Origin of the sequence: Pandoraea sp. XY-2 (assembly GCF_004193915.1) — a bacterium.
Lineage (GTDB): Bacteria > Pseudomonadota > Gammaproteobacteria > Burkholderiales > Burkholderiaceae > Pandoraea > Pandoraea cepalis.
The window spans coordinates 2,475,585-2,533,255 of record NZ_CP030849.1 but is presented as its reverse complement, the minus strand read 5'-3'; the positions used below and the strand labels follow the sequence as shown (position 1 = coordinate 2,533,255).

General features: G+C 60.7%; 50 protein-coding genes, 4 pseudogenes and 1 other annotated feature (2 of these 55 cut by a window edge). Of the genes and pseudogenes, 29 read left to right on the top strand and 25 right to left on the bottom strand.

Annotation, left to right across the window (positions count from 1 at the left end):
* From DRB87_RS11520 to DRB87_RS11510, 3 genes are all read right to left on the bottom strand, one after another.
* Window positions 1–262, bottom strand: partial view of a copper resistance system multicopper oxidase gene (locus tag DRB87_RS11520; protein ID WP_130025987.1) — the beginning only. Its footprint begins 1,664 nt before the window's first position; only the first 262 of its 1,926 coding nucleotides appear in the window; it begins with the start codon at window positions 260–262; the stop codon falls past the left edge of the window.
* Window positions 263–507: 245 nt separating this feature from the next.
* Window positions 508–1,878, bottom strand: coding sequence for an APC family permease (locus tag DRB87_RS11515; RefSeq protein WP_130025986.1), 1,371 nt, complete (start codon window positions 1,876–1,878; stop codon window positions 508–510).
* 228 nt (window positions 1,879–2,106) lie between these two features.
* Entirely contained in the window at window positions 2,107–3,027 is a 921-nt protein-coding gene (locus tag DRB87_RS11510) for a LysR family transcriptional regulator (RefSeq protein WP_130025985.1), read from the bottom strand.
* Between the two features lie 224 nt (window positions 3,028–3,251).
* Between DRB87_RS11510 and DRB87_RS11505 the strand changes: the two genes are divergently transcribed.
* The 8 genes and pseudogenes from DRB87_RS11505 (at window position 3,252) to DRB87_RS23260 (ending at window position 13,218) form a co-directional block, all read left to right on the top strand.
* A complete protein-coding gene (locus tag DRB87_RS11505; protein WP_165385285.1) occupies window positions 3,252–4,712 on the top strand; it encodes an aldehyde dehydrogenase family protein in 1,461 nt (486 codons plus the stop codon).
* 120 nt (window positions 4,713–4,832) lie between these two features.
* Window positions 4,833–6,161 carry an FAD-binding oxidoreductase gene (locus DRB87_RS11500; protein WP_130025984.1) on the top strand — a complete coding sequence of 443 codons (1,329 nt, stop codon included), beginning with the start codon at window positions 4,833–4,835 and terminating at the stop codon, window positions 6,159–6,161.
* A 176-nt stretch (window positions 6,162–6,337) separates the two neighbouring features.
* Window positions 6,338–7,291: a LysR family transcriptional regulator gene (locus tag DRB87_RS11495; protein ID WP_130025983.1), complete on the top strand. Its 954-nt coding sequence runs from the start codon at window positions 6,338–6,340 to the stop codon at window positions 7,289–7,291.
* 63 nt (window positions 7,292–7,354) lie between these two features.
* Window positions 7,355–8,763: pseudogene (gene tcuA, locus DRB87_RS11490) on the top strand (FAD-dependent tricarballylate dehydrogenase TcuA).
* Window positions 8,750–9,973 (top strand): tricarballylate utilization 4Fe-4S protein TcuB, encoded by a 1,224-nt coding sequence (gene tcuB, locus DRB87_RS11485; RefSeq protein WP_130025982.1) that lies wholly within the window; start codon window positions 8,750–8,752, stop codon window positions 9,971–9,973. Before tcuA ends, tcuB begins: the two are co-directional and overlap by 14 nt.
* A 58-nt stretch (window positions 9,974–10,031) precedes the next feature.
* Window positions 10,032–11,351: an MFS transporter gene (locus tag DRB87_RS11480; RefSeq protein WP_130025981.1), complete on the top strand. Its 1,320-nt coding sequence runs from the start codon at window positions 10,032–10,034 to the stop codon at window positions 11,349–11,351.
* A gap of 354 nt (window positions 11,352–11,705) precedes the next feature.
* On the top strand, window positions 11,706–12,173 hold the full coding sequence (locus tag DRB87_RS11475; RefSeq protein WP_130025980.1) for a DUF4087 domain-containing protein: 468 nt from the start codon (window positions 11,706–11,708) through the stop codon (window positions 12,171–12,173).
* A gap of 733 nt (window positions 12,174–12,906) precedes the next feature.
* Window positions 12,907–13,218 carry a serine hydrolase gene (locus tag DRB87_RS23260; RefSeq protein WP_206100093.1) on the top strand — a complete coding sequence of 104 codons (312 nt, stop codon included), beginning with the start codon at window positions 12,907–12,909 and terminating at the stop codon, window positions 13,216–13,218.
* 527 nt (window positions 13,219–13,745) lie between these two features.
* On the opposite strand, the gene DRB87_RS11465 is transcribed toward DRB87_RS23260, so the two are convergent.
* The 4 genes from DRB87_RS11465 to DRB87_RS11455 form a co-directional block, all read right to left on the bottom strand.
* On the bottom strand, window positions 13,746–13,958 hold the full coding sequence (locus DRB87_RS11465) for a cold-shock protein (RefSeq protein WP_130025979.1): 213 nt from the start codon (window positions 13,956–13,958) through the stop codon (window positions 13,746–13,748).
* Window positions 13,959–14,264: 306 nt separating this feature from the next.
* Complete coding sequence (locus DRB87_RS11460; protein WP_370363909.1) at window positions 14,265–21,458, bottom strand: GH36-type glycosyl hydrolase domain-containing protein; 7,194 nt, start codon at window positions 21,456–21,458, stop codon at window positions 14,265–14,267.
* Window positions 21,392–22,471 (bottom strand): hypothetical protein, encoded by a 1,080-nt coding sequence (locus DRB87_RS24220; protein WP_370363907.1) that lies wholly within the window; start codon window positions 22,469–22,471, stop codon window positions 21,392–21,394. The genes DRB87_RS11460 and DRB87_RS24220 overlap by 67 nt, the downstream gene beginning before the upstream one ends.
* 453 nt (window positions 22,472–22,924) lie before the next feature.
* Complete coding sequence (locus tag DRB87_RS11455) at window positions 22,925–23,257, bottom strand: hypothetical protein (RefSeq protein ID WP_130025978.1); 333 nt, start codon at window positions 23,255–23,257, stop codon at window positions 22,925–22,927.
* A 211-nt stretch (window positions 23,258–23,468) separates the two neighbouring features.
* Between DRB87_RS11455 and DRB87_RS11450 the strand changes: the two genes are divergently transcribed.
* Together DRB87_RS11450 and DRB87_RS11445 are read left to right on the top strand one after the other, a co-directional pair.
* Entirely contained in the window at window positions 23,469–24,287 is an 819-nt protein-coding gene (locus DRB87_RS11450) for a PRC-barrel domain-containing protein (RefSeq protein WP_130025977.1), read from the top strand.
* An 80-nt stretch (window positions 24,288–24,367) separates the two neighbouring features.
* Window positions 24,368–25,237 (top strand): slipin family protein, encoded by an 870-nt coding sequence (locus tag DRB87_RS11445; protein ID WP_130025976.1) that lies wholly within the window; start codon window positions 24,368–24,370, stop codon window positions 25,235–25,237.
* A 37-nt stretch (window positions 25,238–25,274) separates the two neighbouring features.
* Here DRB87_RS11445 and DRB87_RS11440 read toward each other — a convergent pair whose 3' ends face one another.
* The 4 genes from DRB87_RS11440 to DRB87_RS23040 all read right to left on the bottom strand — a co-directional run bounded on the left by DRB87_RS11440 (window position 25,275) and on the right by DRB87_RS23040 (window position 27,631).
* Complete coding sequence (locus DRB87_RS11440; protein ID WP_240756263.1) at window positions 25,275–26,531, bottom strand: AI-2E family transporter; 1,257 nt, start codon at window positions 26,529–26,531, stop codon at window positions 25,275–25,277.
* Between the two features lie 222 nt (window positions 26,532–26,753).
* Window positions 26,754–27,146 (bottom strand): BON domain-containing protein, encoded by a 393-nt coding sequence (locus DRB87_RS11435; protein ID WP_130025975.1) that lies wholly within the window; start codon window positions 27,144–27,146, stop codon window positions 26,754–26,756.
* A gap of 6 nt (window positions 27,147–27,152) precedes the next feature.
* Complete coding sequence (locus DRB87_RS11430) at window positions 27,153–27,416, bottom strand: PRC-barrel domain-containing protein (protein ID WP_130025974.1); 264 nt, start codon at window positions 27,414–27,416, stop codon at window positions 27,153–27,155.
* A 44-nt stretch (window positions 27,417–27,460) separates the two neighbouring features.
* Window positions 27,461–27,631, bottom strand: coding sequence for a hypothetical protein (locus DRB87_RS23040; protein WP_165385284.1), 171 nt, complete (start codon window positions 27,629–27,631; stop codon window positions 27,461–27,463).
* Window positions 27,632–27,880: 249 nt separating this feature from the next.
* Here DRB87_RS23040 and DRB87_RS11425 point away from each other — a divergent pair, with 249 nt between their 5' ends.
* Window positions 27,881–28,423: a Spy/CpxP family protein refolding chaperone gene (locus DRB87_RS11425; RefSeq protein ID WP_240756262.1), complete on the top strand. Its 543-nt coding sequence runs from the start codon at window positions 27,881–27,883 to the stop codon at window positions 28,421–28,423.
* Window positions 28,424–28,832: 409 nt separating this feature from the next.
* Here the strand turns inward: DRB87_RS11425 and pgm are convergent, their stop codons facing one another.
* Window positions 28,833–30,527, bottom strand: a complete 1,695-nt coding sequence (gene pgm / locus DRB87_RS11415; RefSeq protein WP_130025971.1) for a phosphoglucomutase (alpha-D-glucose-1,6-bisphosphate-dependent) — start codon at window positions 30,525–30,527, stop codon at window positions 28,833–28,835.
* Entirely contained in the window at window positions 30,524–32,632 is a 2,109-nt protein-coding gene (tkt, locus tag DRB87_RS11410) for a transketolase (RefSeq protein WP_130025970.1), read from the bottom strand. Before tkt ends, pgm begins: the two co-directional genes overlap by 4 nt.
* 301 nt (window positions 32,633–32,933) lie before the next feature.
* Here tkt and DRB87_RS11405 point away from each other — a divergent pair, with 301 nt between their 5' ends.
* Entirely contained in the window at window positions 32,934–33,092 is a 159-nt protein-coding gene (locus DRB87_RS11405) for a DUF3309 family protein (protein ID WP_130025969.1), read from the top strand.
* Between the two features lie 126 nt (window positions 33,093–33,218).
* Window positions 33,219–33,395, top strand: a complete 177-nt coding sequence (locus DRB87_RS11400) for a CsbD family protein (RefSeq protein ID WP_130025968.1) — start codon at window positions 33,219–33,221, stop codon at window positions 33,393–33,395.
* Window positions 33,396–33,476: 81 nt separating this feature from the next.
* On the opposite strand, the gene tal is transcribed toward DRB87_RS11400, so the two are convergent.
* From tal to DRB87_RS24215, 5 genes and pseudogenes are all read right to left on the bottom strand, one after another.
* Window positions 33,477–34,532 carry a transaldolase gene (gene tal, locus DRB87_RS11395; RefSeq protein WP_240756261.1) on the bottom strand — a complete coding sequence of 352 codons (1,056 nt, stop codon included), beginning with the start codon at window positions 34,530–34,532 and terminating at the stop codon, window positions 33,477–33,479.
* Between the two features lie 1,014 nt (window positions 34,533–35,546).
* Window positions 35,547–36,266 carry a Crp/Fnr family transcriptional regulator gene (locus tag DRB87_RS11390; protein ID WP_130025966.1) on the bottom strand — a complete coding sequence of 240 codons (720 nt, stop codon included), beginning with the start codon at window positions 36,264–36,266 and terminating at the stop codon, window positions 35,547–35,549.
* Between the two features lie 231 nt (window positions 36,267–36,497).
* Entirely contained in the window at window positions 36,498–36,680 is a 183-nt protein-coding gene (locus tag DRB87_RS11385; RefSeq protein ID WP_130025965.1) for a hypothetical protein, read from the bottom strand.
* Between the two features lie 323 nt (window positions 36,681–37,003).
* Window positions 37,004–37,974 (bottom strand): annotated as a pseudogene (locus DRB87_RS11380) (NRAMP family divalent metal transporter); the annotation flags it as partial.
* Between the two features lie 162 nt (window positions 37,975–38,136).
* On the bottom strand, window positions 38,137–38,355 hold the full coding sequence (locus DRB87_RS24215) for a glycine zipper 2TM domain-containing protein (RefSeq protein WP_130025964.1): 219 nt from the start codon (window positions 38,353–38,355) through the stop codon (window positions 38,137–38,139).
* 1,014 nt (window positions 38,356–39,369) lie between these two features.
* On the opposite strand from DRB87_RS24215, the gene DRB87_RS11370 reads away from it, so the two are divergent.
* The 7 genes and pseudogenes from DRB87_RS11370 to DRB87_RS11345 all read left to right on the top strand — a co-directional run bounded on the left by DRB87_RS11370 (window position 39,370) and on the right by DRB87_RS11345 (window position 46,589).
* A protein-coding gene (locus DRB87_RS11370) for an IS3 family transposase (RefSeq protein ID WP_130025963.1) occupies window positions 39,370–40,607 on the top strand; the annotation gives its coding sequence in 2 pieces (ribosomal slippage) (window positions 39,370–39,661 and window positions 39,661–40,607; 1,239 coding nt in all).
* Window positions 39,651–39,767: a sequence feature (AL1L pseudoknot), on the top strand. Its footprint overlaps the gene before it by 117 nt.
* Before the next feature lie 71 nt (window positions 40,608–40,678).
* Window positions 40,679–41,206 (top strand): helix-turn-helix domain-containing protein, encoded by a 528-nt coding sequence (locus DRB87_RS11365; RefSeq protein WP_130025962.1) that lies wholly within the window; start codon window positions 40,679–40,681, stop codon window positions 41,204–41,206.
* Window positions 41,207–41,294: 88 nt separating this feature from the next.
* Window positions 41,295–42,415 (top strand): IS3-like element IS407 family transposase gene (locus tag DRB87_RS11360; RefSeq protein ID WP_130025961.1). Its coding sequence is split into 2 segments (ribosomal slippage): window positions 41,295–41,553 and window positions 41,553–42,415, totalling 1,122 coding nucleotides; the frame shifts between segments, so codons are not numbered across the junction.
* A gap of 47 nt (window positions 42,416–42,462) precedes the next feature.
* Window positions 42,463–43,278 (top strand): annotated as a pseudogene (locus DRB87_RS11355) (IS3 family transposase); the annotation flags it as partial.
* 179 nt (window positions 43,279–43,457) lie between these two features.
* Entirely contained in the window at window positions 43,458–44,114 is a 657-nt protein-coding gene (locus DRB87_RS23550) for an AAA family ATPase (protein ID WP_240756260.1), read from the top strand.
* Between the two features lie 41 nt (window positions 44,115–44,155).
* Window positions 44,156–45,178, top strand: a complete 1,023-nt coding sequence (locus DRB87_RS23545) for an ATP-dependent endonuclease (RefSeq protein ID WP_240756259.1) — start codon at window positions 44,156–44,158, stop codon at window positions 45,176–45,178.
* Window positions 45,114–46,589 (top strand): UvrD-helicase domain-containing protein, encoded by a 1,476-nt coding sequence (locus DRB87_RS11345; protein ID WP_206100092.1) that lies wholly within the window; start codon window positions 45,114–45,116, stop codon window positions 46,587–46,589. Before DRB87_RS23545 ends, DRB87_RS11345 begins: the two co-directional genes overlap by 65 nt.
* A gap of 477 nt (window positions 46,590–47,066) precedes the next feature.
* Here DRB87_RS11345 and DRB87_RS11340 read toward each other — a convergent pair whose 3' ends face one another.
* The 3 genes from DRB87_RS11340 to DRB87_RS11330 all read right to left on the bottom strand — a co-directional run bounded on the left by DRB87_RS11340 (window position 47,067) and on the right by DRB87_RS11330 (window position 49,972).
* Window positions 47,067–47,900, bottom strand: coding sequence for a pirin family protein (locus DRB87_RS11340; protein ID WP_130025959.1), 834 nt, complete (start codon window positions 47,898–47,900; stop codon window positions 47,067–47,069).
* 127 nt (window positions 47,901–48,027) lie between these two features.
* Entirely contained in the window at window positions 48,028–48,666 is a 639-nt protein-coding gene (locus DRB87_RS11335) for a hydrolase (RefSeq protein ID WP_130025958.1), read from the bottom strand.
* A gap of 46 nt (window positions 48,667–48,712) precedes the next feature.
* Window positions 48,713–49,972, bottom strand: a complete 1,260-nt coding sequence (locus DRB87_RS11330) for a hypothetical protein (RefSeq protein ID WP_130025957.1) — start codon at window positions 49,970–49,972, stop codon at window positions 48,713–48,715.
* 99 nt (window positions 49,973–50,071) lie between these two features.
* Between DRB87_RS11330 and DRB87_RS11325 the strand changes: the two genes are divergently transcribed.
* The 8 genes from DRB87_RS11325 (at window position 50,072) to DRB87_RS23540 (ending at window position 52,847) form a co-directional block, all read left to right on the top strand.
* A complete protein-coding gene (locus DRB87_RS11325; protein ID WP_130025956.1) occupies window positions 50,072–50,470 on the top strand; it encodes a hypothetical protein in 399 nt (132 codons plus the stop codon).
* A 359-nt stretch (window positions 50,471–50,829) separates the two neighbouring features.
* Entirely contained in the window at window positions 50,830–51,084 is a 255-nt protein-coding gene (locus DRB87_RS11320) for an AbrB/MazE/SpoVT family DNA-binding domain-containing protein (RefSeq protein ID WP_052654700.1), read from the top strand.
* Window positions 51,084–51,446 carry a type II toxin-antitoxin system PemK/MazF family toxin gene (locus DRB87_RS11315; protein WP_130025955.1) on the top strand — a complete coding sequence of 121 codons (363 nt, stop codon included), beginning with the start codon at window positions 51,084–51,086 and terminating at the stop codon, window positions 51,444–51,446. Before DRB87_RS11320 ends, DRB87_RS11315 begins: the two co-directional genes overlap by 1 nt.
* A gap of 66 nt (window positions 51,447–51,512) precedes the next feature.
* On the top strand, window positions 51,513–51,707 hold the full coding sequence (locus DRB87_RS11310) for a YqaE/Pmp3 family membrane protein (RefSeq protein WP_130025954.1): 195 nt from the start codon (window positions 51,513–51,515) through the stop codon (window positions 51,705–51,707).
* 15 nt (window positions 51,708–51,722) lie between these two features.
* Window positions 51,723–52,175, top strand: a complete 453-nt coding sequence (locus DRB87_RS11305) for a hypothetical protein (RefSeq protein ID WP_130025953.1) — start codon at window positions 51,723–51,725, stop codon at window positions 52,173–52,175.
* Window positions 52,176–52,230: 55 nt separating this feature from the next.
* Window positions 52,231–52,404: a hypothetical protein gene (locus DRB87_RS23035; RefSeq protein ID WP_165385283.1), complete on the top strand. Its 174-nt coding sequence runs from the start codon at window positions 52,231–52,233 to the stop codon at window positions 52,402–52,404.
* Window positions 52,405–52,414: 10 nt separating this feature from the next.
* On the top strand, window positions 52,415–52,600 hold the full coding sequence (locus DRB87_RS11300) for a heavy-metal-associated domain-containing protein (protein ID WP_240756303.1): 186 nt from the start codon (window positions 52,415–52,417) through the stop codon (window positions 52,598–52,600).
* Window positions 52,601–52,607: 7 nt separating this feature from the next.
* Window positions 52,608–52,847, top strand: a complete 240-nt coding sequence (locus DRB87_RS23540) for a GDCCVxC domain-containing (seleno)protein (RefSeq protein WP_130025951.1) — start codon at window positions 52,608–52,610, stop codon at window positions 52,845–52,847.
* On the opposite strand, the gene DRB87_RS11290 is transcribed toward DRB87_RS23540, so the two are convergent.
* The gene (locus tag DRB87_RS11290) at window positions 52,844–54,433 is read right to left on the bottom strand and encodes an ABC transporter permease (protein WP_130025950.1); all 1,590 of its coding nucleotides are present in this window, start codon (window positions 54,431–54,433) and stop codon (window positions 52,844–52,846) included. The two genes, DRB87_RS23540 and DRB87_RS11290, sit on opposite strands and share 4 nt — an antisense overlap.
* 116 nt (window positions 54,434–54,549) lie before the next feature.
* Between DRB87_RS11290 and DRB87_RS11285 the strand changes: the two genes are divergently transcribed.
* Window positions 54,550–55,685, top strand: a protein-coding gene (locus tag DRB87_RS11285) for an IS3 family transposase (RefSeq protein WP_370363895.1) whose coding sequence is annotated in 2 segments (ribosomal slippage) — window positions 54,550–54,814 and window positions 54,814–55,685 — 1,137 coding nt in all. Because the reading frame shifts where the segments join, the coding sequence is not laid out codon by codon here.
* On the opposite strand, the gene DRB87_RS11280 is transcribed toward DRB87_RS11285, so the two are convergent.
* From DRB87_RS11280 to DRB87_RS11270, 3 genes and pseudogenes are all read right to left on the bottom strand, one after another.
* On the bottom strand, window positions 55,628–56,785 hold the full coding sequence (locus DRB87_RS11280; protein WP_130025948.1) for an FtsX-like permease family protein: 1,158 nt from the start codon (window positions 56,783–56,785) through the stop codon (window positions 55,628–55,630). The genes DRB87_RS11285 and DRB87_RS11280 overlap by 58 nt on opposite strands.
* Window positions 56,782–57,459: an ABC transporter ATP-binding protein gene (locus DRB87_RS11275; RefSeq protein WP_130025947.1), complete on the bottom strand. Its 678-nt coding sequence runs from the start codon at window positions 57,457–57,459 to the stop codon at window positions 56,782–56,784. The genes DRB87_RS11280 and DRB87_RS11275 overlap by 4 nt, the downstream gene beginning before the upstream one ends.
* Window positions 57,452–57,671 (bottom strand): annotated as a pseudogene (locus DRB87_RS11270) (ABC transporter ATP-binding protein) (its annotated part continues 338 nt past the right edge of the window); the annotation flags it as partial. The gene DRB87_RS11275 and the pseudogene DRB87_RS11270, both read right to left, overlap by 8 nt.

The window sequence follows — 57,671 nt, the reverse complement described above, 5'->3', positions numbered from 1 at the left end:
GCAGGGTAACGTCATCGCCTTCGCGCCAGCGCAGGACCGGGCCGGGCAGGGTGCCGTTGATCAGTGTGGCCGTTCGTGTCTGGCCGGTAATGTTGATGGGGGTCTGACCAATATCGAGATCGAACTGGGTGCCCGTGAGCACATGGGGCTGGCCCGGGCTCGACATTGCCCAGACGGGCGGGCGCCACATCCCAAGTCCGCCGGCAAGGCCGGCGGCCCCCAATCCCTTCACGAAGGTGCGTCTGCCAAAGTGCGTTTGCATGTATCCGTATCCGATTGTCTCGACAACGCCGTATGGCTCGATGTCCGTCAGTCGGTACCGCGGTGTGCGCCCGACCGGTACCTTGCGGCATGGCGCAAGATTATCCGGGCGCTGACATCGACAACATGACAGCGAAATGACGAATTTGTCATGATGGTGGGCTCCGCGCGGAGGGGGGGCGCGAATTCCGCCGCTCGCACGGGGAGCCTGAGCCCCGTGCGGCCAATATCAGGGCGCCCGCCGGGTCAACCTTGCCGGGCCACCCAGATCTTTTTGCGGTTCAGCAGCAGCGGAACGATACCGATGAGAATGCCGCCCATGCCGACGACATTGGTGGCCCAGTCGAAGGTCGGGATGCTGTAAACCGCAATGAAGAAGAGGAAAAGCCCGCTTGCCACCGGCCAGATGACATGCGTCACGGCGGCCCACGGGCCTTGCGTCAACACCTTGCGGTAGTACCAGCCGCAGGCGAGTCCGGTCAGCCCAAGGTAGAAGCAGATCTGGAAGCCGATCGCGGTAATCGAATCCTGCAGAATGACGTTGATGGTCGGCAGATAAGACGACATGAACAGCAGCGCCAGCCCGATGATCCAGATGAAGAAGATCGCAACGTGGGGCGTTTGCCAACGCGGATGCAGACGCGCATAGCGATGGTGGAGGGCGCCGTCGCGGCTCTTGGCGAAGAGCGTGCGGGTGAACTGCAACATCTGCGTCTCGACCGTTCCCACCGTGCTCAGCAACACCGCGATGATCGCGACGTAGCCCCAGGTCGGTCCGAACAGCTTCTCGGCAATGGCGAAGATGATGTTGGTGTTGAAGTGCTGGATCTCGGCGTCCGACAGCCCCAGCAGGGCGATGACGATGAAGACAAGGAAGAACACCATCAGGAACACCATCGACCAGAACGCCGCCCGGCCGGGAATGCGGTTCGAGTCGCGCGTCTCCTCGCTGAGGTTCATGGTCACGTCCCAGCCGTAGAAGAAGAAGATCGCCACCAGGGCGCCGCTGGCGAACTGCGCGGGCGTGAACGCGAGGGGCGAAAACCAGTGCCACGAGAACGCGTGCTGCTGTGCGTGAGGGAACACGAAGAAGCTCGCGACGATGATCACCAGCAGGATGATGCCCTCGATGATGGTCATCACGACCTGCACGTAGCTGGTCAGTTTGACGCCCTTGACGACGATTGCACTGACGACCGTGAGCCATGCGGCCGCGATCAGCGTCACGTAGTGCACGTTATTCATCATGGGTCGATCAAAGATGAGCAGTGTGGCATTGGCCGCCGGAATCATGGCCGACACCATGAACACGCAGCACAGCACCAGCAATGCCCAGCCGGCAAAGAAGCCAAGCGTGCGCCCGAATACCATGCTCACCCATGAATAGGAGGTGCCGGCACTGGCCAGGGCACGGTTCATGTTGATGAACGCGTACGCGATGCCGAACATGATCAGCCCGCACACCAGGATGCTCGCCGGGGAGAGCGTGCCGGCCGTCCCGATGATGGTCGACGTCGTGATCTCGACGCTGTAGGCCGGTGCGGTGCCGGCGATGCCCATGATCACCGATTCGACGATGCCCAGCGAATCGGCGTTGAGCTTGGCGGGTTGGTCCATAGATGTGCGGTTCTAGGCTAGGTTGACATGGATGGATCGACGTTTTACTCCATGCCGGATGTCCAGGCAAGAGGGGGATGTCATTCTTGCGTTCGCCGTTGATTTTCCAGTCCCGGCGGGTCGCAATACGCTGTCGTGTCGGACTTGCCTGACCTTCCTGGGAGCACCCGTGGTCCACTTTGGTGCAAGGTGCGCTGAACCACGGGATGCATGGTCGCTGTCAGAGCGTCACCGACGCCACGGCGGTGGGTCGAAGGCACGCTTGGCCGTTTCGAGAAACACTCGCTGACGGCTCGAAAGTCCGTGACGCGTGGGTACCAGCGCCATGATGGGGGCGGGCGCCAAGCGCCATTCCGGCAGTAGGCGAACCAGTTTTCCGGCGGCAATCAGTCGCGCGGCATCCCACTCGGACCGCTCCATCATGCCAAGTCCGGCGACCGCCCAATCGCTGATGACCGTGCCATCGTTTGACGACAATGTGCCGGTCATTCGAATGGTGGCGGCCTTGCTTGCACCCGTTCCGCGATCGTTGTTACGCATGAATCGCAAATGCGTGGCGTCTTCGTCGTTCTCGCGCAAGCATAGACATTCATACCGATCGAGCTCGGACGGATGCACGACGGCCGGCAGGCGGCGCGCAAACGCGGGAGACGCGCAGAGATATCGTTCATTGGGCGCCAGGTAATGCCCCACCCAGGAAGACGCTTTGACGTTGCCAATGGAAATGACGACATCCGCGCCTGACGCTGCGGTGAGCGGACTGTCGGCGAGCACCAGTGAAATCGAAAGGCCTTGGTGTGCCCGATGAAGCTCGCGAACCAAGGGCGCAATGTGCGCGCGACCAAAGCCAAGCGGCGCAACGATGCGCAGATTGCCGGTGAGGCTGCCGGGTTCGCCCGACACTCGGGACGGAATTGCGTCGATACGTTCAAGGAGTTCAGACGCCTCATGCAAAAAGCGCTGACCTTCATCGGTCAGCGAGATACCTTTCGCGCCACGTACCGCAAGGCGAACACCCAGCCGCTCCTCCACGCGCTGCAGACGGACGGTGACCGCGGGGGGCGTCAGGTTCAGCAAACGCGCTGCGGCGGCGAGCGATCGCGAAGCGCCCAGGGCACGGAACAGACGCAGATCGTCCAGATCGATCATTAAGTCACCATTAATGTCATGTTCTCTCGATATTACACAGGACAAAATCCTGACGGCGCTTTCGATGCGAATCGGCGGCGGCCGACGGCGCGAGATCCTGGCTGGATGGTGCGTCCATTAATAAAGATTTAATGTCGAATTTACCGCGTGTTACACACCGCACCCGTTTGCTTCTTTATCTTGAGCCCATCTGAATCACTTTCCGCGTTTGAGAGGTCGGAATCATGACTCGCACAGCTACGACGATGGACAACGTTGCAATGGACAGCACGCGCACGCTGTACATCAATGGCGAGTGGTTGGCGCCGGCGAATCCCCGGACGGTGCCCGTCGTCAACCCGGCGACTGGCCACGCGATTCGCCAGCTGGCGGTCGGATCGCGGGAAGATGTCGACACGGCGGTCGCCGCGGCCCGAAGGGCGTTCGTCCCATGGTCCGATACGCCGGTGGCGGATCGCGTCGAGATCCTGAACCGAATGTATCGCCTCGTTCTCGACCGAAAGGAACTGCTCGCACAGACGATCATGTCGGAAATGGGCGCAGCGATATCGTTCGCTCGTGCCTCGCACGTCCCGTTTGCCGCGGAGCATCTTCGTGTGGCAAGCGAAATCGCGGCTGGCTACCCTTTTCTCAAGGTTGACGGTCACACGGCCATTGCCCGTGAGCCCATCGGCGTCTGTGCGTTGATCACCCCCTGGAACTGGCCGCTGTACCAAATTACGGCAAAGGTGGGGCCCGCGCTTGCCGCAGGATGTACGGTGATTCTCAAGCCCAGCGAGTTATCGCCCCTGAACGCCGAGCTATTCGCGCAGATCGCTCACGATGCCGGGGTGCCGGCGGGGGTATTCAACCTTGTGCAAGGCAGTGGCCCGGAAGTGGGTGAAGCCCTCGCGGCGCATGAGCAAGTCGACATGATCTCGATCACCGGCTCCAACCGGGCCGGCGCGCTCGTGGCGAAGGCGGCGGCAGACTCGGTCAAGCGGGTCACACTGGAGCTGGGAGGAAAGTCACCGAACGTCCTGCTACCGGATGCCGATTTTGGGCGGGTAGTGGCCTTGGGCGTCATGGCCGCGTTTCGCAACGCAGGGCAGTCGTGCAGTGCGCCCACGCGAATGATTGTCCCTCGCGATCGTCTCGCCGACGTCGAACGCATGGCCTGCGCGACCGTTGAATCGATGGTCGTGGGGGATCCTGGTTCGGCGCAGACAACGCTCGGGCCGATTGCAAACGAAGCACAATTTCACCGCGTGCGGGCCATGATCGATGTGGGTATCGCGCAGGGTGCAAGGCTCATCTGCGGTGGTCCCGGATTCCCGCCAGGTTTAAGCCAAGGTTACTTTGTTCGGCCGACGATTTTCTCCGACGTGACGGCCGACATGCGCATCGCACAGGAGGAGATTTTCGGGCCGGTCCTGAGCCTCATGGCGTACGACACCGTCGATGAGGCGATTGCGATCGCGAACGATACGAAGTACGGCCTGGGTGCGCACGTCCAGAGCGAGGACCTGATGCAGGCGCGCGCGGTTGCCTCGCGTATCCGGTCGGGGCAAGTGCATATCAACCATCCGGCGTGGGACGCCCATGCCCCGTTTGGCGGTTACAAGCGCTCGGGAAACGGACGCGAATACGGCATCCATGGATTCGAGGAGTACCTTGAGACGAAAGCGATCCTGGGTTTCGCCTGATGGTGATCGCCGAGCGCATCGCATGCCATTGCGAATCGCGCAACGTAGGGAAGGGGATGCGGCACACGGGTCGCCCTGAGGCAGAGGGCGGCGGACAACGGAACTTCAAACAAGATATCCATGTTGCAAATCGACAGAGTCAGCGATAGTCCCGTGATGCCCACCGATGTGGACGTTGTGATCGTCGGCGGCGGCATCATTGGAACCACTGCCGCGTACGAGTTGGCACGTCAGGGGGTGTCGGTCGCTCTGGTGGAAAAGGGATTCATCGGCGCCGAGCAGTCAGGGCGCAACTGGGGATGGGTGCGTCAGCAAAATCGCAGGCATGACGAATTGGTCATGGCAATGCGCAGCTTGACGCGGTGGTCGGAGATCGGAAACGAGATCGGTCGCGATCTCGGTTTCCGCCGTCAGGGCAGTCTGTATGGGACGACGGCGGAGGCAGACATTGCGAAATGGGAAAAGTGGGCGGTCGGCGCAAAGGCGATTGGCTATTCGTTCGATCTTCTCTCGGCAGCGGAGCTTAAATCCCGAATTCCGACGGGGACGGCGCGGTGGGTGGGCGGCCTCTGGTCGCCGTCGGACGGGTTGGCCGAACCGAGTAAGGCGGCGCCTGCCATCGCCGAGGGGGCAAAAGGACTAGGCGCCTACGTGTTGCAGACATGTGCCGCGCGAGGATTCGACATCAGCGCGGGTCGTATCGCCGGCGTGTGGACAGAGCGCGGTCTCATTCGCGCGACGACGGTCGTGTGTGCCGGAGGCGCGTGGAGTTCGCGCTTGTTGAAACGCCATGGCGTTGAGTTGCCGGTCGCCAATGTGGTCGGCACCGCAATGCGCACGTCGCAAGTCCCGGCGTTGCCTGGCGGCACATTCAATGGTCCAGGATTTGCGTTGCGTCGTCGTCTCGATGGGGGCTACACGCTTGCCGTACCCGGCTATGGTCGTGTCGAGCTGGCCCCGCAAGGGATTCGGTACGCCTTGAAGTTCTATCAGACCTATCGCTCCGAGTTGACGAAGAAGTTGAAGATTCGCATAGGGAAGAGTTTCTTTAATGGGCCCGAGGCGTCGGCAAGTTGGGCGCTCGACGAAATCTCGCCGTTCGAGCGTATCCGCGTGCTGGAGCCGGCCATTGACGAAGAATGGTTGGCGCAGGCAGTCAACAACCTGACGACCTGCTTTCCTCAAATGAAGGGCGTGCGGATATTGCAGGCGTGGGCGGGCCTCATCGATACGACGCCGGATCTCGTGCCGGTGATCTCGACCGTTGATGAAATCCCGGGCCTGATCGTCGCGTCGGGATTCAGCGGGCACGGGTTTGGTCTAGGTCCGGGGGCCGGGTTGCTCGTGTCTGAAATGGCGCAGAATAAAACGCCCTATGCCGATGTCACCCCCTTCAGCCTGAATCGATTCAAGAAAGGAGGGCAGTTGCTTCGTCCGGAGATGATGTAGGAGGGCTCAGGACGGCATTCAAGCCATTCTGCGGAACCGAATTCCATGACGCCGAGGTCGTGCCGTCAATTCGCCAACGGGCGGGCGAGGATTGTCACTGCCGACGGTGGCGTTGGGACTTGCCAATATCGTCGCCTTCGACGCATGCTAGCCAAAACTTCTCGGTCGATCGCGAAATGGAATTGAGACAACTCCGGTATTTTGTCAGTGTGGTGGAACACGGAAGCATGGGGCGGGCCGCCTTGGACCTCGGTGTGGTCACCTCCGCATTGAGCCAGCAGATCAGCCGTCTCGAAGGGGAACTCTCGACCCGCCTGTTGCAGCGCACGTCCGCCGGCGTGATGCCGACTGACGCCGGCATCGCCTTTTGGCGTCAGGCACAACTCGCGCTGCGCCATATCGACGATGCCGCGGTTGCCGCGCGCTCCGCCCGTCTGTCGGGACACGTGAGCGTTGGCATGGCACCAAGCACGGCGAGCGTGCTCGGCGTCGCGTTCGCGCAAGCCATGCGTGCGCGATATCCCGATGTTCGACTGCGCATCGTCGAAAGCCTCTCCGGCTATCTCGCCCCCATGCTTAGCGCGCGTCAGATCGATCTCGCGGTGCTCTTTCGCGAGGAACCCGCGCAGCGGTGGAGCGTGATGCCACTGCTCGACGAGCAGCTGTTCCTGATCGGCGCCGAGGGTCTCGATGGCATGCCGACAGGCACATCCGTGCGACTAAAGCACCTCGGCAGGCTTGCGCTCATCCTTCCCAGCGGCACGCATGGGCTGCGCTCGCTGCTGTCGTCGGCGTTTCGACGCGCCGCTTACGAACCCAACGTGGTCGCCGAAGTGGACGGTCTTGCGCTGCTCATGGATCTGGTCCAAACGGGCATGGGTGCCACGATACAGCCCGGCGCCGCGCTCGCCAGATCCGCGAACGGTCTGCTCGTGAGCGTGCCCGTCGCAGAGCGCTACGCCACGCGGCCCAACATGATCGCCAGTGTCTCCGACGACGAACTGTCGCCCGCGGGTCTTGCTGCGCGCGTCGTCCTCGCCGATGTCGCGCGGCAACTCGTGCACGAAAGCCGCTGGCCCGGCGCACGTCTGCGCGTGCCGCAGTCTTCACAAACAGTGAAGACCCCTTGAGGGGACACGACTGGCAGAACAGACTTGGCATCCCTATGATGCGTCCGAAAGGAGCCAAGTCAAATGGTCGATGTATTGGTAATTGGAGGAGGCAATGCGGCGCTATGCGCTGCGTTGATGGCGCGTGAGGCCGGCGCGTCGGTCCTGCTTCTCGAATCGGCACCGCGCGAATGGCGCGGCGGCAACTCGCAACACACGCGAAATCTGCGTTGCATGCACGATGCGCCGCAAGACGTGCTCGTGGATGCCTATACGGAAGAAGAGTTCTGGCAGGACCTGCTCAAGGTCACGGGCGGCATCACCAACGAGGCGCTTGCACGTCTGACGATCCGCGCATCGTCGTCGTGCCGGCCGTGGATGCAGCGACACGGCGTGCGTTTCCAGCCACCGCTCTCCGGCGCGCTACACGTGGCACGCACGAACGCGTTCTTCATGGGGGCGGCAAAGCGCTTGTCAACGCGTATTACCGAAGCGCGGAAGCGCTCGGCGTGGACATCCGCTACGAAACCCCCGTCGATTCCCTGGAACTCGATGGCGCTCACTTCGTCGCCGCGCGCAGCGGTGACAAGCGGTTCGAGGCACGCGCGTGCGTTCTCGCCGCAGGTGGCTTCGAATCGAATCGCGCTTGGCTGCGCGACGCGTGGGGACAGAACGAGCGCGGCGAGTGGCCGGCAGACAACTTCCTGATCCGCGGTACGCGCTTTAACACGGGGGTGCTGATCCAGCACATGACAGATGCCGGCGCGGATCTGATCGGCGACCCGTCGCAATCCCACTGTGTTGCCATCGATGCGCGTGCGCCGCTCTATGACGGCGGCATCTGCACCCGCATCGACTGTGTGTCGCTGGGTGTCGTGGTGAATCGCGACGGCGAGCGCTTTTACGACGAGGGCGAAGACTTCTGGCCCAAGCGCTATGCGATTTGGGGACGGCTCGTCGCGCATCAGCCGGGCCAGATCGGCTACTCCATCATCGACGCGAAGGCGATCGGCCGTTTCATGCCGCCGGTGTTCCCGGGTGAACGGGCCGATACGCTGCCGGAACTCGCGCGCAAGTTGGGGCTGCCGGAAGCGCGCTTCATGGAAACGGTCACCCGCTACAACGACGCCTGTCGCATCGGCACCTTCGACCACACCGCGCTCGACGACTGCCACACCGAAGGCCTCACGCCTGCCAAGACGCACTGGGCACGCCGGATCGATACGTCACCGTTCTATGGCTACGCGTTGCGCCCAGGCATTACGTTCACGTACCTCGGTCTGAAAACCAACGACCGGGCGCAGGTTCACTTCGGCGGCAAGGCGAGCGAGAACCTGTTCGTCGCAGGGGAAATGATGGCCGGAAACGTGCTTGGCCAGGGCTATACGGCCGGCGTGGGCATGTCGATCGGCACAGCGTTCGGACGCATTGCTGGCACGCAGGCCGCGCGCGCCGCACACAACACCACGGAGGCTCACAGTGCAACAGTCTGACGTGCTCACGCCCGAACGCACGCGGAGCGCGCCGCAGTTCGATACCAAGGAAACGCAACACAGCACATCGGGCCGCGCGACGCGCGTGATTCCCATTGTGCCGTTGAGCAACAGCGAAGCCGAAGTGGCGAGGCAGATGCAGATTTGCAACGCGTGCCGCTATTGCGAGGGATTTTGCGCCGTATTTCCGGCAATGACGCGGCGTCTCGACTTCGGCAAGGCGGACGTCAACTATCTGGCGAACCTTTGCCACAACTGTGGCGCGTGCTATCACGCTTGCCAGTACGCGCCGCCGCACGAATTCGCGGTTAACGTGCCCAAATCGATGGCGCAGGTCCGCCTCGAAACGTATACCGAATATGCGTTTCCCAGGGCGTTTGGCGCGCTTTACAAGCGTAACGGCGTGACATTGTCGGTCGCGCTGGCGGCAGGTCTCGCGCTCTTTCTGATGCTCGGGATGGCATTGCGCGGTGGTCTTTCCGCAGACGCCGCGTCGGCAAACTTCTACGCGATCTTCCCGCACAACCTGCTCGCGACAATGTTCGGCACGGTCTTTCTGTTCGCGATGCTGGCGTTGGGCGTGGGCGTTACGCGCTTCTGGCGCGACGTCTCGGCGGGCACCGCGAGCGCGAGCATGCCTGCCGCCGTCGAAGCCGCAAAGCACGCGCTGACGCTCAAGTATCTCGACGGTGGGCACGGCGACGGCTGCAACGAATCGGACGATGCATTCACGCTCGCGCGACGCCGCTTCCATCACCTCACGTTCTACGGGTTCCTGTTGTGTTTCGCGGCAACCGCGGTTGCAACGCTTTATCACTATGCGTTCAGTCTGGAGGCGCCATATCCCTACCTGAGCATCCCGGTGTTGCTGGGCACCGCGGGCGGCATTGGACTGTTCGTCGGGCCGGCGGGGTTGTGGTGGCTGAACCTCACGCGCAATCCCGAACGCACTGATGCCCGTCAACGTCCGATGGACCGCGGCTTCATCGCGCTTCTGATGTTGACGAGCGTATCCGGGCTCGCGTTGCTCGGGTTTCGTGCAACCCCCGCGATGCCGCCACTGCTCGCCATCCATCTGGGCATTGTCATGGCGCTGTTCGCGACACTGCCTTACGGAAAGTTCGCGCACGGCATTTTTCGCTCGGCGGCGTTACTCAAATCGTCGATTGAGAAGCGCCAAGGTAACGCGTCAAGCCTGTGCACAGATTAAATCCCGCAGGGTCCCGACGGTACCCATTACTTACACATACCCATAATCAGGAGACACCATGACCCCCACAGAATCCATCTCTGCCAGTGGTGGCGGCTCGCGAGCGAACCGGGCCGCCGCCGTGCTACGGGTAACAAGCGGCAACTTTATCGAACAGTTCGATTTCTTTCTGTTCGGTTTCTACGCGACATCGATCTCGAAGATTTTCTTTCCGTCGACGAGCGACTTCGCGTCGTTGATGCTCACCTTCGCGGTATTTGGCGCGGGCTTTCTGATGCGCCCGCTGGGTGCGATTTTTCTCGGCGCATACATCGACAGGGTGGGGCGGCGCACCGGACTGATCGTCACGCTGTCGATCATGGCGAGCGGCACCATCCTGATCGCGTGTGTGCCGGGGTATGCGACCATCGGGCTGCTCGCGCCTGCCCTTGTGCTGCTGGGACGCCTGTTACAGGGTTTTTCGGCGGGCGCGGAACTGGGGGGCGTATCCGTCTATTTGGCGGAAATGGCCACGCCCGGCAACAAGGGCTTCTACACGAGTTGGCAGTCGGCCAGTCAGCAAGTCGCGATCGTGATGGCGGCGGCGATCGGCTATGGCCTGAATCATTGGCTTTCCGAGCATCAGATTGTCGCGTGGGGTTGGCGCGTGCCGTTTTTCATCGGCTGCGCAATCGTGCCGTTCCTGTTTGTGCTGCGCCGTTCTCTGCAGGAAACCGCGGTATTCGAAGCGCGGCGGCATCGTCCGCAGGTGCGTGAAATCTTTGCGATGCTGTGTGTCAACTGGCGTATTGTCATTGGCGGGATGCTGCTCACGGCGATGACGACCACCACGTTCTATCTCATCACGGTGTATACGCCCACGTTTGGCAAGTCTGTGCTCAAACTCTCGACGTCAGACAGTCTGATGGTGACATTGCTCGCGGCCACGTCGAATTTCATCTGGCTGCCGATCGGCGGCGCGATTTCGGACCGTGTGGGGCGCAAGCCGGTTTTGCTCGCCATCTCCGTGTTGGCGATCTTCACGGCCTATCCTGCGCTCTCCTGGCTCGCCGACGCACCGAGCTTTGCACGCATGCTGACCGTGCTGCTGTGGTTCTCGTTCTTCTTCGGGATGTACAACGGCGCCATGGTCGCCGCACTGACGGAAGTGATGCCCGTCGAAGTGCGGGTGGCGGGCTTCTCGCTGGCGTTCAGTCTCGCGACCGCGGTGTTCGGCGGCTTTACCCCCGCGATCTCGACTTACCTGATCCAGATCACGCACGACAAGGCTTCACCCGGTTACTGGTTGAGTTTCGCCGCGTTGTGCGGGCTCGTTGCCACGCTCGGCCTGTACCGGCGAGGGCGAGGGCACGCGGCGGCGGCCGCTACGTCAGCCTGACCCAGCGCAATGATGTCGGCGACCGGTGCAAGACCGGTCGCCGCTTTGTTTGGGGCGGTTGTCGTCCGAAATATGCTGCCGGAATCTGTATGTCGTTTCTGGGACGCTGGACACAATGGGGCAGGGCGCCCGCCCGTCGGAAGCAGCCATTACGCGATCGGTCGGCGCGTGCACGGCACATGCCTTGATGTGCCAGCGCCAGCGTGCAATGAGCGCCCGGCACAGCCATCTCTGGGCGCATGACCTGGGCGCGCCGATCTTCCTCGTCACGCTGAGCCTCGCCGGCGTAGGGTGGGCCTTGTTCGGGACCAAGAACGCTTGCGAGCGGGTAAGATTGCCAGGGATACCGCCGGAGTGGCTGCACTGATTGCGTTCGCGTCGCTGATGGTTTCGGCAACCGCCTTGCCCAGGGGGTACCTGGATCGGAAGGTCTTTCCCATGAAAATCGTTCGTTCTCGCCGCTTGGCGCCCGCGCTTGCCGTTTGCCTCTTGATGGCACTCAGTGCGCCTGCGGTTTCGGGCAACCGGGAAAATCGCTGTGGTTGGTTGCAGAACCCGACGCCAGGCAACTGGTGGCTCGACGACAAAGACGGCAGTTGGACGCTTTCCGTGATGGGCGAGCCGCCGGCTCCAGGGTTCGACGAGATTCCCGACATGTCGACAAAGGGCTGGGTTGTCACCAACGCGGGAAGTCACGGTTACGGCTGCGCGTGCGTGGATATGGAAGTCGAAAGACGAACCGGCAAGGTCGTGCGGATCTTTGCAGCCAAGCCGCTTTCGCTGAAACGCTGCAAGACCGATCGCGCGCTGCCAGCCCCTTGATGGGTGCAGTTGGCGGACACAAAGTAGGGCGCTCGCCACCGTCTGGAAAAATTAATAAAATCAATGTCTTAAAAATTTGATGAGGGCATCGACACCCTAATTTTTGTCCATCAATGTGGACACCATTTAAGTGCGTTTCTGTGGCGCGACAGAAAATAGGTGCAAAACGGTCGCGTACTCTGTGGTGGACAGAATTTGTGTTCAATCCTGCGAACCGAATCAGGTAATGATGCCTGGTGTGCATTCATGCCGATCCAGTCTCCTTGTGTCAAAACTTTCGTGACTGGCTCCAAGCAGAGATTCCGTGGAGTGAATCGATTGCCATCGATCACGTCATTTGCGCAGATGATGCTGGATCGGACGCGACCGCTAGGTTGGCGACCGAGATCATTGAAAGTTCCAAGGGGGCACGGTCGAAAATCATCGGATATCGCGAGCTAGCCGCGGATTCACTGTCGACTGCGAAGCGGGTGCATGCGGTAACTGCCGTCGCCGGGAGCGGTGGGCTTTTGCGCGAGATGAGTCGGGATCTCCGAGAGTTTGTGTCGCCAACACTTCCCCGTAATTTTCTCCTCGGCATTGGGCTTCCGCAAACCAGGGAAGTATGGGAGAGGTTTCTCTGCCATTTTCCCAGGATGGTAACCACCACGGGTGTTTACCATGAAAAGGAGCGCCCGGCGTTTCTCTCTCGTAACAGACTCAATTTCGAGCGCATTACGAGGACAGAGAAACCATGCACATCAAACGCGCCAGGACCCTCAAACCCGCCCAAATCCGCCACCTGCTCCGCGTCACTGAGGCGACCAGTTGGCACCCCGAGCGCAACGCACTCATTCTGCTCCTGGGCCTTATCTGCGGTATGCGAATCTCCGAGATTTGCACCGCTTGGCGTTACTCGAATGTTGGTCTCATATTCGTCGCTAGGCTTATTGAGCGGGCTGCAGATATGCCGCTTGAAGCTGCTATCAAGCAGCGTGTTTTGACGCCGCTTGGCATCTCGACGCTTCGCTTCGCAACGGAACGTTCAGAACTCTGTGGCGAGTAGCCTGATATAGGACGAACCGTTCAAAGCGTGAAGCAACATTGGTCAGTTGACCTCCGAAAGTAGTAACTAGCGGTCGGCGACTGGCGCAGGCAGCAACTCTGGGCAGCTATCCGGGGCCCGAGAGGACGTGCTTGCCGGACAGCGGCAACCGTTACAGCGCCGACGAACCAGGACATGCTAGCCATAATATCTTCTCCTGCTCGCGATTCAGGACCGGGGCCTGAATCGGTGACGCCGATGCCTACCACCCCCACCTGAGCGTGCTTGCGGCGCGGCTATAGGATTTGCCGAATTGTGTCGGCTCAAGGTGTTTGCCCACACGTCGAATCAGGTCGCGAGCGAGCAGTGCGTCGGTAAGGGCGTCTGACAGGGGCTCGGGATCGTGTCCTGAAACGCGCTGCAGTGCGGCAAGGATGGCTTGCTTCGAGAGGGAGAGCATGGTGGCCTCCGTTTAAATAACTGTCATCTTCCGGCCGGGTGCCGCGAACAGGCGTGCTTGCGTTCGGTCGACCTGGCCAGGCCGCGCGTCAGGCCGGCTTGATGTTGGACGCCTGTGGCCCTTTCGGACTTTGCACAACATTAAAGGAGACGCGCTGATTTTCCTGCGGCGTTCGAAATTCTTCGCGATTATCTGCGCTAATTTTAAAAAAGTGAGCGAAGAGATCTGCGCCTCCATCATCCGGTGTGATGAAGCCAAAACCCCTGCTGTCATTGAACCATTTGACAATACCGGAACTCATAATTCACCTCTCTAATACCCAAATCTTATATCCAACGCTTTACCATCTCTAATTACAATGTATGGCGGCGTTGATAAATGGACAACCAAGAGGGTCAGAGATCGGAAGTGTCTCGCAGCGATCGGAATATCGACGCGCCATCGAAAAGCGGCGGACTTGATGGTCGCTAAATATTTTATACGCGCGCATTGATAAACAAACAAGCGATTTATTTTTTATGAAATTTAAATTTCAATTTATTTGTCTCAATGTTTTTTTAAACAATTGCATCAGAATCATCGTCCAATTCAGTGGTGAAGAAAGGCGTCACACTGGCGGAAGAAGACTGACCTGCACTCGGTGAGTACGTCCGTCGTCGACCAGCGGTATGTCTGGATCGCTTCCTTCCAAAAGTTGCCCGTCGACGGTAACGGATGCGGGGCCTTGACTCTGGCCATGCGGATTGGCTATAGAGATGAGATAACGCGATTCGCCAAATTGGTAGATCAAGCGATACCCGCGCCACTCCCGCGGAATGCACGGTGTAATGCGCAGTGCGTTGCCGCGCTTGTCCAGCCCCAGAATGGACTCCACGGTACCGCGATGCATCCACCCCGCAGCGCCGGTGTACCAGGTCCAACCGCCTCTACGCACATGCGTGGGGGAGGCGTAAATGTCCCCAGCCATAACGTAAGGTTCGACCTTGTAGGCATGTACACCGGCGCGCGTGTCGGCATGATTGATGGGGTTGAGCATCTTGAGCATGTCGCCGGCACGGTTGCCGTCGCCCATTTTCGCGTATGCGATCATGCACCAGGTGGCGGCATGCGCGTATTGCCCGCCGTTTTCCCGAATGCCCGGCAGGTATCCCTTGATGTACCCGGGATCTCGCGCCATCTTGTCGAACGGTGGTGTCAACAACAGGATGAGGTCGTCGCCCGGGCGTACCAGATAGTGCTCGACAGATTCCATCGCCCGACGCTGCCGGTCTACATCTCCCGCCCCGGAAATCACACTCCAGCTCTGAGCAATCGAATCGATACGACACTCCGCATCGCCCGCGGTGCCGAGCGGTGTTCCGTCATCGAAGTAGGCTCGCAGGTACCACGCGCCATCCCAGGCGCCATTGTTCAGCGCGGCATGCAAACGCTCAGCGTGCGCCCGCCATCGCGCTGCGGCGTCGACCTCTCCGCGCGTCTGCGCCAAATCGGCGAAGGGCAACGCGGTGGCATGCAGGAACCAGCCAAGCCAGATGCTTTCGCCTTTGCCTTCCATCCCGACGCGATTCAGACCGTCGTTCCAGTCGCCCCCGCCGATGAGCGGCAGGCCATGAGTGCCCGTTGCGAGACTGCAATCGATGGCCCGCTGGCAATGCTCGAACAGGGTTCCGCTCTGCGCTGTGACTGTCGGCACGTAATACGCATTCTCTTCGGTGTCGGGGACAGCGCGTCCCTCCAGATAGGGCACCGGCTCGTCGAGGATCTTCGTGTCACCCGTCACTCTGACGTAATGAATGACCGAGTATGGTAGCCAAAGCCTGTCGTCCGAGATATGGGTGCGCACGCCACGACCTGAGGGCGGATGCCACCAATGCTGCACATCCCCCTCGACAAATTGCCTTGCGGCCGCCTTGAGCAAATGCGCCCGGGCAAGATCGGGGCGCGCATGGCACAGCGCCATGCAATCCTGCAGTTGATCGCGAAATCCGAACCCGCCGCTCGCCTGATAGAACGCGGCGCGCGCCCACATGCGGCAAGACAGCACCTGATAGAGCAGCCAGCCGTTAAGCATAAGATCGGTCGCCCGGTCCGGTGTCTCGACCTGAAGCTGCGTGAGAATCGCGTGCCATTCCGATTTGACTGATGTCAAGACCGTGGCGGACGACGTCCCACGGTAGCGTTGAATGTATCTCCTTGCCGCGTCACGGTCGTTCGCCTGCCCAAGAAGAAGGGTCAGTTCGACGCGTTCGCCGGGTGCCAATGTGATGTGCGTGAGTAGCACGCCGCAAGGGTCCATGCCCGCACCCGTCGCATTACTAAGCGCCGCATCGGATATCAGCCCCGCAGGATGGGCGAGATCGCCGTTGCGGCCGATGAATTCCGTGCGGTTGCCGGTCCAACTGGACTGCTTGCCAAGCCAGTCCAGAAAAGCAACGCGCTCACTGAACTCGGCGTTCCATGCGTTGGTGGCAAACATTGCGCCCGTGACGGAATCGATCTCGGAGACGACAAACGGTGCATTGCGGGCACGTCCGGCACCTAGCGCCCATTCGACGTATGCCGCAGCAGAGAGTCTGCGCGGGCGCTTCGAACGGTTTTCGATAGTGAGTACGGAGAGCTTGACGGGGTCGTGCCAACTCACGAATTGCACGAGTTCGGTCTTGATGCCATACACGGCATGTTCGAAACGACTGTATCCAAAACCGTGAGAGGCAATATAGCGAGTGTTCTCCAGACGGATTGGAGATGCGGTCGGGCTCCAGAGATGTCCGGTTTCGTCGTCGCGCAAAAAGAACGCCTCACTGCACGGATCGACGACCGGATCGTTCGACCATGGCGTCAGTTGATTGGCTTGGCTATTGGCCGACCAAGTGTAGCCGCCCCCTGACTCGGAGACCTGAAAACCAAATTCCGGATTGGCGATGACGTTCAGCCATGGCGCGGGTGTGCGCTGGCCCGGACCGAGTACCGTCACGTACTCGCGCCCCTGCTCGGCAAACCCACCCAGCCCGTTGAAATACTCAAGCGCAGGGGCGGGCAACGGCGTGTCGGCGATGTCGTCGCCACGCGTTGCCCGCGTTCGGCCGATACTCAATGGCATGTGGGTAATGCTACGACCCATGCGCACGACCTGTTCTTCGAGGCTGCCTTGTCTCGCCCCCGCAAGCACGACACGGGCGGCCGTTAGCAACAATGTCATTTCCGCCGCCTCCAGGCCGTCGGCGCGAATGACGGAAATGCTGCCACGGCCGTCGTTAGGCCCGGATGTGACCTGTGTGCCGCTGACCATCGTCTGAAGGGAGACTTGCAGATCCTCGATATAAGACACCTTGCGTTCATTAAGAATCACGAGGTCGACCGGAACGCCTTTGCCTTGCCAGTATTCGTGGGCACGCAGCAACTGTCTGACAATGTCGCGGTCGTCCTGATCGTCCACGCGGACCAGTACGATAGGTAAGTCTCCGGAAATGCCAAATCGCCATAGCGATGGCGCACTGAGCGTGTTGCGTTTGAGCACCTCGGCAGCAGCACGCATCGCGGTGTCAACATAGAGCACCCGGTTGGCGATGAACTGGAAGAGGTGTGCGTCATCGGCGGTGATACCCAAATAGTGCAGATTGACCTGTCCCTGTGTCCACGCCAATGTCGAAATGCGTTGGAAGCTTGCCGGGTCGTGATATTTGTCGGTGAGATCGAGCAATGCCTCACGGCTTGGCGCCACCATCGTAGAAAACACCAGATGCTCGGTCGCACCGGGGGCAACGATAATGCGCGTGCGCAGGCTGAAGATCGGGTCCAGTACCGGGCCTACCGTATTCGACAGCGGACGGCCGTCCATCACCGCCAACGGGTCGCGAATCGTTCGCCCCCGTGTGATGAAACGTGCCCGATCCGTCTCATAGCCCACATTGCCGCCATGCGGCGAGCGCGCCAGCACATGCGCCGCCCACAAGGGCGTATCCGTGCCTCCGCGAGGGCGGCGCATGGCGAGCAGACCCTGCACTTCCGGCAGGTATTCGGTCTGGACGAACAGATTGGAAAACGCAGGGTGCGCCGTGTCGCTCGCCATCGGCGCCAGCACGACTTCAGCGTAGGAAGTGACCTCAATTTCGCGCGTCAGCGCGCCCTCGTTGGTGATGGACAGGCGACGGACTTCGGCGTTGTCTTCGGGCGACACCATGATTTCCAGTGTCGAGACAAGCGAGCCTTCCTGCCGGACGATGCTTGCACGGTCCTCGGAGAACGCCACGTCGTAGGCGTCTGGCTCGATGTCCACAGGCTGGAAGGTCGCGGACCAGACAGCGTCATTTGCCGTATCCCGCAGAAACAGATAGCTGCCCCAGCGGTCGCACGTAAGGTCCTCGCGCCAGCGGGTCACGGCAGCGTTGCCGCATAGGCTGTATCCAGACCCGGCGGCAGTGATCATGACGGAATATTCGCCGTTCGATAGCAAGTGCGTGGCGGGAGGGGTCTGTCCTGCGGAATAGAATCGGCGCATGACCGGCACAATCGCCTCGATACCCGTTGGCGTGTCCGCGATGTCGGGCGCGAGATCCACCGCGCTGATTTCGCGCGGGTTCGCCTCATGCAAGAGCAAGTCGGCGGCCCGCGCGACGGGCTGACGATGGAAGCGTTGCCGCATGATGTCGCCGAACAGCACGTTCGTCAGCGCGACCAGCGACATGCCCTGATGATGGGCCATGTAGGTGCGAACCGGAACGGCGTTACAGTTTTTCGGTAGCCGAGAAGGGGTGTAGTCAATGGCGTCGTAATAGCCGAAGACACCGCGAGCGCCAACACCGTCGAGCCGTTTCAGGTTGGTCACGGCGTGCGGCAAATCATACATTGCGGCGAGCACCGTAGCATAGGGCGCGATCACGAGAGACCGCGCAAGCCCACGCTTCAATGCCAACTCGGGCACGCCGAAATCGGCATATTGATAGGTCATCGCACGGTCCCGAATGTTACAGGCCGACTCGGAGATTCCCCACGGCACGCTACGCGTCCTGCCATAGGCAATCTGACTCGCGACGGCAAGCCCGCACGATGAATCCAGCAGGCTCCTGTGGGGATAGTCCATCACCAGTGACGGCATCAGGTATTCGAACATCGAGCCTGACCATGACATCAGCACCGCTGCCTTGCCGTAAGGCGCCATGATGCGCCCGAGCCGGAACCAGTGCGTTGCCGGCACGTCGCCCTTGGCGATGGCAATGAAGCTCGTCAATCGCGACTCGGACGCAAGCAGGTCATAGTACGAGTTGTCCAGCTCGGCGTCCGCCATTCGATAACCAATCGAGAACAAGCGCCGGTCGGAGGCGAACAGGAAGCGAAAATCCATCTCGTCGAATAGCCGGCGAGCCAATGCTGCAACGGCTTCAAATCGTTTGGCGATGTCCGGACCGGGTAAAGGTGACGCCGTGAAGTACCGGGGCGATTGGCCGGCAGGCGACACGTCCGGCGTGAGATCGAGCAGGTGGCTCTTGACATTGTTCCGGATCGCGCCGACCCAGTAGAGCACTTCGCTATGCGCAGCGTCACCACGTTCGTTCACGAATGTCTGGGCGAGATCGAGCAGCGTCGTCGCGAGATGGTCGATCTCGCACCAGCGCCGGCGCCACCCCTCGGATGCATCGGCGATGACGTCAATCGGTTCGGACGGCACCGGCTGGAGGAGCATGTGTTCCAGCGCATTGAGCTCTTCGTATAAGTGGTTCCGGTTCACCGTGAGGGTTCGCCGGTCGTCGCTCTCGTGAGCGATGGCGTCGCGCAAGAGCGCAACCGTGTCGAGAACTCCATCGAGCTGCGCGCGGCCGAACACCGGTTCGAGAGCAATTTCTTCGCACGCGCTCGTCACCACGAGCAGATGGCCTGCCAGATTGCCGCTGTCAACGCTCGACACATACTGCGGTGCCAGAGGGCTCAGATCCTGGGTGTCATACCAGTTGAAGAAATGCCCCTGGTAGCGCGCAAGGGTCGACATCGTGCCAAGCGTTCGCTCCAAACGTTCGAGCGTCTCCGTCACGCCAATCCAACCGAAGTCGCGGGCAGACAGTACCGACAGCAAATAGAGGCCAAAGTTGGTCGGCGAGCTTCGGTGTGCCACCACGGGGCGCGGGTCTTCCTGGAAGTTGTCGGGCGGGAGGTGATGATTGTCGTCGTCGACAAAGGTAGTGAAAAAACGCCAGATTCGCCGGCCGGCCATTCGCAGTGCCTCGTTATCTTCCGTCGAGACGAGGGACGAGCGCGCGGGGCGCGGCTGGCGGCTGATCCGTTGGGCGACGAACGGAGAGAGGCCCCAGACGATCAGAAACGGCGCTGCCCAGAGAAGGCTGGCAGGTCTGAGCCATGTCACGATGGCCGCGCACAATACCGTGAGTGTGATGGCACCGCGAAGCGACCAAATAAAATTCCCGAACGAGCGCCCCGCATGCAGTTTAAGCTGCGCCGCCGTTACCCATTCGAGCAGTCTGCGCCGTGAGACGGTCAGCCGGAATAGCGTGCGTGCGATGGCGTCGGCGGCGAGCCACGCCTGGTTCGCCAACATCGACGCTACGATAAACGTACGCTCGACGCCGCTGCCAATGTCGCGGCCAACCGCGCGCAAGTGGCTCGACATCGAAATGCCAGTCTGTGACGGGATCAGGCCTGCCGCAATCATGAATATCGTGGAGGCGGAAATCGCCAGCAATACCAGTGCCGACCAGACCCCGACAGGCGCCTGTGCGACTACCCATGCGCACACCAGCGTAGCCAGCGCCGCTGGCGCAGTGAGCGAGCGACGCAAATTGTCGAGCATCTTCCATCGAGCCGCCGCCGGAATCGCCCCGCCGCGCTTGCCGACAATCCACGGCAGAAGTTGCCAGTCACCGCGGATCCACCGGTGCAGCCGGATGGCGGCGACCTGCGCATGCGAAGGGAAGTCTTCGAACAGTTCGACATCCGTGACCAATCCGCAACGGGCGAAGTTGCCTTCGAAAAGGTCGTGGCTAAGAATCGTGTTCTCCGGAATTCGGTCTGCAAGCGCGGATTCGAACGCATCGACGTCATACAGGCCTTTGCCGATGTAACTGCCCTCGCCAAGCAAATCCTGATACACATCGGACACGGCGCCGGCATAGGGATCGATGCCGTAGCGTCCCGAAAACAGGCGCGAATAGAGGGTTCCCTCGTGCATGGCGGGCAGTGTTGGCGTGATGCGCGGTTGCAGAATGCCGTAACCAGCGACCACGCGCCGCGAGCCCCGATCGAAGTGCGGACGGTTCAGCGGGTGCGCGGCTGTGCCAACGAGCTGCCGCACGGCGTCGATAGGCAAACGCGTGTCGCTGTCGAGCGTGATGACGTACCGGACACCGGGAGGTGTCCACGGCGCACGTCCTTCGATGTCCATGAACGAGGTGTCGGTGGCACCTCGCAGCAGCCGGTTGAACTCGTGGAGTTTGCCCCGTTTGCGCTCCCATGCCAGCCATTTGCGCTGCGTTTCATTCCAACGGCGCCTGCGATGGAACAGGAAGAATCGTAGGGTATCGGCAGTGCTGTCTGCATAGCGGGAATTAAGCGTCGCAATGCGGGCGCTGGCGGCCGCCAGAAGCGGCATATCGCTGTCGATGTGCTCCGCATCGGCGTCGCGCCAATCGGAGAGCAGGGCAAACCGGACGTCACCCTTGGCATTCGCAAGATAGTGCACTTCCAACTGTGCGACCTGTGCGGCGATGTCTGCCTCGTTCGTCAGCATCATCGGTACGACGACGAACGTTCTGAGTTCAGGCGAAATGCCGTCGGCCAGCTCAAGGCGCGGCAAGTGGCGGGGGGGATCAGTCGGGCTAACGCGCGGTCGATGAGCAAAACGGCAAGCTCCGACGCCGGGAACAGACCACATACGGCCAATACAACCAGACCGGCGACGCCCACCCCCGCCGTGGCGCTGAGCAAGACGGGAATGGCCAGGATCAAGCCACTCAGCAGACAAACGCTCACGATGTAGGCCACCGCGCATTGCCGGGCATCATGCAACCGACAGCGACGGGCGATCGGCACACGATACGCGATCTCACGCTCAAAGGCGCGCCGGCCGGCCGACAGAAGATAGTAGCCCGGGTCCGCGCGACGCGCCATGTCTTCGGCGTCAGCCGCATCGCCCGTGCCAGAAGCTGCGGCGGCCGCCCGGGTGTTCAGCGCTTGCGTGACCTCAAGCTCCGACAAGCGCGATCTTGCCGCCAATTTCTCGATCTCGTGCCGGTAGCCATCGCGAGTCGCAAAGTCCATTTCCGCGTAACCTGCGTTGTGGCGCAGATGCGCGTCGACCAGGCTGACGTCCTCGAACAGTGGCTGCCAATCGAACGCCCGCATGTCGCGCAAACTGGTGATGACATTGCGCACGCTCATGTTCGCGGCCGCCTGACTGGCGTGTTCGGCCTGGACGACCTCCTCGGCCGATTGCCCTTGCTGCGCCAGTTGGTCGCTTAGCCATTGCAGGGACCTATCCTGATAGCGCAGGCGCTGAATCAACTGGACCGTGAAAGCCGGTTCGAACGGCTCGACGACGCGCGCGTTTGTCGTTGCGGCATCACCGGCAGCAGGGGATGCAGACGCTTTGTGCGCGAGTAGGTCATCCGCATATCGGTCGGCGGCCTGACGGCTCACCTGGGCTCGTGTGACTTGCGCGCAGAGGCGCCGGAGATTCTCGATCATCACGGCGCGCAGTGTGAGTGGCATGGCCCAAAGCTCTGCCATGGTCAGCGGCTCGACCTTCTGATAGGCGAGCAGAAAGCACGTGAGCAGCGCAGGATCGAAACGGCTGTCGGTGTGAGCCACGAAGGCCCACATCACTCCATAGATGCGCGGGAGGCCACGCAACGGGCCGTCAAGCAGCCGCGGCAATGATCGAAAAGACTTCGTGTTCAGACCGTTCCGGACCTCTCTGAACTGGTCCGAGACGGTACGGAAATTGTCTAGTAGCCATTCCGCAGCCGGGGTGATCGAGCGACGTTGCAACGTGGCGTGCGCAGTTGCGTCATAGCACCCGCGCAATATGCGCTCATTGTCGGCCGCGCGTGAGGTTAGCCCTCGGGTGCGCGGCGGATGAGCGGCGACTTGCTGGGCACGGGCCAGACTGAGTGCATGTTGCTCCAGTCGGTCGCGGCTGAACAATTCCGCGCGAATCGGGGCTTCCACAGGCCCGAAGTCGCTCGTCCCCCGTGGGGTTCCGACAAAGTAATCCATTCCTGGCGGTTTCCACATGCCGATGTCTCCGGCGTTGCACGGCTATCAGGAGAATACGGGATGCTTGTCATCCAGACCGACGACCTCGTCGTAAATGTGGTCTCGCGTGCGGGGGTCGAAGTGCTGCCAGATTCGAGCAAGCCAGTATTTCACCTTGCGCTGGGAAACGTCGCGCCCGCTCACCGGCACGGCCGGGCATTGGACATTCTCACCGACCAGTTTTCCCTGCAGGTACTCGTGGGCGTTGGCTCTGACATATTCTTTGGCTTGCATCAGATCTGTGGCGCTGGAGGAAAACGACAGATCCAGACACGTCAATGTCCAGACTGCGTCCTGACGTTCTCCGTAGACATGAAGCAGTATCCGTTCCTTTCTCATGATCGACTCCTCTTCGCACATGCGCGGCATATGCCTCAAATGATGGTCGCGGCTTTTCCCGAGCGCGTCGGTTCGATACCGAACGGACGCGCTGGAAACTTTGACGTAGGGTGAAGGCGACTTCGGCGTCCGATCGTCTCCATCGCGTGGTGTTTGTGTACATGCAACGGGCGGACGCCGTCATTGACAGGCGATTCACGGGAGGTTTGCCATGTTACGAACCCTGGACGAACTGGAGGCCTGCACCGTCCGCGCGACTGACGGTGATGTCGGTCTCGTGAAAGATCTGTACTTCGACGACAAGGCGTGGGTCGTCAGATACCTCGTCGTGGAAACCGGGACGTGGCTTGCGAACCGGCAGGTATTGATCTCGCCGATCTCGATTGGCCAGAGCGACTGGCTCGACGACATCATCCCGGTCACGATCACCAGGGACCAGGTCAAGCACAGTCCGAACATCGACATGCACAAGCCGGTTTCCCGCGAGCATGAAGCCGACTATCTGGCGTATTACGGGTATCCGGACTACTGGGGCGGCATGAGCGCATGGGGAGAAAGCGCGTTTCCGGGCGGCCTCGCAAGCGGCAGCCGTTCTGAGCTGGATGCATTTCGCGCGGCACGAGAAGCTGCGAATTCCAATGACGAGAGCGTGAATAGGCCGCGACACGATCGGCATCTGCGCAGTGCCGATGCGGTGACCAACTATCACATCCATGCGAGCGACGGGGACATCGGACACGTGGAAGGCTTGCTCGTGGATGTTCACACCTGGGCGCTGCGCTACCTCATCGTGAACACCAGCAACTGGTGGATGGGCCATCTGGTGGCCGTCCCCGTGAAGGTGATCGAGCAAATGAACTGGCTAGACGCGACTGTGTCGCTGGCGCTGACGCGCGAAGCAGTGAAAGCCGCGCCGCCCTACGATGCCAAGGCCCGACTCGATCGACGCCAGGAAATCAGCATCCATAACCACTTCGGCCGCGCGGGCTACTGGGACGATCCGCCGGCTCACAAACGAGACGATAGTTAGGGGCGTGGCGTCAAGGCCCCGCATCTTGGTCATCTCGATACGCCGGTGGACTGAAATCCGCCCGCACAGGAGCACTCATCATGAATTCCATCACGTCATTCTTGGTACTGGTACTGCTTCTCGCGGGAGCGGTGGCTGGCGTCTACATCAGTCCGTATCTGGCACCATGCTTTCTTGTCGCTGCCGTATTGCTGGGTTCGACGCTGAAGATGGCTAACGCATGGCAGAAGTTCGTGATCCTGCGCGCCGGCAAACTGCAAAGCGTGAAGGGCCCGGGACTGTTCATGATTCTGCCGGTCATCGATAGCATCACGGCAGTGATCGACGAACGCATACAAACCACGGCATTCAACGCCGAGCAAGCGCTGACAAAGGACACCGTGCCAGTCAACGTCGACGCGATCATCTTCTGGCACGTCGACGATGCCCAGAAGGCCGCTTTGGCGATCACCGATTACCGGCAGGCGATCGACCGGGTGTCTCAGACATCCTTGCGCGAGATGATAGGCGCGTCGATGCTATCGACCCTGCTTTCCGATCGGAAGGCTTCGGACGAACAACTGCGCGCAGAAATCGGCGCCAAGACGGCCGCATGGGGTATCGCCGTGATGTCGGTGGAGGTGCGCGACGTCGCCATTCCGGTCGCCCTCCAGGACGCCATGTCGAGGCAGGCTCAGGCCGAGCGCGAAAAGCAGGCGCGCATGATTCTCGGATCCGCGGAAGCCATCGTCGCGGCGAAGTTTGTGGAGGCTGCAGCAATTTACGAAGGACATCCGCAGGCGTTGCAACTGCGCGCCATGAATATCATCTACGAGACGACCAAAGAACGCGGCGCCACTATCTTGATGCCGTCCTCGATGGTCGACAGCATGAATCCAGTCGCGATATCGTTTGCTGTAGCCAGCACCGACCCGGTCAATTCGATGCCGGGACTGAAGACAGCCGCGTAGTCTCCGATCTACCGCATGTGGCGGGGCTGCCGTCGATCTAGTCGCCCAGGAGTTCCGCCACAGGCTGGAAATGCTCCACGTGCTGCGATATGACCTTCACGATGACAATGATCGGGATGCTCAGCAGCATGCCGGCGATTCCCCAGAGCCAGCCCCAGAAAAGCAGCGAGACGAAGATGGCGACCGGATTCATCTTGGCGATCTTCCCGGTAATCCACGTGGAGACGAAGGTGCCGACGAGCGTCGCAATCGCAAGAGACGTCCCCGAGACCAGCAGCGCCATCGAGAACGATTGGAACTGCATGTACGCGGCCATACCAGTCGCCGCAGCGCTCACCCCAGGCCCGAGGTAGGGCACCACATGCAAAAGTCCCGTCGCCAGGGCCCAGGCCCCGGCGTTATCCAGACCCATTGCGCGAAACGCAACCCAACTGAGCCCGCCGACCAGCATATTGGTCACGAGCAGCATCAGCATGTATTGCTGTATGGAGTTGTTGATGTCGTCGAGAATGCGCACGGTAATTTTTTTCGACGATAGCGACGGCCCCGCCAACCGCACGAGCTTGCGCTTGAACGTGTCTCCGCTGACCAAAAGAAAAAATGCCAGCAGGATCACTGTCAGGGCTTGGGCAATGAATCCCAGCGCCCCCATTGAACCCACCCACAGAAAGGTGCTCAGCTTGAAAGCGGGCTGATCCAGCACGACATGCGTCACCGACTGCCTCGGCGGCGAGGACAGGTCGGAGGCCCGATTGGCCGCGTTCTCGATCGCCCCCGCAGCGGCTTTCATCTTTTGAAGATTGCCGAATGTGCCGCTGTGCAGGTTATCCAATAAGGCCGAGAACGTCCGTGTGACCGCAGGTAACTGCTCGACCACTCTGTCGATCTGATCGCGCAAGGGATAGCTGCCGGACACGAATATGCCGACGACGGCGAGCATCACGATAACGGCGCCAGCATAACGTCCGACTCTTAGCTTCCCCAACCCGACGACCAGTGGGTTCAGGGTGTAAGCAAGGAAAACGCCGAGCAGTACCGGGACGACAAATCGTTGCGCCCACTCAAGGGCGAATAGGATGGCGAGCGTCGCCAGAATGCCCAGTGCCAGGCCCCGCGCGTCCACTGGCATGCGCGGTGTCGGCTCGACCAGGGACGCTGCCGTGTCGACGCTTTCCGAGCCGTTCGCGGGTAGGGGCGGGCGGGCGTCGAGTCGTTGCGAGATTGGGCCGCCATAACTTCCTTTAGGTCCGAAAAGACGGGCCGCGCCCCGGTTGATCCATGCGAATGACCACACGGTGGACCTCCTGATTCGTAAGAATATGCGAGCGAGTCCATGGGCTCGATCGATTGACGGGCATGCGGCGTGATGCTCGTTTGCAAGCGGCACTCGCCGCTATGGGCCGCGCAAAATGAAACCCCTCGTGACAAACCGAAGCACCGCATAACGCACGACAATCACCTCGCTTCCTCGGTGAGACTCGCCGATCTCGTCATGCTGTTATCGAACCTGTGCAAACTATCGCGGGCCAACGGTCAATCCCGAGCTATCGACGCGCTTGACGCCCTTGACATGTTCCGCAATGCGCTTCGCGCCGCTGACGGCGTCTTGACTGGCAAGCGTCCCAGTCAACACGACTACGCCGTGGGTGGTCTTCACGCTGACGTTCGTGCCGTCGCTGATGCTATTCGCGAGGAGCTCGGATTTCACTTTGGTAGTAATCCAACTGTCGGACATGACACGTTCCGAACGGTGCATGTCGCTCTTGGCCTCCGAGGTCATGCTGCTGTCCTCGGCCTTTGCGGGCACAAGCGCGAGGCCAAGCGCGATTGCCAAGCCGCCAGTGAGCGCCCCGCGCCAAGCGGGCCGATGGACGCGAACCATGCACTTGTTCTCCGTATCGAGTTTCAATGCCTGTCAGGGCACGGCGAACAGCTTTTTCCCCATGCCCAGAAAGCCACCAAATGACAGAACAGCGTAGCTGATCCTGCCGGCCCGAACGTCCAGCATGATTTCCTTGATGTCACCCAGGTCGTCACCATGCGAATCGATCACGCTGTTACCGACGAGCGTGTCTGCGCCCATCAGACTGGGACCGGGTCCCCGCACCGTACCGGGGCCGGGACGCACCGTCTCTCGCACCTTGTACATTCCGTACGTGTCACGATCTTCGTAGTTCATCTTGCTTTCTCCACTCAGAGCACCAGACCTTTTGGTGTGGCGATTTACTCGTCGGAAAGCTGCACCAGCGCTGCTGTCTCGCCCGCTGTAGCCACGTTGACAAGCTTGTTTCTCGCACCGCAGTCGGGGCAATCGAAATAAAAACCGAGGTCGTTGATTTCCGGCGTCACATCCGGAAAGTCGCTCAACTCGCCGCAGGTTCTGCATGTGAACATCTGCCTCTCCCTATCGTCTTGACGAAAGTGCTTTACCAGCCGCTCTGCGCCGACGACCCAGGCTGTTCAAGGGCCGTCAGTGCCGCTCGAACTCATATCGATGGCACGATGCAGAGGCTAAGGGCGGACGTTCCGTACGTCTGTCCGATAGCGAACAAAGCTTGATCCCGGGAGAACAGAGAGGAGGGTCCGCCAGCGAACAGACATAACCTCGGTGCGGAGAGATAAGGGATATGCTCCTCGCCCGCGATGGCAGCCAATCACGGGCTGACCGCACAAATTGTCGCCGACCTACTATTGAGAAATGCCATGAAAAACTCCCGCATTCCAAAGCAACTTCACGTCGCGCGCGTACTTGAAGTCCTGATCGTTGCCGGCCTCGCCGTCATCTGCTCGCCGTCGGGCGCAGCCCCTGCCACGGACCGTCACATGGGGGCCCATTACGCAAATATCGCATCGCGCACGCCCGTCGAAACCCGCATTAGCAATCTGCATACGCGACTGCAAATCACGTCGACGCAAGAGTCGCTGTGGCAACCCGTTGCGCAAATAATGCGAGACAACGCCAACAGGACGCAGTCGCTACTTAAAGCACGCGCCGATGACGCAAGCCATATGAGCGCCGTTGACGATTTGCGGTCCTACGGTCAAATTGCGGAGGCTCATGCCGACGGTATCAAGAAACTGACGCCCGCCTTCGAGACGCTTTACAACAGCATGTCCGACGTGCAGAAGCACAATGCCGACCTGATATTCCGCAACCAAGGACATCGCGTGGGCCACAAGCGCTGAGAAAGCAGGAGTCAATGATGAAATCCTTACTCACACCAAATCATTGCATGAATCCCATCAGGACGATCGGTCTTGCGTTGGTGATCTTCGGCGTGTTTGCGCCGTCGGTGCCTCAAGCGCAGCCAGGCTATCGCGATCAGGGGGCGCATCATGATATGCGACAGGGGGACAGGCGCGAGCGTCAACGGGCACCTTACGACCATCGGCACGACAGGGAACGTCATTACAACCCGTATGGAGACGGCGGGTATGTTTACGGCCCGCCGCCCGTCGTATACGCACCTCCGACATCTCCGGGCATCACGCTATTTTTGCCACTCGAGTTTCGATAGTGTGCGAGTGCCCTGACCAGCCAGGGTCGACTGATCCACGAGGGGCCTGCTTCAGGCAGGCTTTGGGGGGACGCCTGCTATGACGGCGGCGAGGTTACGTCGCCCAGCGCCTCATCGACGATGGCTTGCGCCTCGTTCAGCAGTTGCTGCAGGTGGCGCTCGCCCTGAAAGCTCTCTCCATAGATCTTATAGATCGCTTCCGTGCCAGACGGGCGCGCGGCAAACCAGCCATGATCGCCCATCACTTTCAAGCCACCGATTGGCGCGTCGTTGCCGGGTGCCAGGGTCAGAATTGCATTAATCGGCTCTCCGGCGAGCCGCTTCGATCGCACCTTGTCGGCTGACAAGGCCGCGAGCACAGCCTTCTGTGCGGGTGTCGCACTCGCTTCGCGTCGGGCCTCCACGGGGGAGCCCAATGCGTACGTCAGTGTCTTGTACAGCGCTCCGGGGTCCCGCCCGGTGCGCGCCAGCATCTCGCCTGCCAGCAGTGCAGGGATCAGACCGTCCTTGTCGGTTGTCCAGACGGCACCGTCGCGCCGCAAGAAGCTCGTGCCTGCGCTTTCCTCTCCGGCGACCGCCAGGGATCCATCGAGCAGCCCGGCAGCAAACCATTTGAACCCGACGGGAACCTCGTAAAGACGGCGCCCGAGCTTCGACGCCAGACGGTCGATCAACTGGCTGCCGACAACGGTCTTGCCAATCGCGGCGTCGGCCGGCCACTCAGGGCGGTGCTCAAACAAGTACTCGACGGTCACGGCCAAATAGTGGTTGGGCGCAAGCAAGCCCCCGCCTGGCGTCACGATGCCGTGCCGGTCATGATCGGTGTCGCAGGCGAAGGCGACGTCGAACGCATCTTTCTGGGCGATCAGGCCTTGCATCGCAAAGGCCGACGACGGATCCATTCGGATTCGGCCGTCCCAATCGGCGGTCATGAAGGCGAATGTCGGGTCCACGGTCGTGCGGGTGACCGTCAGATTGAGTCGATACCGATCGGCAATGGCCGGCCAATAGTGAACACCGGCGCCCCCCAGTGGGTCAACGCCCATATGAATGCCTGAAGCACGCAACACGTCCATGTCGATAACGTTGGGCAAGTCGTCAAGATAAGTGTTCAGGAAGTCATAGGGGTGCGTCGTGGATGCACGCATGGCCTGCTCGACGCTGATCCTTGGCATCGCTCGCAGTCCGCCGCGCAACAGCACGTTGGCTTGCGTCTCGATCCAGGTGGTCACCGCGGACTCCGCCGGCCCGCCGTGCGGCGGGTTGTACTTGAAGCCGCCGTTATCGGGAGGGTTGTGCGACGGCGTGATGACGACACCGTCAGCGAGCCCTGCCGTACGCCCGCGGTTGTATGTGACGATGGCATGGGACACCGCAGGCGTTGGCGTGTATTCGCCACCCGCCGAAATCATCACGTCGAGACCGTTGCCTGCGAACACCTGCATGACAGTTGCAAACGCCGGTTCGGACAAAGCATGCGTGTCGATGCCAACGAATATCGGTCCATCGATGCCATGCCGTTGGCGGTAGCGGCAGATGGCCTGACTGATCACCAGGATATGCGCTTCGTTGAACGTCGTCAGGAACGACGAACCGCGATGGCCGGAGGTTCCAAACGCTACGCGCTGCGCCGGAATGTCCGGGTCGGGCGTGTTGCAATAGTAGGCCGTTACCAGACGCGAGACGTTGACCAGCTTGTCCGGCGAGAGCTGCTGTCCAGCGTATGGGCTGACCGACGCGATCCCCGATGCAAGCGTTCTGGATTCGCTCATGACGGTGTCCCGCGCGGCTTCGTACCGTGACGCATGAGTTGCGCCTTGGCGGCAGTCACGATATGCGCCACGTCGAAGCCAAAATGACGTGCCAGCGCCTCGCGCGGGCCGGACTTGCCGAACGTGTGCAACCCGAAAATGGCGCCTTCATGCCCGGCATAGCGCTCCCATCCAAAGGTGGAAGCCTCCTCCACGGCAACTCGCGCGTTGACGGAGGGCGGCAGAATGTGGTCGCGATACGCCAGCGACTGACTCTCGAATATTTCCCACGACGGCATGCTGATCACCCGAGCGAAAATGCCATCCCGCTTCAGTTCGTCGTACGCCGCGGCGCACAACGCAACTTCGCTGCCAGTGGCCAGCAGCAGCACGTCCGGGGTACCGCCTTCAATGCCCATTTCCTTGCAGGCATCAACCAGGATATAAGCGCCTCGGGCAACGCCTGCGGCACTTGCGTAACGTTGCCGATCAAGAATTGGCACGGCCTGACGTGTGAGTACGAGGCAGACCGGCCCGCGCTTGCGTTCCATGATGACGCGCCATGCCTCGGTCACTTCCCCGGCGTCGGCCGGACGCAGTACGGTCATGCCCGGCATGGCCCTCAGCGAGGCAAGTTGTTCGACCGGCTGGTGCGTCGGCCCGTCTTCCCCCAGGCTGATGGAGTCATGCGTCCAAACCGTGATGAGCGGCAGTTCCATCATCGCACCCAGCCGGAGTGCCGCCCGGCAGTAATCGCTGAAGATGAGGAAGCTGGCGACAAACGGTCGTAGCGACGACAGACTCATGCCGTTGGCTATCGCACACATGGCATGCTCGCGCGCACCGAAGTGAAAGTTCCGGCCCCGATAGTTGCCGCCAGCCTGTGCACCGGGGTTCTGGAAATCGCCCACGACATCGAAGGTCTGGCGAGTGAGCGTCGATGGCGAGAGATCGGCAGCGCCCCCTAGTAACCAGGGTACACGCTCGGCAATGGCATTGAGCACTTGCCCCGATGCAGCGCGGGTCGAAAGACTGGCCGTCGTCGCGGTAAAAGCGGGCAGGGGGGCGTCCCACCCAGGGGGTAGCTCCCGCGCCTGCATTCGCTCCAGTGCATCGGTCAAGTCGGGGTACTGGGCCCGATAGTCCGCAAAAAGCTCGAGCCAACGCGTATGGGCGTCGCGGCCGCGGCGGCCGAGGCCTCCGTGCAAATGCGACGTTACGCCATCGGGCACATCGAACTGCTTGTCGGGATCGGTGCCGAAAAATTCCTTGGCTAGACGCACCTCCGCCGCGCCGAGCGGCGCTCCATGAGCTTCACGCGTGTCCTGGCGGTGTGGCGCGCCATAGCCGATATGGCTTTGCGCGATGATGAGGGTTGGCGCGTCGCCGGTGTCGAGAAAGCCTTGGTAAGCGCGCGACAACTGCGTCAGGTCATTGGCGTCGCTTACGCACTCGACATGCCAGCCATACGATGCAAAGCGCGCACCGACGTCTTCGGTGAACGCCAGGCGGGTGGATCCTTCGATGGTGATGTGGTTGTCGTCGTATATCCAGCACAGATTGGCCAGCTTCAGATGACCGGCGAGCGAGGCGGCTTCCGCACCGAGCCCCTCCATCATGTCGCCGTCACCGCAAAGCGCGTAGATGTTGTAGCGGAATAGCGGAAACCCCGGACGGTCGTAGGTTGCACTTAGCCATTTCTGTGCGATCGCCATACCCACGCTCGTGGCAATGCCTTGCGCAAGCGGACCGGTCGTGGTCTCGACACCCGTCGTCCAACCGTACTCGGGGTGTCCGGTGCATCGGCTTCCCGGTTGTCGGAAGGACTTAAGGTCGTCGATCGTCACGGCCAATTCGTCGGCTGCATCATCGCTCTTGACACCACAAACGTGCAGCAAGCTATACAGCAGCGCACAGGCATGCCCGTTCGACAAGACAAAGCGATCCCGGGCAGGCCAGAGCGGATGGTCCGGGTCGTAACGCAGGAAACGTTGCCACAAACAATAAACCGTCGGAGCAGCGTCCATCGGCGTGCCCGGGTGCCCGGACTGCGCCTTTTGCACCGCGTCGATCGACAAGGTGCGCAGGGTGTCGACGCACAACTGATCAAGATCATCGTGCTGCATCGCTGACATCTCCATCGAATGGTGAAACGGTTGACTGCTACGCCCTTTGACTCACGAAGGTAGTGCGATCTGGCAACATCGCTCACTCGAAACTAGGAGCGTTTGTTCCGTAGGTCTGTCCACTACCGAACAGAAATCTATTGCCGCCACACCTGATCGCGGCGCTGATCAGAGGCTTCCAATACCGAACGAGCCTCGTCCGCCGTCTTAGTACGGCACCGAACCGACGTGCCGTCGTTGTGCGACTACCCTTATTGTGAGGGCTTGGAAATCTCCCTCTAACCAAAGCGGGGAGTCAATCATGTCTTTAGGAATTGTGGCGCTGATTGTTCTGGCACTTCTGTTGATAGGAGCATTCCCAGCCTGGTCGTACAACTCGGGTTGGGGATTTGCGCCGAGCGGCGCAGTGGGATTGCTGCTGGCCGTCGTGATTGTTCTGCTCTTGATGGGTCGACTATGAGGCGCGCAATCCAGATCTTGCTCGACACCGTCAATCGGCGTGTGATGCATGTCGCCACGAAAGCGCGCGACACCCGAGCCCCGGTCAAGGGGCTCAATTTCTTATCCACCGAGAACGTAAATCATCATGAACAAAGACCAAGTGAAAGGCCGGGTCAAGGAAGCCGTCGGCAAAATCAAAGAGGTCACCGGTAAGGTGGTCGGCAACACGAAATTGGGGGTCGACGGCAAGATCGAGAAGCATGTCGGCAAAGTTCAGTCAGTCGTCGGCGACGCACGCCACGATCTGAAGAAGCACACGTAAAGGAATCGCCCGACCCCGCCACACGCGGCGCTTCGGCCATCAGTGCGCTCGGGGCGTACGCTGTGCCGCCGGGCTCGGGTGTCAGTCGAGTGTGCGTTTGTCGGCAATGACCTGCATGAGTTCAGTCCATGCCTGCCGAAACGACGCAACGCCTTCGCGCTGAAGGCGTGCGGCGAGTGCAGCAACGTCGATGCCGGCGTGCGCGAAGTCTGCGAGCACCGGATCGGCGTTACCACCATCCTCGCGCTTGACACTGATCAATTCGCCGTGCGTCGCAAATGCCAGAAGGGTTGCCTCCGGCACCGTGTTTATCGTATCCGGTGCGGCAAGTGCTTCAACGTAGTAGCCCGGCGAGAGTTCCCGGCTCTTGACTCCCGTACTGGCCCACAACAGGCGCTGGGAGCTTGCACCAGCTTCGGACAACTCGTGCCACATCGGGTGCGACATGCGCTCACGGTAGGCGCCGTACGTTTGTTTGGCCACAGCCACGCCGAGACGGTTGCGCAATCCGAACGGCACCTCCCCTGTGATGGCGGTGTCCCAGCGGCTGACGAAAAGCGATGCCACGGATGCCACGTGCAGATCAAGCCCGGCATCACGCCTGCGCGCCAGGCCTCTCCAATAGGCGTTTGCCGCCTCTACGTATTGCTCTCGAGAGAAGAGGAGCGTGACATTGATCGGCACGCCGGCAAAGATTGCCTCCTCGATCGCGACGAGGCCGATCGGCGTGCCGGGGATCTTGATGAACAGATTGGGACAATCGGCGCTTGCATGCAGGCGCTTGGCGGCTGCTACTGTTCCGACGGCGTCTTCGGCGAGCCACGGCGACACTTCCAGCGAGACCCATCCATCGACACCGTCGGTCTTTTGGTGCACCGGAAGGAACAGCCCGGCCGCCTGGGTCAGGTCCTTGATCGCAAGGGAGAAGAACAACGCTTCGTCGGTGAGCGTCGGATCGGCCGGCTTCGCGATGTCCATGTCGTACGCTGCGGTATCGCGAATCGCCTTGAGGAATATGCTGGGATTCGACGTCAAACCTGTGACGTCGTATTCATCTCGGTAACAGGCCAGCGTCCCGTCAACCAGCAAGCATCGCGTGATGTTGTCGAGCCACAGACTCTGCCCGAGCGCCTGCAATTTCCGAGTGGCTTTCATGGAACCTCGCCGAAGGCGTTTCGCAAGACGTTATCGAGCTGCAGCTATTCCGGTATTGACCTCACGTTACACGGCAGACCGACACCGATACGGTACGTCAGCGTACCAATCCACCGACACGATCGGGGCAGGGGTGACGCATCGCGGCGCGAGATCGGCCGGTTCAGTGTTTGTCATATTCCGCAGCATTTCTTCATCGCCATGTGCGATACCGGACGGACACCCCATATCCCCCACGAGCAAAGTGGTTACGAGCCATGGGCATAGGCACGCACTTGAGTCTACGGAGAGGGTTATGACACCAAGTCAGGTCAGAGAGCGAATCAGAGCGTTGGAAGCGAAATTCTCACGCATCAAGGAAGATTTCTTCCAAGTCGTGCATAGTCAGGAAGACGTGCCTCGCAGAAATGACGAGGCGACGCCGTCAGGCGAGGCGGGTGAAATCAGGGAGGATCTCACCAGGGACCGTTAGGACTATCAGGCGGCCGACCATTTGTGTTGAGAGACGTACGGAGGGCATAGGTGCCGGTTACCCCGGCGAAAATGCCTTTCCCGGAGGAGGGTGCCATGAAAGCGGTTCGAAGTTTGCTATTGATGCTTGTCGTCGTCACGTTGGGCGGCTGCTGGTGGGGACCCGGCCCCGGTTACGATCACGGGGGCTATGGGCAAGGCGGTTACGACCACGGGGCAGATGGCCACGGCGGTTACGACCGCGGGGCGGCCCGGGACGAGACAGATAAGTGGGGCCCCGTTCAGAGCCCGCGCAAGTGTCGCGCGGACAACGCGGGCAACCTGCACCGGAGCAAACAGGACAAGCGCCTCGTGAAAGGCGGCAAGGCGGTGGGGACTAGGGGCGAGACGCTGGACACTGTGAATCGCACCGTTGACTCGGCCAACGGCAGACATTCCCGACTACAGCGGGTTGGGGCGAACGAAATGCCAGTGCGGCAAGACTCGATGGAACGCTCGTTGACACTCCCGCTGGCGGGGGCGACGTCAAATGGCCTGGATCTCGGGAAGCAATCGATCGAACTCCCGTTTCACCACACCATAGCACTCGCAGACACGCTTTTCGAGTCCGACCCGGTCCAGCACTTCGATATGCCCGTGGCTGTAACGGATAAGCCCGGCAGTCTGAAGCTTGAGTGCGGCTTCCGTGACACCGGATCTGCGAACGCCCAGCATGTTGGCGATCAACTCCTGTGTCATCCGCAACTCATTGGACGGCAGGCGATCGATGCTCAGTAACAGCCACCGGCACAGCTGCTGGTCGATCGAGTGGTGACGGTTACAGACGGCCGTTTGCGCCATTTGCGTAATCAATGCCTGGGTATAGCGCAATAGCAATCGCTGCATGGGCCCAGCGCGCCTGAACTCTTCCTTGAGCAACCGAGCGCTCAGCCGATAGGCGTACCCGGCGCTTTGCACGATCGCACGGCTCGGCGTAGTTTCGCCGCCCATGAACAGGGCAATGCCGACGACCCCCTCCTTGCCCACAATGGCAATCTCGGCGGACGAGCCGTCTTCCATCACATAAAGCAATGAGACGATTGCTGTGGTAGGGAAATACACATGATCCAGACGGTCTCCGGACTCGTAAATGACCCTTCCAAGCGGCATTTCGATCAACGTCAATTCTGGGGCGATTCGCGCCCACTCGTCGTCCGGCAAGACGGACAGCAGATCGTTGGCGCCTTTGTTCGGTTGCGCAAGCATGCCTTTCCTCCCCTCCATGCCCCGAGATTGGACACGTGCGCGTCTGAATCGCTGCGTAATGTGTGCGTCCGAGTGAATCGATGGCGCCACCATGATTGACCGAGGCTCCGCGTGGCCGGGCTCCCCGGCGGTTGCTTCGAGCTGTTGCCGCTCAACATCCCACTTCTGGATTTTTTTCCGCCGTAATGGAAATGTCAATCACTCATTGTCAGAGCGCCTTAAGCATTCCTTTCACGCATGGACGGAAAAATCCTGGGCGGGTAGCCATCGGGACGATCGTCCGCCTTCCTCTTCCCAAACAAGAACTGCCGCCTGATACAGGTTACGCTCCTGCTTGTTGAGAGAAAGCCGCGTCTCGCGGATCGCCAGTTGCAAGGCGATCATTCGCTTGCTTAATTGCTTATGGCCTCTCATGGTCGTTGTCCTCGCCCGCAACTTCCAGGCATTAGTTCGCGTGAACTCGCGTCTAGAGCATTCGTCGTGTTATTCACGATAGGCCCAACTGCAATGATGGTCCGTACGTAAGCGCACGAACCATATAGCGTGCTGGACGCTCCCTGCGTCTGATATCGAAAACGCGGGCGCCGTTGCCCAGCAATACACTTGTTGGAAAGGGCATAGCAATCGCGTCACGTGCTTCGGCATGCAAACAGCTCACTGCCCCCAAGTGGCGAACATGGTGAGAACTGCGCAAGCCATGGTGCCGGTGGCTAGCCAGCCCAGCGCTTTTAGCCGCAGAAAGCCTCGGCGACTGCATAGGCCGACGAACCCGCCAGCACCGGCACCGCCAACAGCCCGCATCCGATAATGCCGGCAGAGAACAGCAGGAACGAGACTTCGCCGGCAAGCGGCCGTAGGGCTGCGGCTGCCTGCGCCGACGTCTGGATGTCTCTCACTCCGTGCTGATATAGCGTGACAGCGGAAGTCAGTATGATGAAGAAGGCGATCACGTTCGAGAACGCCATTCCGATATAGGTGTCGATTCTGATGCGGCGCAAGTTTCGCCGCGCCTGCGATGGGGCCTCGGTCAGCGGCTCCTGCCCCTTTGTTGCGCGCTGGACCTCCACCTCCTGAGACGCTTGCCAGAAGAACATATAGGGACTGATGGTTGTGCCGAACACCGCGACAACCGCCACGATGTAGCCGCCGTTGAACGACAGATCGGGAATTACGGTCCGATACAGCACGTCCCCCAAGAAATCTTGACGCTGAAGACCGTGGCCACATACGCGAGCAGCGCAAGCGTAAGCACCTTAAGAATGGAGGCATAACGCGGAAACGGGATGAAAACCTGCAACGTCAGCGACCCCATGCCGAAGGCGACCGCGTACCAGACAGCCGGACCACCGATCAGGAGCTTCAATGCCGCCCCCATCGCACCCACATCCGCCGCGATATTGATCGTGTTGGCCACAAGCAAAAGTCCAACCAGGACATACAGTATCCAGCCGGGGTAGTGCTTTCGAATATTCGCCGCGATGCCGTCCCCGGTGACGCGACCGATTTGCGCGCTCACAACCTGAATTCCGATCATGAGCGGATACGTCGCCAAAGCCGTCCACAGCAAGCCGTAGCCGAATGCGGCGCCCACCTGGGAATAGGTGGCGACGCCGCTCGGGTCATCGTCTGCCGCGCCGGCAATCAGGCCTGGTCCCAGCTTCTCCCAGAGCGATTGATTCTTATGGAGTGCAGTGCGGTCGAGCGACACGATATCCACCCCGTAAGAGGAGACTGACCGAATATCTCGGTCACTTCAGGCGAATTTGTCAGTCTGGTCGGTACGCTCGTCGACAGAGGAACCAACTGCCAGTGTTCCGCGGCGGTATTCTCAAGATTTCGAAAAGGACTCGACAAGGGAAGACGGCGAATGCTATTTGCCGATCACATTCCCAACGACGCCACCGACAACAGCGCCCCCGACGGTGCCCACCGCACTCCCGCCGGTCAGTACTGCGCCGGCCACCCCACCAACGCCCGCTCCTACCGCAGTATCTGTGCCGCGCCGCGACATCCCCGCGCAGCCGCTCAAACTGGCCACGATGACAAGAACGGAAATTCCCCAAGACAACGTACATTTGGCATTGTTCATTAAACTAGCCTCCCGGCACTATCGCCTAGATGACGAGTACGGCCGATCTCAATCGTTGCCCCCTCAGGGAGTTCTGACTGGAAATTTGTGAACTGTCGTAGTGTCGACGACGGCCTGAGGCGCGTCATCAGCACAGTGCGGTCGAGATGTGTGAAACAGATATGCCATCCCGCTGCCTGCGTGCGCTTCTGCGAAGGTTTGTGTGCCATGGCTATCGGCGCGCCGACGCGCGGCGGTTTCATGGCTTGCACACTCAAACGGCATCGTTGAGAGTTCCACAATGCGTCATTTGGCCGGGGCAATCGGTTCGGTAGCCGACGCTGGAGGACGGGAATATCGCGTTGTGGTGTCAGCGCATTCTGACGTTCGTTGTGACATGCCCGAGTCGCTGTTAGCGCCGACGTGCAAATGACCCGCCGGGGAGGGGATGGCGGCGTTTGCCGCCGATGCTGACGCCGCAGCAAGCCATGGATGGGTTTGAGGTGGACAGAGACAATGCGCGGGAAACTCCGCATGGCGGTTTATCCGGGAAATGTGCTCGACTAACATTGGCATGGCTCGTGCTGCCCGGAAGACCCCATCATGGATCGGCATCTGATTCAAGTACACTCGGTGCCCAGGCGGTTGTGTTCAAACTGGCCCGAATTAGCCGAGCGGATCACGTTAACCTAAACTGTGTCCGCTGAAGTTGGCGGACACAAAGTAGGGCACTCGAAGCCGCTCAACATCACTAACAAAATCAATTACTTACCTATTCAAGAGCGGCATCAACACCCTAATTTTTGTCCAGCAATGTGAACACAATTTAAGTGCGTTTCTGTCGCGCGACAGAAAATAGATGCAAAGCGGTTGTGGACTCTGCCGTGGACAGAATATGGGTTCAATTCTGCGAACCGAGTTAGGCAATTATGCGTGGTGTGCATCGATGCTAGTCCGGTCTCCTTGACTCAAAGCCTTCGTGATTTGAATCGCCCCGGATTTGAAGGAGGCTCCAACTCTTGAGAAAATGGAGCCATGAACAAGAAGCCAAGCAAGTTTTCACCGGAAGTCCGGGAGCGCGCAGTGCGCCTGGTGCGCGAGCAGCGTAGTGAGCATCCATCGCTGTGGGCAACGGTCGAGTCGATTGCGCCGATGATCGGCTGCACGCCGCAGACGCTGAACGATTGGGTCAAGCGCGACGAGATCGATAACGGCGAACGTGCCGGCCTGACCACGAACGAGCGTGAGCGCCTGAAGGCGCTGGAGCGCGAGAACAAGGAATTGCGCAAGACCAACGAGATTCTCAAGCTGGCCAGCGCGTTTTTCGCCCAGGCGGAACTCGACCGCCGTATCAAGTCCTGAAATCCTTCATCGATCAGCATCGAGATACCTTCGGGGTCGAGTCGATCTGCAAGGTCTTGCGGATTGCCCCGTCGGCTTACTGGCGCCATGCTGCCCAGCTTCGCGATCCGTCGAAGCGCTGCGCCCGAGCGAAGCGTGATGACGTGCTGTGCCCGGATATCCAGCGTGTCTGGCACGCCAACATGCGGGTCTACGGCGCGGATAAGGTCTGGAAACAGATGAACCGGGAGCAAATCCGGGTGGCCCGTTGCACGGTCGAGAGATTGATGCAGCGACTGGGATTGCAAGGTGCGGTTCGCGGAAAGCGGGTCCGAACAACGGTTCCCGACACATCCGCGCCGTGCCCGCTGGACCGGGTCAACCGGCAGTTCAAGGCCGACCGGCCAAATCAGCTCTGGGTTTCCGATTTCACCTACGTTTCGACGTGGCAAGGCTGGCTGTACGTGGCGTTCGTCATCGACGTGTTTGCGCGGCGCATCGTTGGCTGGCGGGTGAGTCGTACCATGCGCACCGACTTCGTACTTGATGCGCTTGAACAGGCGCTGTACGCCCGCCAACCCGGCGACGACGGGACGCTGATCCATCATTCCGACAGGGGGGCGCAGTATGTTTCCATTCGGTACACCGAGCGACTTGCCGAAGCTGGAATTGAGCCATCGGTCGGCAGCCGCGGCGACAGTTATGACAACGCCCTGGCGGAAACGATCAACGGCCTGTACAAAACGGAACTGATTCACCGGCGCGCGCCTTGGAAAACAAGGGAATCCGTCGAGCTTGCAACTCTGGAATGGGTCGCTTGGTACAACCATCATCGGCTGATGGAACCGCTGGGCTATATCCCGCCAGCCGAGGCTGAGGCAGACTACTACGGGCAACTCAGAAATACTGCTGAAGCGCCTGCATTAACTTAAACCAACCGGCCTCCTCGAAATGAACTGACCCCCAAGAGTTGGACATAAATCCAACCCTTGGGGGTTTTTGCATGACGAAGTACGACGAGGCGTTCAAGCGCCGTGCAGTTCGTGAATATCTAGACGGTCGGCGTGGCAGCCAGCATGTGAGCCAGAAGTATGGTGTTGGTCGTACGGTGCTGCGGCGTTGGGTGAATGCTTATCGGGAGCATGGAGAGGCGGGGCTTCGCAAGAAGCACGAAACCTATAGTGCCGAGTTCAAGATGTCGGTGCTCCAGCATATGTGGCGACACGAGCTGTCGTACCAGCGCACATGCGCGGTATTCGATTTGCGCGAAGGCAATAGCGTCAGCCGTTGGGAGCGTCAGTATCATGAAGGCGGTTTCGAAGCTCTCAAGCCGCGCTCCAAAGGCCGGCCACCTAAGATGTCACAACCCAACAAGCCTACCCAGCCGACGACGCCCGACGACGAGCGTCCGCGTGAAGACCTGCTCAAAGAAATCGAATACCTGCGCGCGGAGGTGGCGTACCTAAAAAAGTTGGACGAACTGCTCCGCGCCAAGGAGCAGACAGCGCCAAAGAAAAAGCACAAGCGGTGAGCGCATTGCGTGAGCATCACCTGACCTGCCCCTACAAACAGGGCCAGCCGGAGTCTAGTAAAGTTCGTTTTCGGAGAAGAAGACGAACATGAAGAAGCGATTTACGGAACAGCAAATCATCGGGTTTCTGAAGGAAGCTGAAGCCGGCATGCCGGTCAAGGAACTGTGCAGGAAGCACGGGTTCAGTGACGCGTCGTTCTACAACTGGCGCGCAAAGTTCGGCGGCATGGAAGTCTCGGAAGCGCGCCGGCTCAAGGACCTCGAGGTGGAGAATGCCCGGCTGAAGAAACTGCTGGCCGAAGCAATGCTCGATATGGAAGCGTTGAAGGTCGTCGTCAAGGGAAAGCCCTGAGCCCGCAAGCCAAACGCGAAGCAGTGTCGGCGATTCGGGAGAAGGTCAACATCTCCGAGCGCCGCGCCTGCCGGCTTGTCGGGCTTTCTCGCAGCGTGCTGCATTACGACGCGAAGTCGGACCACGAGAATGAGGTGCTAGCGGCGCGTCTGGTGGAGTTGGCGCACGAACGTCGTCGATTCGGCTACCGCCGGCTGCATGCCCTGGTGGAACGCGAAGGCATGCACGCCAATCACAAGCGCATCTATCGCCTGTACCGTGAGGCAGGGTTGGCTGTGCGGCGCCGTCGCAAGCGCCACGGCGTCATGATTGAGCGCGAGCGACTGGCATTGCCGGGCGCGCCCAACGAGGTGTGGTCAATCGATTTCGTGATGGATGCGCTGTCCAATGGCCGGCGCGTGAAGTGCCTGACCGTGGTCGATGACTTCACGAAAGAGGCTGTCGACATTGTCGTCGACCATGGCATCTCAGGTTTGTATGTCGCTCGGGCATTGGAGCGTGCAGCTCGCTTCCGTGGCTATCCCAAGGCGGTGCGCACAGACCAGGGACCCGAATTTACGAGCCGCGCGCTTGACCAGTGGGCGTATGCAAACGGCGTCACGCTGAAGTTGATTCAGGCGGGCAAGCCAACGCAGAATGCGTACATCGAATCGTTCAACGGCAAGTTCCGCGACGAATGCCTTAACGAGCACTGGTTCACGACGCTCGCGCACGCTCGGGCTGTCATCGCGGCATGGCGTCAGGACTACAACGAGCAAAGGCCGCACAGCGCACTGAACTACCTTGCGCCGTCAGAGTTTGCGGCGAAACATCGAGCAACCGCGGATGCTCCTGCCGCTTTCCAGGAGCTGGTTTAACGGGACTTTGCTAGAAGCCCATTGGCCCTATTGAAGGGGGCAGGTCACACCCGCTCGGGGCATTGTTAAAGATTGCTGGCTTAGCGCGTAGCACGTTCTATTACCAAGTGACGGCGGCCAAGGCCGGGGATCGTCATGGCGCGCTCAAGGCGAAGATCGCGCAGGTCTTTGCGCACCACAAGGGCCGCTACGGCTACCGCCGGGTGACGGCCGCGCTGCGCCAGAACGGTACTCCCGTGAATCACAAGACGGTGCAACGCTTGATGGCACTACTGCGGCTCAAGTCGCTCGTACGCCCCAAGAAGTACCGCTCCTATCGGGGAGAGGTCGGGCGTATCGCGCCTAATTTATTGGCTCGCCGTTTCGAGGCAAAACGACCCAACGAGAAATGGGTGACTGATGTCACGGAATTCAACGTTGGCGGCAAGAAGCTGTATCTGTCACCGATTCTGGATCTCTACAACGGTGAGATCGTGGCTTGGCAGACCAGTGAGCGGCCAGACTTTGCACTCATCCAAGGCATGCTGGACAAGGCCTTTGTGCGTTTGGCCGAGGGCCAAGCGCCAATGCTTCATTCCGATCAGGGCTGGGCTTATCAAATGCGGGCATATCGGGAACGGCTTGCCGCGCGGGGCATGTCACAGAGTATGTCTCGCAAAGGCAATTGTCTGGATAATGCCGCCATGGAGAGCTTTTTCGGCACGCTCAAATCCGAGTGCTTTCGCCTGGCGCACTTTGACAGCGTTGAACAACTACGCAGAGCGATTGCCGAGTACATCCGTTATTACAACCACGATCGCATCAAGCTCAAGCTAAAAGGGCTGAGTCCTGTGCAGTACAGAACCCAGCCCATAATGGCATAACTTTCCCGTCCAACTTTACGGGGTCAGTTCAAAATCCGGGGCGATTCACTCGGTCAGCGTCTTGATTCTCGGTGACCGGTTTGCCTGAGATAGCTGACGTTAAGGGATACCTGATGCGTACACGTGCATCCCTTGGGCAGCTTCCGTCGGGATATCTGCCAGACCAACTGAGAGGAAACATGACGCGCGTCCGTCACCTTGAAATTCGCAATTTCCGCTCGATACAGGCGCTCGATTGGACACCGTCCAATGGCGTGAACTGCCTAATTGGCCCGGGTGACAGCGGCAAGTCGACCATCCTCGATGCCATCGACCTGTGCCTTGGAGCGCGGCGGAGCGCACCTTTCGGCGACACGGACTTCTTCGGCCTGAACGTCACTCGGACCATCGTGATTGCGGTCACGCTCGGCGCACTGCCCGACGCACTGAAGAACATCGACACCTACGGAGAGTTCCTTCGCGGATTTGATCTCGGCACCGGGCTGCTTGAAGACGAGCCGCGCGCAGGTCTAGAAACGGTCCTGACGCTGAGGCTCGAGGTCAACGGCGACCTCGAGCCGAATTGGATGCTCTATTCCGACCGAGCCGCCCACCAGCAACTGGAACGGTCCCTAGCTTGGAAGGACCGCAGCCTCCTAGCGCCAGCCCGAATCGGCACATACGCAAACACGAACCTTTCGTGGGCTAGGGACCGACTCACGGAAGAACGCGCGAACCTTGGCTCGGAACTCGCCGGCGCGGCACGCGCCGCCCGGGCCACCTTCGGCGCGCAGGCTGGCCCTCAACTCGCCGAGACCCTGCAAGTGGTCACCCAGACAGCTACCGGCCTGGGGTAGCCGTCGGTGCGAGCGCTCAGGCGCTACTTGATGCTCACTCGGTGTCGATTGGCGACGGTGCCATCGCGCTCCACAGCGAGACCGGCATTCCTTTGCGGTCGCTGGGCACTGGTTCGGGGCGACTTCTTGTCGCGGGGTTGCAAAGGGCCGCAGCGGCGGCCGCCACCGTCGCCCTCGTAGACGAAGTCGAGTACGGACTTGAGCCGCACCGGCTCATGCGACTGCTCGACTCACTTGGAGCGAAGGACGCGACCCAGCCGCTGCAGGTCTTTATGACAACCCATTCACCGGTGACGCTCAGGGAGCTCGCCGGCAACCAGCTTTTCGTCGTGCGCCAGCGTTTGGGCATTCACACGGCGACATGCGCCGGTACGGACGACGGCATCCAGGGCACATTGCGCAAGGCGGCCGAGGCCTTCCTGTCCAAATCCGTCATCGTCTGCGAAGGCGCCAGCGAGGTCGGATTCGCTCGCGGGATGGACCAGTGGTGGGTCCGCTGTGGCGCGACGTCATTCCTGGCCCACGGAGGCTCATACGTGGACGCTGGCGGAGGAAGCCCCGACCAATGCTTCACACGAGGGGAGGCGTTCCTCAAGTTGGGCTATCGCGTCCTCGTCTTCGTCGACGCGGACAAGCCCGTTTCAACCGTCGGACTCGTCGAGAGATTCGTTGCGGCTGGCGGCCAGTACCTCACGTGGCGGCCAGGCTTGGCACTCGAGGACGAGCTATTCCGCCATTCAAGCAATGACGCGGTGCACGCGCTGCTGAATAAGGCGGATGAGATGGTCGGCCGCGAGCTCATGGCCGAGCACATCAAGTCGAAGTCGAACGGACAAGTCACCTTGGATGCCATAGAGGCCGAACGGCTGAATGGTGGCTACACACGTGCGAGCCGAGCATTGCTCGGACTTGCCGCCCGCAATAACAAGAACGGCTGGTTCAAGTCAGTGAGCGGTTTCCAGGAAATCGCCAAGGACGTCGTCGGCCCTCATATAGCGAATGCAGAGGCGGGCTTCGTCCAAATTACGAACCGGCTCTGGGGGTGGACCAGTGCCGCCGCCTGAAATCGACATCTTTCGGGCGCGCCTAGGCTCAGTTACTGCCCCAGCCGGATGCGGCAAGACCCAGCTCATCGCGGACGCGCTGAGTCAGCACACCCACAACAAGCCAGTCTTGGTGCTGACGCACACCAACGCTGGAGTTGCCGCTCTACGCGCTAGGCTCCTGCGTGGTGGCGTCCCGAGCTCAGCGTACAGGGTGTCGACCATCGACGGTTTCGCGATGCGGCTAGCGGGCAAGTTTCCGCTCCGGACGGGCCTCGACGCGCGCATTCTCGAACTGTCCAACCCGAACGCCGACTACCCTGCTATCCGAGGTGCCGTGCAAGGGCTCCTACAGGCCGGTCACATCAGTGACCCCTTAACCTCGACATATTCGCGCTTGCTGGTCGATGAGTATCAGGACTGCAACACCGCGCAGCACGCCATCGTCTGTTCCATCGCGCAAATACTGCCCACTTGCATCCTTGGTGACCCGATGCAGGCGATATTCGGCTTCCGCGATCCACTGGTCCACTGGGAGCGTGAGGCTCAAGTTGCGTTCCCGCCCATCGGCGCACTTCAGACTCCTTGGCGATGGCGACTCGCAGGCATGGATGCGCTGGGTGCCTGGCTACTTCAAGCCCGCACATGGTTGCAGGCCGGTCAACCTGTGGACCTGCGTGGAGCGCCAGAGGGAGTCCAGTGGGTTCAACTAAATCAAGGCACGGAACTGCAGCAGCGACTGGTGGCTGCCCGGACAGAAGCGCCAAACCGAGACGGCCGCGTTCTCGTCATTGGCGACTCCATCAATGTTAATGGTCGCCATCAACTCACCATGCAGACGCCAGGCGCCACTTCCGTCGAGGCGGTCGATCTGAGAGACTTGGTGAACTTCGCCCGCCAGTTCGATTTGGCGAGTCCCAACGCGCTGCGACAAATTGCCGAGTTCGCGACTTCACTGATGACTGGGGTGGGCGCTACGAACTTGCTCACGCGAGTCGAAACGATACGAGGCGGCCGAGCCCGCACGCCCGCGACGCCTGCAGAAGACGCAGCAGTGGCGTTCATGGCAGCTCCCAGCCACACGACCTCAATTGACTTGCTCCAGTCCCTCGCTGACCAACGGGGTGCGCGTGTCTACCGACCCGAAGTGATGCACTGCTGTATCTCAGCGCTTAGAGCAGCCGAGGGCGAAGGTGGGTTCATTGGAGCGGCGATTCAGGCCCGCGAGCGAAACCGCCACCTGGGTCGGCCGCTGGGTCGGCGCGCCGTTGGAAGCACGCTACTTCTGAAAGGCCTGGAGGCTGACGTCGCGGTCATTCTTGAGCCCGAGCGCATGACTGCCCAACATCTCTACGTGGCTCTCACGCGAGGCGCAAGGCGAGTCGTGGTTTGCTCGTCGACGCCTTTGCTAACGCCCGCCATGGGCCGCTAGCGAACGCTCATTCAACAATTGAGCTCACCGTCGCAATGGTGACGTTCGAGCCCTCGACCACCGCTCCGCGCTCCTGATCGAACGTGCACCACCGGACACCGAGCTTCTTCTTCGCTATCAAGGAGACATTGGCGGTCGAGACTCGAGCGGCTGCAGTGGGTCGGGAGCACGCACCGCCGATTGGCCGCTTCGGGGCTGCGGAACTTCAGTGACCGCTTTAGAGCAACGAGTTCAGGGAGCTGACCGACGCAGCCCGACCCTAAAGGGACATCCGCATTTCCTGATAGGAGCCGTTCAGGTCGAATACACATATTTGCAGAAGCGGATGTGGATAAATTCGTTTCGTCAACTGATGCGTCCAGCCGGAGATCGCCGGATGCATATGCCAACCATTTCCACACCTGGATGAAACACTACTGTTTTTTGTTCACGGCGCGCAGGAAGTGCGCAGCCACATCGGCGAGGTAACCGCGCGCATCAAAACGGCACCCCCTCCAGCCTGCCCATGCGGCCGGCGGCAAAATCGCGCTTCGCCTGCTCCAGCCGCTCGGGGGTGTCCATGACAAACGGACCCGAGAACAGCACCGCACCCTGCACGGGGTTGCCTCCCAGCACCGTGAGCTCCACCGGTTCGTCGCCACGCGCGGCGATGCGCACCTGCGTACCATCGCCGAGCATGCCGAGCGTGCCGGCGGACAACTGCGTACCGTCGACATCGACCTCCCCCTGAAGCACATAGAGCCCCAACTCAGGGCCGGCGGCCACCTCCACTGTTGCGCTGGCGTTGGGATCCAGATGCAGGCGCGCGAAAATCGCACCGCCGCTCAGGGCCATTGGACCATGGGCACCGCCCACATCGCCCGCGACGACGTACAAGCGCGAACCTTCCCCGACGATCTCGGGGATATCGGCCGCGCGTATCGACGTGTAGCTCGGCTCGACTAACTTGAGCTCCGGCGGCAGGCTGGTCCAGAGTTGCAACCCATGACGACCACTCTGGGGCTGCTCTGCGTGCAGAATGCCTCGCCCGGCGCGAATGAACTGTGCGTCGCCGGCTGCCAGGGTATCGCGAAAGCCCATGCTGTCACGGTGCTCGACACTGCCGTCGAACAGGTAACTCACGACCTCGATGCCCGCGTGCGGGTGCGGCCGATCCCCAATACCGCGCAGGCTATGGTGGCGGTAATGGTCGATGAAAACGAAGGGGCCGAGGGCCGTTTGCTGCTCCTGCGGCAAGGCGCGGCGAAGGTGCATGTCACCATCGTCGATAAGGTCCTGGGCAGGCAAGATGCTCGTAACAGTGCGCTCCACGATGCGTCTCCGTGTCAGTTGAATAAAGGGAATGGTCGGATGCAGATCTTGTCGAAGCCGCTGACCATATGCAATGAGCAGGGAGCGCCCCGCTTTTGGATCGGAGCTCAGGCCCCGATCGCAATCATCAACCGCGATCGTACGAGAGCTGGATGCCCATGGTGCCGCCAGTTTCAATGAAGATATCCATGAAACTCTCTACCGTGTCCTTGCGCTGCCAGTCGCGTTGTAGTTCGCACAATAGCTGCGTCAGGCTGATCATCTTTCCACCGGCCTGTTCGATGCGGCGCAGCGCCATCTCATGCGCGGTCAGTGAGGTGCCGCCGACCGCGTCGGCAACGACATAGACTTCGTAGCCGGCTTTTAACGCATCCAGCGCGGGGAAGGTCAGGCACGCCTCGGTCCACAGCGCCGTCATGATGAGCTTCTTGCGACCGGTGGCTTCAACCGCCTTGCGGAATTCGACATCCTCCCACGAGTTGATGGTGGTGCGATCGTAGGTGGGATAATTGCCGAGCACCTTGTGGAGTTGCGGGATCGGCGGCTTGTTCGCGCCAGTCTTGACATTGACCGTGGTGTGGACAATCGGCAAGCCGTAGGCGACAGCAGTCTTCGCCGTTCCGACGATGTTATTGATCAACAACTGACGGTCCATCGAGGCGATGGAATTTATCTGCACCGGTTGATAATCGATAATGATGAAGGCCGCATTCTGTGGCGTCAGCAGATGATCACTGACGGGATCGCGGATCGGTTCGCTGGGCATGGCTTTCTTCCTCCAAGGTTATCGGGTGCGGAGAACTGTTCTGTCGTCAGATCTTGTCGAAGCCACCGCCGGCTGCGACGAAGCCGCCGCTGACACGGAGGGAGTCGACGGTGCCATGGAGTTCAAGGGGATTGACGCCTTGCCCGTGGGTGATGGCGCCGCCCTCAATCTCCACCTCGCGTGCCGAACCACCTGGCTTGACGCTCAGCGCGATGGCTGACAGCCTGACGACTACGCCCTTGACAAGCGAATCACCCGTGCCACCGTAAGTTTCGATGCCACGTCGCACTGTGATCCGGCCCACCGGCTGACTGATCTGGATGCCGACCGCGCCATCGGCGTGCGTGACCACGCGCTCGAACTCCGCCGACTGCACCGTCCCCGTGTACACGTTGAATCCGCGTGCGCCCTGACCGAAGGTTTCGATAGGCGCATTCACCTGTAGCAGACTGACCGTACCGAAGTTGACGAAGCCGATGCCACTCGGACCGTACGAGGTGATCTTGTCCTCGGCGACCCAGTGGTCCACGGTGCCCCAGTTATCCAGCACCATGTCGTTGGGACCATAGGTGGTGACCGGACCGTGGTTGCGCACGCTGTCCACGAACGCGCCGTATACAGTGAACACCCCCCCGGTGATACGGTCCGGCGTCCCCGGCACAATACCGCCGTCGCTGTAGACCGCGCCGGTTTCCAGCCGACGCGCGACCAGCCGGCCGCCTACGTCGCCTGCCCCGCTGACGAAGATGCCACTGCCACGTACCGGAGCGCCGGCACGTCCAGCCGACAGGCCAGTGAGGTCCGCTGTAATCGTGACGGCGGGATCAGCCTGCTGGTTCCAAAGCGTGAATGCGCCGGGAATCACTTCCACGCCATAGCCCTTGGGGCGCTCGTCGTATCCGCGCGCGTCCGCGGCCACGATGTCAACGTCACGCACCTCGACGTGACCACCGCGCACCTGGTCACGCGCCAGCAGCTGCACCACGCCCGTTACACCCAGATTGCACAGCACGAGGCGACCAAGCTGTTCAACGGTGGTGTCATTGAAGATCGCCCGCCTGTCGGGATCAGTGACCAGCCGCAGGTTCTCGACGTGGTTGTCGGCACGGAGCTGGAGACCGTCCTGGCCTGCCGCGAAGCGCACGGCCGACTGCGGGTCGGCCCCGCTCAACGTCTGCCCAGGCGACAGGCGCAGCGTCGGTACGCCCGACAACTCAGCCATCACCGTGATATGCCGCACGCCAACATCGGCAGCCGCCGAAAGAAGTTGGTCAGCAGTCGAGACTTGGCGTTGTCCGGTATTCATGGTGGGTGTCCTTACGACTTATTCTGGGTGATCAATCAGAATAGGATATGGCTTCCATAGTCAGAATAATGATAAACCCCATCGTCTCGATCTCAGGCAATGAGCACGACGGATCTGTTGACGGGGAAACGAAAGGTTTCGGGTAACGAGCGGCGAGAACACACGCAGATCGCGCTCACTGACCGCAGCGGGCAAACTGTTGGCGGCACGTTTCCCGCGTCCGGGGCGCAGTGGACTCTTACCCCCGACCTCGGCGCCAGATATACGATGTTGCGCGCCGGTCCCGACTGGGGCTTCATGTCGCGCAACGTCCCGGACGAAGATCCCGGTCCTGCGTGGCTCACCGAGTCTGACCTGGTTGAGTGTCAGACTTCGTTACTTTCGCAGGATTGTCGACGATTCGAGTTGCGAAGCCGAGAGGCCGTTTGTGGCCGATTGGGTGAGGTCGCCAACGGCCGCTTTATGGTGCTCAAGTCCGCAACACGCTCATTCGACTGACCGACCGCTGTGGGTTGTCTGACCGGGGCGGACAAGGCCCGCTGGCAGACGCGGACGCGGCCCGCTCGATCTTCGGAACGCAACAACGACGGTCAGCATCAGCCACAGAGGTGCATCCCAATTATGAGAGTCATATCGGCCAACCGTGTCCCTGCCTAGATTGTGATGCTTGCCACTTATAAAAACTCACCTCGATCACGTTTCTCCGTACCTTGAAGTAACGGAGCGTGAATTTCTCGAAGCGATTGAGGGGCTAGAAGAAATGTTCGCCACTGATTGACGACGCCAGAGGTTTATACGTGTTGAAACGCAGGAAGATTGTGTCTATACTTGTCGATACGTAATGGAGGTAAATCATCATGGCAAAGACGGCAACACTGACTATTCAGCAATGGGGAAACAGCTTGGCTGTACGGATTCCAGCCGCAGTCGCGCGCTCTGCGCACTTTGAAGTGGGTCTTGAGGTGGAGGTGACAACCGATGAGGTTGGCGTCACCGTAAAGCCTGTCGGCCCTCGTAAGCTCACCCTTGCTGAAAAGCTCGCCAAGTTCGACCTGTCGAAGCATGGCGGAGAAGCCATGGCTGCATCCCCTGTTGGGGTGGAGGCTTTCTGATGTCGAAGGTCGCTTGGGCACCGGATCGCGGCGACATCATCTGGATCGACTGCAATCCACAAGTCGGTCGAGAAATGAAGAATATGCATCCGATGCTTGTTCTGTCGCCTAGAGCGTTTAACGAGACAACCAGCATCGTCATTGGCCTGCCTATGACGACGGCGGAGTACAACGACACCAATCCGTTCGCTATCAAGTTCAAGGGGCCGAAACACGTCACCAGTTACGTCTTGGGGCATCAGCCGAAGTCCTTCGACTGGCGGGCGCGCGGCGCCAAGCCGCATCCTTGGAAGCAAGCGCCGCAGGAGGTTTTCCTGGCCGCGTGTGAGCAATTGAACCAGATCATTTCGATCTGCGAGTGAGGAATTCCCTGGCGTGAAACGCCCCGAACCGGCCGGAAGCCGGCAATGAAATCGTAGAGGAACTACATGCGTCTGCTGCTTGCGTTGATTTTGCCTTGGATTCAATTTTTCACGATCGGGCGTCCCTTCGCGGGGATCATCTGCTTGCTTCTCCAGCTCACGATCATCGGTTGGATTCCGGCTGCGATCTGGTCTGTGTATGCGCTGAGCCAGTACAAGACCGACAAGAAAATCGAGCGCGCCTTGGCCAATCGCGGATAACGAGGAAGACTTACGATGACCAATCTCGCAGTTCTGCTGCCGCAGGTAGTGCCTGCGGCGATAAATTGGGCAGAGGAACAAGAGCGGCAGGCACTTTTAACAGGGGCGATGCTTACGCCGCAAGGTATCGCGGACGCACGCGCCGTCGGTGTTCTTGCACCCGAAAGGATTCGAGTGGTTATCGCACCAACACTGCCGTTGCCGGAGGACCCATGGTTACGGAACGTCGCGTTGAGTGCCAGTCTGCTCGGACCAGGCTTTACGGGCCTCACGTTGGGCTATGCGATTTTTATCGTTCAGGGTCATTTGGTGCGCCGGCTGCTGACGCACGAATGCCGACACGTCCACCAGTACGAAGTCGCTGGCTCGATTGCCGCGTTCCTGCCCGCATATCTCCAGCAGATCGCCACAGTTGGATATAACGCTGCGCCCTTTGAAGTCGACGCCCGAGAGCACGAGATTCATTAACCAACGGAAAAAACTCGCTTGTATCTTGAGACCGGGTCGTCATGAGGGAGGGGGTATGGCAGACTGGACTGGTTACGTGGGTGTGGTGACGGGCGTTGCAGGCATGGCGATGGGCTTCCGCGGCTACCGGCGCAGCAACCAGATCAAGGCGCTGGACCTGCGGCTGGAGCTGCGCAAGGGGCTTGCCTCTGGCGGCACTGGCTGGCGCGTCGGAGACGGTCACGCTTGACGTGCAGAACATGACGTGCGATCTGTGTCCGATAACGGTCACGAAGTCATCAAAGCGGGTGACCGGTGTCCGCACCGTCAAGGTCGATTTCGACAAGAAGACCGCCACCGTCACCTACGATCCCGACGAGGCCCAGCCGCAGGCGTTGACGCAAGCGACGGGGAACGCGGGCTATCCGTCCGCCGTTCGCAAGTGAGGCCGCGATGAACGCCGTCATCCTCGAATCCGTGTTGACCTGCCCGCATTGCGGTTTTGCCCAGCACGAAACCATGCCCACCAACGCCTGCCAGTTTTACTACGAGTGCAGTCACTGCATGATGCTGTTGCGCCCCAACTCCGGTGACTGTTGCGTCTTCTGCTCGTTCGGCTCGGTCAAATGTCCACCGATCCAGCAACAACGCGGATGCTGCGGGTACCCGCAAAAAAGCATCTCCGTTGGTTAGAGTTCGCGCATGCGCTGTACCGCAGGGATGCGCGTTTCCCGCAGAGCTCCGGCCACCGCGACAACGACCGAACCGAACGCCACACCGACCAAGGCGGTCAAATAAAGCCACGGCACAGTGAGTCGCTCGGGCGGTGGGTCGAAAACCCCGGTCAGGAGCTTGACCAGCATCCAGGCGAGCGCAAAACCCGTCAGTATGCCGGTGCTGGTGCCGGCGAGAAAGAGCAATGAGGCTTCGCTCCAGAGAAAAGCGCCGAGTTGACGGGGTTTCGCTCCGAGGGCGGAAAGGATGGCGAAGGTGCGCCTCCGGTCGGCAAGTCCGAGGGCGAGAATAAGTCCCGTCGCCGCAACCGCCAGAAGCACGGCGAAGCCAAGCTCCAGTCGCGTCAGTCCACCAAGATCGACAGCGGTCAGGCTGGATCCGATCAGGTGCTGGGCCTGCCCTAGGTCGGTGACCTTGACCCCCGGGAGTGCTGCGACAACCGCCCGCGCAGCCGGCGCCACTTGCGCGGGCCCCATGGAGGTCTTGAGCAGAACGACCTCGGCCGCGTCGGTGTGGGTCTGCTGCGCAACGTAGCGCGCATTGGCCACCAGGAAAGAGTCTCTCGGCGCGGTCGGAAATTCACGCACTACGCCGACGAAGTGGAATTTGACGACGTGATATTGATGATCCACCGCATTTTGCAGCCGCAGATTGAGCTCGTCGCCCACATGGAGCTGGAAATCCTTCACGGTTTCTTCCGAAACGAGAATGCCGTCAGGCGTTCGCGCGAGCAGATCGAGCGTCTTTTTTGCGTTTCCTCCCGCAAAATACGCATTCGACATCCTCGTTGCATCGCCGATGTGCGTGGCGTCTATACCGTACAGGTCTTGCAGGTCAGTACCGACGTAGGCCAGCCGGTGCTGCATCGGTTGCACGGCGCGCACGCCGGGCAAAGCTGCAAGTTCCCTAAGCTTCGTTGAAGCGGGGGCCCGGGACGTGCCTGTGACCGTCACGTCCGCACCGTTCGTGAGCTCCGCGTCGACGCGCGTCTGCGCGTTGTAGGTGGTGTTGAAGACGGCGGTCGAGGTCGCGAAAGCGAAGGCCAGCGCAACCAGGACGACACCCTGCGTCATGCGTTTGCGCTGCCGGCTGATGGCGGCGGCCACGACGCCCGCCAGGGTCCCCGCGATAGGGTTCAGCCACGTGGCCAGGTGTTCGCGGCCGCGATTGAGCCCCACCAGACACAGTCTGACCGTCAGCAGCCCGAGGCCCAGCCATAGCAAGACCGGTGCGAGAAAGGCTGGGTAATCCACCGATGACGCTGGCGTCCCCTCGGGGGCCAGCACGACCTGATAGCCCGTGCTCCACGTTCTCCAGAAGACGAGGGCCGACAGGGCTATGAGTATGAAATCAAGGCCGATGCGTTGCCAGGGCCGGGCGCGATCGGGGCCAATTGTCATCCGGGCCGTCGCGACTGTCGTCTGTCTCGCATCAATCCATGCCGTGGCGAGAATGGCGGCGGGGGTAAGCACAACGCCAGCCAGGACAGCGGCTGTGATCCAGCCGATGGCGGAAACGGCGAAAGTACCGCCGCCAAGAAGCATCCTGGACAAGAGTGTGGCGAGAAACAGTCAGAGGTGGCCGCGGAAATTCGGACAGCCAGATAAGTGGAACGGCTGAGGTCTGAGCCAGCGATAATGCAGGCAAAGGAACCTAGGAAATGACGAAGAGAACCCGACGAACGCACTCAGCGGCGTTCAAGGCGAAAGTGGCGCTGGCGGCGGTCAAGGGCGAGCGGACGCTGGCGGAATTGGCACAGCAGTTCGATGTGCATCCGAACCAGATCACGGAATGGAAGCGGCAATTGCAGGAGCGCGCGGCGGACGTATTCGGCGCGGGCGGTGCGCCGTCAAGCGAGCCGCCAGTTGATCTGAAATCGCTGCACGCGAAGATCGGACAACTGGCGCTGGAAAATGATTTTTTAAGCGGCGCGCTCGACAAGGCGGGATTGCTGAGCGCAAAGAAATGATCGACCGTACGCATGCGTTGCCGATAGCGCAGCAGGCCCGTCTCGTCGGCGTGGCGAGATCGAGCGTGTATTACCAACCTCAGCCAGTGAGCGAAGCGGATCAGAAGCTGATGCGCCGGATCGACGAACTGCACATGGAGTTTCCGTTCGCCGGGGCGCGGATGCTGGCCCGCCTGCTGCGCCGGGCGGGCCATGAAGTCGGCCGCCGACGTGTACGCACGCTGATGAAGCGCATGGGCGTGGAAGCGCTGTACTGCAAGCCGAACACGAGCCGCCGCAATGCACAGCACAAGATCTGGCCGTACCTGCTGCGCGGCATGAAGATCGACCGGGCGAATCAGGTGTTCGCACTCGATACGACGTACATTCCGATGGCGCGTGGCTTTGTGTACCTGACGGCGGTGGTCGACTGGGCGAGCCGCAAGATTCTCGCGCACCGAGTTGCCATCACATTGGAAGCCTCGCACGCTGTTGAGGCGCTGGAAGAAGCGTTCACCCGTTACGGGTTGCCGGACATCGTGAACACCGATCAGGGTAGCCAGTTCACGGCGGGGGCGTTCACCGATGCCGTGCTGGGCCGGCGGGTCCGCTTGTCGATGGACGGCAAAGGTGCCTGGCGCGATAACGTGTTCGTTGAGCGGGTCTGGCGCAGCATCAAGTACGAAGAGGTCTATCTGAAAGCCTACGAGTCGGTCAGCCATGCCCGGCGCTCCATCGGCGATTACATCGATCTGTATAACCGGAAGCGGCCACATTCGAGCCTGGCGGATCAAACGCCGGATGAGGCATACTTCGCGACGCTGCCTGCGATCAAATCGGCAGCATGATTGCCTCGGACGTTCCACTTAAAAATCTCAGAGCACTGTCCGAATGAGCGAGGCCACCTCTGTCCGGCGATCGTGCCACCCATGCCAATGCACATTGCTTCGACCGTCGCCAGTTTCATGATTTGCGCGCGCGAGGCCCCGCGAATTCGCAGCAATGCTTGGTCGCGCCGGCGCCGGCCGGCGCCGGATGCCACCACCGCTATCGTCAGAAAGGCGGCCAGCAGTGCCCCCGGCGCGCCGAGAAACAGGAACAGCACTTTGGCATACAACGCGTCACCGCGCACGGCGTTGAGCCTCGCCGCCAGATTGTCCGCCACGATGCCGTTGCCCGCGATGCGCACCTCAAGATTTTTCGCCGCACCCTGCACCACTGCAAAAGCCGCCTGCGGATCGCCCGGAAGTGTGGCAGGCGCGATTCGCGCATGCAGTTGAATGCGAACCGAATCCGGCCGGATTGCCGCCTGCGGGTCAAAGAGGCGGTGCCACTCGTCGATGGGCATCAGCAGGACATTATCCGGTGGTGCCTGCGGCGCCGCCCCGGGCGTGACGCCGACGGCCTGAAACATTGAATCGGCATGCGGCAAATCGACAATACCGGCCACCTTGACGTCGACCGGTGCAAGGCCGGTACGATGAATCGTGACAACGTCACCGAGCGTGGCATGCAGGTTAGCCGCCGTCTGCTGCGCAAGCAGAACCCCATCCAGGCTGCCGAGCAGCGTCCGGAACTGCGCCGGATAATCGCGGATATAGGCGGCATCGAAGCCGAGCACCTTGCCTTTGCCGGTGGTCTGTACGGTGGCGCCGGTATGGGCTTCGAAACCGTTCACATCGGCATAACCAACCGTTTGCACCGTGGACACCGCAGTGGCTTTGCCAATGGCTGTGGCAACCGACTGCACGGTTGTCCCGGGGACCAATTGCACCTGCCAGTCAACCGGCACACCGGCGAGCGCGCGGCGCGTCATGGACGCGGTGCTCTGGGCCAGAAAAGCGCCGAGCGAGGCCAGCAACGCCACGGTGATCGCGATGCCGGCCGCGGTGCCCGCGAGGCGAGCCTTGCGCTCCTTGATGAGGCCGAAAAACCACAACCAGGTCATACGCCCTCCATGGCTGTCATGGTTTTATTGAGGGTGCCGTGCTCCATTTGCCAAACCCTTTCCATGCGCTCAGCCACTGCGGGATCATGTGTGGCGATGACAAGCGCCGTGCAAGTGCCAGCGAGATGCGCGAGAAGCGCATCGAGCAAGGCGCGACCGGTTGGCTGATCGAGTTGACCGGTCGGTTCATCAGCCAGGATCACGCGAGGATTTCCGGCAATTGCACGGGCCATGGCGACACGTTGCATCTGCCCACCGGATAGCTCTTCGGGCAGTTTGCGCGCCAGGCTCTCAAGGCCGAAGATGGCAAGCGCATTTGCGACCGCGTTGTCAATATCGGGTGTCGCAATTGCCATGAGCAGCGGCAGTGCCACATTCTCGCTCACCGTCAATGGCTCTAGCAGGCTCGGCGCTTGAAACACCAGCGCGATCTTCTCAGGCAGCAGCGTTTCGGCGGCGCCTAGCGCAGGCCACGTAAGCTCGCCGCTGGTCGGCACGTCGAGTCCTGCCATAAGGTGCAGCAAGGTCGACTTGCCGCTCCCGGATCGGCCGACCAGCGCCACGCGATCTCCCGCGCGCAATCGAAATGTCGCGCTGGCGACCGCGGCAATGGATACTCCGCCTTGCGGGTAGCGCCGGCCAACGGCTTGGGCCTCGATCAGGGTGTCAGACATGAGTGATGCGTCCATCTCGAATGCCGAGGACACGGTCGGCCTGCGCCGCAAGCGCCTTGCTGTGCGTCGCGATCAGAACCGCCGCCCCTTCGCGGCACCGTGTCATCAAATGGTTCAGAATGTTGGTTTCCGTGGCCGCATCCACTTCCGCCGTGGGTTCGTCTGCCAGCAGCACACGAGGATTTGACGACAAGGCCACTGCGAGGCCCGCG

Coding starts and splice junctions, on each gene's coding strand:
- pgm (WP_130025971.1), bottom strand. CDS start 30,527: ATGAGCGAATCCAGAACGCTTGCATCGGGGATCGCGTCGGTCAGCCCA.
- DRB87_RS11365 (WP_130025962.1), top strand. CDS start 40,679: ATGACGAAGTACGACGAGGCGTTCAAGCGCCGTGCAGTTCGTGAATAT.
- DRB87_RS11425 (WP_240756262.1), top strand. CDS start 27,881: ATGGCAGCCAATCACGGGCTGACCGCACAAATTGTCGCCGACCTACTA.
- DRB87_RS11455 (WP_130025978.1), bottom strand. CDS start 23,257: ATGAGAAAGGAACGGATACTGCTTCATGTCTACGGAGAACGTCAGGAC.
- DRB87_RS23040 (WP_165385284.1), bottom strand. CDS start 27,631: ATGTTCACATGCAGAACCTGCGGCGAGTTGAGCGACTTTCCGGATGTG.
- DRB87_RS23550 (WP_240756260.1), top strand. CDS start 43,458: ATGACGCGCGTCCGTCACCTTGAAATTCGCAATTTCCGCTCGATACAG.
- DRB87_RS11430 (WP_130025974.1), bottom strand. CDS start 27,416: ATGAACTACGAAGATCGTGACACGTACGGAATGTACAAGGTGCGAGAG.
- DRB87_RS11280 (WP_130025948.1), bottom strand. CDS start 56,785: ATGACCTGGTTGTGGTTTTTCGGCCTCATCAAGGAGCGCAAGGCTCGC.
- DRB87_RS11315 (WP_130025955.1), top strand. CDS start 51,084: ATGTCGAAGGTCGCTTGGGCACCGGATCGCGGCGACATCATCTGGATC.
- DRB87_RS11335 (WP_130025958.1), bottom strand. CDS start 48,666: ATGCCCAGCGAACCGATCCGCGATCCCGTCAGTGATCATCTGCTGACG.
- DRB87_RS11445 (WP_130025976.1), top strand. CDS start 24,368: ATGAATTCCATCACGTCATTCTTGGTACTGGTACTGCTTCTCGCGGGA.
- DRB87_RS11400 (WP_130025968.1), top strand. CDS start 33,219: ATGAACAAAGACCAAGTGAAAGGCCGGGTCAAGGAAGCCGTCGGCAAA.
- DRB87_RS11275 (WP_130025947.1), bottom strand. CDS start 57,459: ATGTCTGACACCCTGATCGAGGCCCAAGCCGTTGGCCGGCGCTACCCG.
- DRB87_RS11290 (WP_130025950.1), bottom strand. CDS start 54,433: ATGCTTCTTGGCGGCGGTACTTTCGCCGTTTCCGCCATCGGCTGGATC.
- DRB87_RS24215 (WP_130025964.1), bottom strand. CDS start 38,355: ATGAACAATGCCAAATGTACGTTGTCTTGGGGAATTTCCGTTCTTGTC.
- DRB87_RS11500 (WP_130025984.1), top strand. CDS start 4,833: ATGTTGCAAATCGACAGAGTCAGCGATAGTCCCGTGATGCCCACCGAT.
- DRB87_RS11405 (WP_130025969.1), top strand. CDS start 32,934: ATGTCTTTAGGAATTGTGGCGCTGATTGTTCTGGCACTTCTGTTGATA.
- DRB87_RS11330 (WP_130025957.1), bottom strand. CDS start 49,972: ATGAATACCGGACAACGCCAAGTCTCGACTGCTGACCAACTTCTTTCG.
- DRB87_RS11465 (WP_130025979.1), bottom strand. CDS start 13,958: ATGAGTTCCGGTATTGTCAAATGGTTCAATGACAGCAGGGGTTTTGGC.
- DRB87_RS23540 (WP_130025951.1), top strand. CDS start 52,608: ATGAACGCCGTCATCCTCGAATCCGTGTTGACCTGCCCGCATTGCGGT.
- DRB87_RS11300 (WP_240756303.1), top strand. CDS start 52,415: ATGACGTGCGATCTGTGTCCGATAACGGTCACGAAGTCATCAAAGCGG.
- DRB87_RS11480 (WP_130025981.1), top strand. CDS start 10,032: ATGACCCCCACAGAATCCATCTCTGCCAGTGGTGGCGGCTCGCGAGCG.
- DRB87_RS11385 (WP_130025965.1), bottom strand. CDS start 36,680: ATGAGAGGCCATAAGCAATTAAGCAAGCGAATGATCGCCTTGCAACTG.
- DRB87_RS11305 (WP_130025953.1), top strand. CDS start 51,723: ATGACCAATCTCGCAGTTCTGCTGCCGCAGGTAGTGCCTGCGGCGATA.
- DRB87_RS11320 (WP_052654700.1), top strand. CDS start 50,830: ATGGCAAAGACGGCAACACTGACTATTCAGCAATGGGGAAACAGCTTG.
- DRB87_RS11345 (WP_206100092.1), top strand. CDS start 45,114: ATGCAGAGGCGGGCTTCGTCCAAATTACGAACCGGCTCTGGGGGTGGA.
- DRB87_RS11495 (WP_130025983.1), top strand. CDS start 6,338: ATGGAATTGAGACAACTCCGGTATTTTGTCAGTGTGGTGGAACACGGA.
- DRB87_RS11510 (WP_130025985.1), bottom strand. CDS start 3,027: ATGATCGATCTGGACGATCTGCGTCTGTTCCGTGCCCTGGGCGCTTCG.
- DRB87_RS11325 (WP_130025956.1), top strand. CDS start 50,072: ATGAGCACGACGGATCTGTTGACGGGGAAACGAAAGGTTTCGGGTAAC.
- DRB87_RS11450 (WP_130025977.1), top strand. CDS start 23,469: ATGTTACGAACCCTGGACGAACTGGAGGCCTGCACCGTCCGCGCGACT.
- DRB87_RS11505 (WP_165385285.1), top strand. CDS start 3,252: ATGACTCGCACAGCTACGACGATGGACAACGTTGCAATGGACAGCACG.
- DRB87_RS11310 (WP_130025954.1), top strand. CDS start 51,513: ATGCGTCTGCTGCTTGCGTTGATTTTGCCTTGGATTCAATTTTTCACG.
- DRB87_RS11390 (WP_130025966.1), bottom strand. CDS start 36,266: ATGCTTGCGCAACCGAACAAAGGCGCCAACGATCTGCTGTCCGTCTTG.
- DRB87_RS23260 (WP_206100093.1), top strand. CDS start 12,907: ATGCACATCAAACGCGCCAGGACCCTCAAACCCGCCCAAATCCGCCAC.
- DRB87_RS11515 (WP_130025986.1), bottom strand. CDS start 1,878: ATGGACCAACCCGCCAAGCTCAACGCCGATTCGCTGGGCATCGTCGAA.
- DRB87_RS23035 (WP_165385283.1), top strand. CDS start 52,231: ATGGCAGACTGGACTGGTTACGTGGGTGTGGTGACGGGCGTTGCAGGC.
- tkt (WP_130025970.1), bottom strand. CDS start 32,632: ATGCAGCACGATGATCTTGATCAGTTGTGCGTCGACACCCTGCGCACC.